General features: G+C 65.9%; 35 protein-coding genes and 2 riboswitches. Of the genes, 14 read left to right on the top strand and 21 right to left on the bottom strand.

Annotated features, from left to right (window positions below):
- Positions 1-1,048 precede the first annotated feature (1,048 nt).
- A complete protein-coding gene (locus VGH68_RS27210) occupies positions 1,049-2,104 on the top strand; it encodes an LLM class flavin-dependent oxidoreductase (RefSeq protein ID WP_331606824.1) in 1,056 nt (351 codons plus the stop codon).
- A 75-nt stretch (positions 2,105-2,179) separates the two neighbouring features.
- On the opposite strand, the gene VGH68_RS27205 is transcribed toward VGH68_RS27210, so the two are convergent.
- From VGH68_RS27205 to VGH68_RS27150, 12 genes are all read right to left on the bottom strand, one after another.
- The gene (locus VGH68_RS27205) at positions 2,180-3,424 is read right to left on the bottom strand and encodes an acyl-CoA dehydrogenase (protein ID WP_331606823.1); all 1,245 of its coding nucleotides are present in this window, start codon (positions 3,422-3,424) and stop codon (positions 2,180-2,182) included.
- A 14-nt stretch (positions 3,425-3,438) separates the two neighbouring features.
- On the bottom strand, positions 3,439-4,443 hold the full coding sequence (locus VGH68_RS27200) for an NrtA/SsuA/CpmA family ABC transporter substrate-binding protein (RefSeq protein ID WP_331606822.1): 1,005 nt from the start codon (positions 4,441-4,443) through the stop codon (positions 3,439-3,441).
- 33 nt (positions 4,444-4,476) lie between these two features.
- Complete coding sequence (locus VGH68_RS27195) at positions 4,477-5,214, bottom strand: ABC transporter ATP-binding protein (RefSeq protein ID WP_331606821.1); 738 nt, start codon at positions 5,212-5,214, stop codon at positions 4,477-4,479.
- Positions 5,214-6,053 carry an ABC transporter permease subunit gene (locus tag VGH68_RS27190; RefSeq protein ID WP_331606820.1) on the bottom strand — a complete coding sequence of 280 codons (840 nt, stop codon included), beginning with the start codon at positions 6,051-6,053 and terminating at the stop codon, positions 5,214-5,216. The genes VGH68_RS27195 and VGH68_RS27190 overlap by 1 nt, the downstream gene beginning before the upstream one ends.
- Positions 6,054-6,435: 382 nt before the next feature.
- The gene (locus VGH68_RS27185; RefSeq protein ID WP_331606819.1) at positions 6,436-6,654 is read right to left on the bottom strand and encodes a hypothetical protein; all 219 of its coding nucleotides are present in this window, start codon (positions 6,652-6,654) and stop codon (positions 6,436-6,438) included.
- A gap of 136 nt (positions 6,655-6,790) precedes the next feature.
- The gene (locus VGH68_RS27180) at positions 6,791-7,759 is read right to left on the bottom strand and encodes an ABC transporter permease (protein WP_331606818.1); all 969 of its coding nucleotides are present in this window, start codon (positions 7,757-7,759) and stop codon (positions 6,791-6,793) included.
- On the bottom strand, positions 7,756-8,763 hold the full coding sequence (locus tag VGH68_RS27175) for an ABC transporter permease (protein ID WP_331606817.1): 1,008 nt from the start codon (positions 8,761-8,763) through the stop codon (positions 7,756-7,758). The genes VGH68_RS27180 and VGH68_RS27175 overlap by 4 nt, the downstream gene beginning before the upstream one ends.
- Positions 8,760-10,343, bottom strand: coding sequence for a sugar ABC transporter ATP-binding protein (locus VGH68_RS27170; protein WP_331606816.1), 1,584 nt, complete (start codon positions 10,341-10,343; stop codon positions 8,760-8,762). Before VGH68_RS27170 ends, VGH68_RS27175 begins: the two co-directional genes overlap by 4 nt.
- Before the next feature lie 10 nt (positions 10,344-10,353).
- Positions 10,354-11,373 carry an ABC transporter substrate-binding protein gene (locus VGH68_RS27165; RefSeq protein ID WP_331606815.1) on the bottom strand — a complete coding sequence of 340 codons (1,020 nt, stop codon included), beginning with the start codon at positions 11,371-11,373 and terminating at the stop codon, positions 10,354-10,356.
- A gap of 69 nt (positions 11,374-11,442) precedes the next feature.
- Positions 11,443-12,780, bottom strand: coding sequence for an amidohydrolase family protein (locus tag VGH68_RS27160; RefSeq protein ID WP_331606814.1), 1,338 nt, complete (start codon positions 12,778-12,780; stop codon positions 11,443-11,445).
- Positions 12,781-12,885: 105 nt separating this feature from the next.
- Complete coding sequence (locus VGH68_RS27155; RefSeq protein ID WP_331606813.1) at positions 12,886-13,671, bottom strand: alpha/beta fold hydrolase; 786 nt, start codon at positions 13,669-13,671, stop codon at positions 12,886-12,888.
- A complete protein-coding gene (locus tag VGH68_RS27150) occupies positions 13,672-14,550 on the bottom strand; it encodes a fumarylacetoacetate hydrolase family protein (protein ID WP_331606812.1) in 879 nt (292 codons plus the stop codon).
- Positions 14,551-14,690: 140 nt separating this feature from the next.
- Between VGH68_RS27150 and VGH68_RS27145 the strand changes: the two genes are divergently transcribed.
- Positions 14,691-15,446, top strand: coding sequence for a FadR/GntR family transcriptional regulator (locus tag VGH68_RS27145; RefSeq protein ID WP_331606811.1), 756 nt, complete (start codon positions 14,691-14,693; stop codon positions 15,444-15,446).
- 362 nt (positions 15,447-15,808) lie between these two features.
- Complete coding sequence (locus VGH68_RS27140; protein WP_331606810.1) at positions 15,809-16,234, top strand: hypothetical protein; 426 nt, start codon at positions 15,809-15,811, stop codon at positions 16,232-16,234.
- An 88-nt stretch (positions 16,235-16,322) separates the two neighbouring features.
- On the opposite strand, the gene VGH68_RS27135 is transcribed toward VGH68_RS27140, so the two are convergent.
- Positions 16,323-16,463: a hypothetical protein gene (locus VGH68_RS27135; RefSeq protein WP_331606809.1), complete on the bottom strand. Its 141-nt coding sequence runs from the start codon at positions 16,461-16,463 to the stop codon at positions 16,323-16,325.
- A gap of 152 nt (positions 16,464-16,615) precedes the next feature.
- Positions 16,616-17,536 (bottom strand): NAD(P)H-binding protein, encoded by a 921-nt coding sequence (locus tag VGH68_RS27130; RefSeq protein ID WP_331606808.1) that lies wholly within the window; start codon positions 17,534-17,536, stop codon positions 16,616-16,618.
- 168 nt (positions 17,537-17,704) lie between these two features.
- Here VGH68_RS27130 and VGH68_RS27125 point away from each other — a divergent pair, with 168 nt between their 5' ends.
- Positions 17,705-18,616 (top strand): AraC family transcriptional regulator, encoded by a 912-nt coding sequence (locus tag VGH68_RS27125; protein WP_331606807.1) that lies wholly within the window; start codon positions 17,705-17,707, stop codon positions 18,614-18,616.
- Between the two features lie 20 nt (positions 18,617-18,636).
- Here VGH68_RS27125 and VGH68_RS27120 read toward each other — a convergent pair whose 3' ends face one another.
- The 3 genes from VGH68_RS27120 to VGH68_RS27110 form a co-directional block, all read right to left on the bottom strand.
- Positions 18,637-19,464, bottom strand: coding sequence for an anti-sigma factor (locus VGH68_RS27120; RefSeq protein WP_331606806.1), 828 nt, complete (start codon positions 19,462-19,464; stop codon positions 18,637-18,639).
- The gene (locus tag VGH68_RS27115) at positions 19,461-19,979 is read right to left on the bottom strand and encodes a sigma-70 family RNA polymerase sigma factor (protein WP_331606805.1); all 519 of its coding nucleotides are present in this window, start codon (positions 19,977-19,979) and stop codon (positions 19,461-19,463) included. The genes VGH68_RS27120 and VGH68_RS27115 overlap by 4 nt, the downstream gene beginning before the upstream one ends.
- A gap of 283 nt (positions 19,980-20,262) precedes the next feature.
- The gene (locus tag VGH68_RS27110) at positions 20,263-20,988 is read right to left on the bottom strand and encodes a transcriptional regulator (RefSeq protein ID WP_331606804.1); all 726 of its coding nucleotides are present in this window, start codon (positions 20,986-20,988) and stop codon (positions 20,263-20,265) included.
- 268 nt (positions 20,989-21,256) lie between these two features.
- Here VGH68_RS27110 and VGH68_RS27105 point away from each other — a divergent pair, with 268 nt between their 5' ends.
- The 8 genes from VGH68_RS27105 (at position 21,257) to VGH68_RS27070 (ending at position 33,410) form a co-directional block, all read left to right on the top strand.
- Complete coding sequence (locus VGH68_RS27105) at positions 21,257-21,529, top strand: DUF4148 domain-containing protein (RefSeq protein ID WP_331606803.1); 273 nt, start codon at positions 21,257-21,259, stop codon at positions 21,527-21,529.
- A gap of 174 nt (positions 21,530-21,703) precedes the next feature.
- Entirely contained in the window at positions 21,704-22,777 is a 1,074-nt protein-coding gene (locus VGH68_RS27100; RefSeq protein ID WP_331606825.1) for a catalase family peroxidase, read from the top strand.
- Entirely contained in the window at positions 22,774-23,316 is a 543-nt protein-coding gene (locus VGH68_RS27095; protein WP_331606802.1) for a cytochrome b, read from the top strand. Before VGH68_RS27100 ends, VGH68_RS27095 begins: the two co-directional genes overlap by 4 nt.
- Before the next feature lie 199 nt (positions 23,317-23,515).
- Positions 23,516-27,073, top strand: coding sequence for a DEAD/DEAH box helicase (locus VGH68_RS27090; protein ID WP_331606801.1), 3,558 nt, complete (start codon positions 23,516-23,518; stop codon positions 27,071-27,073).
- Between the two features lie 963 nt (positions 27,074-28,036).
- Positions 28,037-28,774, top strand: a complete 738-nt coding sequence (locus tag VGH68_RS27085) for a response regulator transcription factor (RefSeq protein WP_331606800.1) — start codon at positions 28,037-28,039, stop codon at positions 28,772-28,774.
- Complete coding sequence (locus VGH68_RS27080) at positions 28,771-30,228, top strand: FecR family protein (RefSeq protein ID WP_331606799.1); 1,458 nt, start codon at positions 28,771-28,773, stop codon at positions 30,226-30,228. Before VGH68_RS27085 ends, VGH68_RS27080 begins: the two co-directional genes overlap by 4 nt.
- A 64-nt stretch (positions 30,229-30,292) precedes the next feature.
- Positions 30,293-32,770: a CHASE2 domain-containing protein gene (locus VGH68_RS27075; RefSeq protein ID WP_331606798.1), complete on the top strand. Its 2,478-nt coding sequence runs from the start codon at positions 30,293-30,295 to the stop codon at positions 32,768-32,770.
- A 31-nt stretch (positions 32,771-32,801) separates the two neighbouring features.
- Positions 32,802-33,410, top strand: coding sequence for a DUF4136 domain-containing protein (locus tag VGH68_RS27070; protein WP_331606797.1), 609 nt, complete (start codon positions 32,802-32,804; stop codon positions 33,408-33,410).
- 81 nt (positions 33,411-33,491) lie between these two features.
- Here the strand turns inward: VGH68_RS27070 and bluB are convergent, their stop codons facing one another.
- The 4 genes from bluB to VGH68_RS27050 are packed head-to-tail and all read right to left on the bottom strand — an operon-like array spanning position 33,492 to position 36,566.
- Positions 33,492-34,151, bottom strand: coding sequence for a 5,6-dimethylbenzimidazole synthase (gene bluB, locus VGH68_RS27065; protein WP_331606796.1), 660 nt, complete (start codon positions 34,149-34,151; stop codon positions 33,492-33,494).
- Positions 34,135-35,433 carry a cobyrinate a,c-diamide synthase gene (locus VGH68_RS27060; protein WP_331606795.1) on the bottom strand — a complete coding sequence of 433 codons (1,299 nt, stop codon included), beginning with the start codon at positions 35,431-35,433 and terminating at the stop codon, positions 34,135-34,137. Before VGH68_RS27060 ends, bluB begins: the two co-directional genes overlap by 17 nt.
- A 3-nt stretch (positions 35,434-35,436) precedes the next feature.
- Positions 35,437-36,039, bottom strand: a complete 603-nt coding sequence (cobO, locus tag VGH68_RS27055; RefSeq protein WP_331606794.1) for a cob(I)yrinic acid a,c-diamide adenosyltransferase — start codon at positions 36,037-36,039, stop codon at positions 35,437-35,439.
- Positions 36,036-36,566, bottom strand: a complete 531-nt coding sequence (locus VGH68_RS27050) for a cobalamin biosynthesis protein (protein ID WP_331606793.1) — start codon at positions 36,564-36,566, stop codon at positions 36,036-36,038. Before VGH68_RS27050 ends, cobO begins: the two co-directional genes overlap by 4 nt.
- Positions 36,567-36,818: 252 nt before the next feature.
- Positions 36,819-37,074: riboswitch (cobalamin riboswitch) on the bottom strand.
- A gap of 80 nt (positions 37,075-37,154) precedes the next feature.
- Positions 37,155-37,434: riboswitch (cobalamin riboswitch) on the top strand.
- Between the two features lie 139 nt (positions 37,435-37,573).
- On the opposite strand from VGH68_RS27050, the gene cobW reads away from it, so the two are divergent.
- Both cobW and cobN read left to right on the top strand, forming a co-directional pair.
- Positions 37,574-38,665: a cobalamin biosynthesis protein CobW gene (gene cobW, locus VGH68_RS27045; protein ID WP_331606792.1), complete on the top strand. Its 1,092-nt coding sequence runs from the start codon at positions 37,574-37,576 to the stop codon at positions 38,663-38,665.
- Positions 38,666-38,680: 15 nt separating this feature from the next.
- Positions 38,681-40,876: cobaltochelatase subunit CobN (cobN, locus tag VGH68_RS27040; RefSeq protein ID WP_331606791.1), on the top strand; the 2,196-nt coding region annotated here is incomplete at its 3' end.

Genomic DNA, 40,876 nt, shown 5'->3' with positions numbered 1-40,876 from the left:
CTCACGACGCATGCGCCGCCAGAGCGAAATGACTTGAGTATGGTCTGCGCCGAGTAGGTGTCTCCGGCAATATACGCAATGACGTAGCGCCTTGCCTCACGATCTGAGCCGGACGCACCTGCGAAGATGAGGCCGAATTCGGTGTAATAAGCGGGTAGGCGCTGCAACCTGTTGTGAGATAACCAGAGAAGGCGCCTGACCATTGGAACTGCGACGCCGAGTACTGCGTATTGGTGCCGGTGCTGGCGCGCTGAACTGGAGCAAATATCGTTACGCCGTTCACGTCAACGATTGTGCCGAGCGGCTGATAACTAACCAGGGGCCCCACTACGTGGCCTTGACTGTCGAAGACCTTGAGGGTCCTGTGGTCGCCGCGTTCCCCGCTCTCCTTGCCGCCTCTGCCGGTTGCATCGTAGCCATGCGACGAGGTGACAAGTCCCAGTGCAAGGAAAGCGGCCACAAGCGAATTGCGCATTATGCGTCTCCCGTCATCATTGCCTGCTTCGTTGCACCGGCCTTTGCGTTTCGTACATGATCGCATGCAGCATTGGGCCAAAAAACGATCGCTGTGGATGCAAGTAAGCGGGCCGCGGCATGACCAGAATAGGTGCTGTGCGAGTCACAGGCAAGAAGCTTTCATGGCTATCCAGCAGCGTCAGTCCGAGGTGTGCACGGACCGCGCTGACATCGTGCGGACGGGCTAAACAACAGCATGGCGCATGCATCCGCGAAGCGACAGCCCGCACCGCGTTCAGCGGAAGATACGGTGTCATCGTGCAGATACAAGATCTTCTTGTGAGTGGGCTAACTTATCACCAACGGCCCCGCGTCACCGACTTCAATGGAAGCTAGCCAAGCGCGCCCCCGTCCGGTCGTCGCCGCTCGCGCCGTGCGATTTGCAGTGTCGCGTTGCAACTGCGCCGCATGGCCGGCGCGGCCCGCAAATGCCGATACGTCAATTCGATATCGATAGAAATTGGAAGGCCGCGAGCGCGCCGGGCGTTAGCATGAGCATCCTTCTCATTCTGTGTTCGGGGTCATTCAGGCGATGTCCAAACTTCCCCGCTTCGGCGTGTGGGCGCTCGTGCATGGCAGCCGTGCGGCGCTGCAGGATCCCGCGGAGCCGTACGACGCATCGTGGTCGCGCAACAAGGCGCTCGTCCTCGAGGCCGAGCGCCTCGGCTACGACTCGGTGCTCGTCGCGCAGCACACCATCAATCCGCACGATCCTTCGCTCGAACAGCTGGAGGCCTGGACCGCATCGGCTGCATTGGCCGCGCTTACGTCGCGCATCGAGATCATCGCCGCTATCAAGCCCTATCTCTATCATCCGGTGGTGCTCGCAAAAATGGCGCAGCAGATCGAGCACATCAGCGGCGGACGTTTCGCGATCAATCTCGTCAACGCTTGGAATCGGCCGGAACTCGAGCGCGCCGGCATCGGCTTTGCGGAGCATGACGAGCGCTACGCGTACGGCCGCGAATGGATCACGGTCGTCGATGCGTTGCTGCGCGGCGAAACCGTCAAGCATCGCGGCGACAACTTCCGCATCGACGATTATCAATTGCGTCCGGCCGATCCGTTCCGCGCGCGGCCGCGCATCTATGTGGGCGGCGAATCGGAGCCGGCGCGCTCGCTGGTGGCGGCGCATGGCGAGGTGTGGTTAATCAACGGGCAGCCGCACGACGACGTCGCGCGTCTCGTCGCGGACGTCTCCCGGCGCGCGCGTCCAGCGGGGTACGACGCGTTGCGCTTCGGCTTGTCGGCCTTCGTGATCGCGCGCGAGACCCAGCGCGACGCGCACGCTCATCTGGCGCACCTGTTCGCATTGGCCGAGCTCGACAAGCCGCTGCGCGAGCGGCAAAAGGTCAATACCGATCCAAACGCGGTGATGCACCAGACCTTCGCCCGCTCGGCACGGGTCGGCTCGAACGGCGGCACGGCCGCGGGCCTCGTCGGCGATTACGATACGGTCGCGCGGCGCATCGTGGACTTGCACCGCGCCGGCATCGAACTGTTCATGCTGCAGTTCCAGCCTTTCGAGGCCGACATGGGTCGTTTTGCCGAGGAAGTGCTGCCGCGCGTTCGCCGCCTGCTGGACTGAACGCATAGCTGATCGACAGTCGAACGTCAGCCCGTCGCGACGCGTCGCGCGGGCGGGTGGCCCTGTCGCGCACGCTCAGAAGAACGCGCCGGTAGGCGGCAGCTGGCCGGTCAGCAGATGCTGTCCGAGCAGGCGTTCCTTGTAGAGCCGCGGATTGTGCGACGCGATGACCTTGATGTTGCGCCAGTGCCGGTCGAGCGCGCCGATACGTGAGACCACCGAGCCGGAGCCGAGATCGATCAGCCAGCTTGCGATCTGCGGGGCGAGCTCGTCGATGACGACCTTGGCTTCGGACGCCACCAGCGTGGCGGCGAGCGTTGCATAGTACTCGTCGCCCGTACCGTAAGCGTCCCATGCTCGCTGGAGGGCAGCGACGGCGCGGTCAGCGGTTGCCTCGACGCTCGCCGCATACGCCCGGATGCGGCCGAGTTGCGACTGCAGTACCGGTTCGTCGGCCGGATGCGCGGCTTCGCCGTGGTAGAAGTTGCGTGCCCGCGTGCGCAGCACGTCGACGGCATCCAGCGCGACTCGCCGCACGATGCCCGCGATGCAGTTGGTCAGATAGATCTGATGGAACGTGAATCCCCACGGCGCAGCGTCGCCGGACCTTGGCGAGTCCGCCGGATAAACGTGCGCTGCGGGCACCGTCACGTCGCGGAAGCGGGCCGTGCCGGAGCCGGTGAGCTGCTGACCGAAGCCGTGCCAGTCGTCGTCGTTGCTGACGCCGGCGCCTCGGTCCAGCACGTACTGCACGGTTCGTCCCGCGCGGCTCTCCACCGCCAGACCGGTGAACGCGTCGTTATACAGATTGCCCGTCGCGTAGACATTCGCGCCCGAGCCGACGTAAAGCTCGCGCGAAGCGTCCCATTCGAGCCGGCTCAACACGCGAGTCGGACGCGCGCCGGCAGCGGTGACATCGCTGTCCGTAAAGCTCAGGCCGACGGTCTTGTTCTGCGCGGTCAGTGTCAACACGTGTGCATGAAACGGATTGTCCGGGTTTCTCAGCGCGGCTTCGACCTGCCACAGATGATTGCGGAACGCATGGGCGATGTTGGAATCGGCTGCCGCCACGTCGCGAGCGACGACGAAAAGGCCGCCGAGCGACACCCCCTGGCCTCGCGCATCGGACGGCAGGCGCAACGCGCCAAAGCCGAGCGCCTTCAGTTGCGCGATTTCGTCGTGGGGCAGGCGATGCTCGCGTTCGCGCGCCGCGGAACCCGCGGCGATATCGGTGATGATCGGCCCGAAGCCGAGGCTCGCGCTCAGCGGCGAGACCCACTGCGCTCGCCCCGTTTCCTTGCTGCTATTCGTATCAGTCATGCGCGTGCCCGTCGTCAAACCCTGATGCTGTGGTCCGCGACCTTGATGCGCGAACTGATGATCTTGCGCTCCGCGAGCCAGTCGGCAGCGCGCTGGAACTGCGCCATAAAGGCGGCGTCGTCTGCCTCGTGGAACTGATTCACGCGTTTCAGGCCAGCCAGATAGTCGCGCACCTGATCGGGATACTTGCCCTCGCGCTGCACGAGCTGCTCGGCTTCGGCCGAATGCGCCGACTGCCATGCTCCTTCGACGTAGTACGCATCGATCACCGCGCGGATCAGCTCGGCGTTTTCCTCGGTGAACTTGCGGCGCGTGACGAGCGAGCTGTAGTCGATCAGGAACTCCAGGTCGCGGCCTTCGTTGAAGATGTCTTTCGCGTCGTTCGAGAAGCGGGCGATGTCCACGCCCGGCGACCACATCGACCATGCGTCGACCCTGCCTTGCGCGAAAGCCGGCGCGGCATCGGGCGGATTCAGATAGACGAACTGCACTTCGTCGCGGTCGATGCGATGTTTCTCCAGCGCCGCAATAAGCAGGAATTCACCGAGTCCGGAGCGGTTGACCGCGACCTTGCGGCCCCCCAGATCCGCCACCGAGTCGATGCCGCTCGACTTCTTTGCGATGATGGCCGTCGAGCGCGGCGAATAGATGTCGAACGCATTGAAGACGATCGGGGAGCCGGCCAGCATCGCGGCAAGCGCGGGCGTCGTCGAACCCCAGAAGCCAAAGTCCGCGCTGCCGCCGACGACCGCCTGAATCGACGGCGCATGGTTCGGGAACGGCCCGATCCATTCGACCTTGATGCCTCTCGCGGCCAGCGTCTTTTCGAATACGCCGCGTTGCTTCGCGATGTCGGGCAGGCTGCCGTAGCCCCAGCCGATTCGTACGGTATCGGTGTTGCGCGTCAGCTTGCGTGGCTCGGCTGCCCGCGTCGGAACAAGGCCACCGGCGGCAACCCCGGCCAGTAGGCCGCCCGCCGCGCGCAGCATCTGGCGGCGGCTCAACAATGCATCGTTCATCCTTTCAGGTCCTTCGCTTTTACGGGAAATGGGTCAGTGAGATCGAACGCCGAGCGCTTCGAGCAGGACGGGCCGCAGCTCGCGGGCGTGGTCGTGCGGCCGGAACGAGGCCGCGATGCGTCCGTCGCGCATGACGAGGATCTGGTCGGCAAGGGTCAGCGCTTCGTCGACGGCGTGCGTCACGATGAGTACGCCCGGCTGGTGCAGCGCGACGAGTTCCTTGACGAGTCCGTGCATCTTGATGCGGGTGAGCGCGTCGAGCGCTGCGAAGGGCTCGTCGAGCAGCAGCAGCGCGGGATCCGATAGGAGCGCCCGCGCCAGCGCGACGCGCTGAGCCTGACCGCCCGACAGGTTGCGCGGCCAGTCGTCGTCACGGCCGGCGAGTCCGACTTCGGCCAGCGCACGCGCGGCGCCGTGGCGGCCGATCGTCGTTTCGTGACCGAGCGCGACGTTTTCCCACAACGTCGCCCAAGGCAGCAGACGGGGCTCCTGGAACACCACGGACGGGCGCTGCGGCGCGCGGATTTGCCCCGCGTCGGGCCGATCGAGGCCGGCCAGCGCGCGCAGTAGCGTGGTCTTGCCGCAGCCGCTTTCACCGAGCAGCGCGACGAATTCGCCCTTGCGAATGTCGAGGTCGAGCGCGTCGATCACGACCCGGCTACCATAGCGTCGTTGCAGTCCACGCACCGATACGGCCAGCGCGGGCGCGCCGAGCGGTTCGTCAGCGGGCGCTGCGCCGGCCTGAGCGCGGGATACGGCGATGCTCTCCATCACGTGCGCGCTCCGTTGCTGTAGTTCGCGTGCCATGACAGAAAGCGGGATTCGAGCAGGCGCACGAGCGTATCCGCGACGACACCGACGAGCGCGTAGATGATCATCGTGAGCACAATGACTTTCGTGTTGAGGAACTCGCGCGCGTCCATCGCGAGGAAGCCGATGCCTCTGGTCGTCGCGAGCGTTTCGGCGATGACCAGCGCGAGCCACGCATGCGCGAGCGCATAGCGCACTCCGGTGAGAATCGACGGCATCGCGCCCGGCAGAATGATTCGCCGCACGATAGCGGTTCGCGCGAGTCCGATGACCCGCGCAAGCTCCATGAGCTTCGGGTCGATCTGACGGATCCCGAGCATCGTATTGATGTAAATCGGAAAAAGAACCGCCAGCGCGACCAGGAATATCTTCGCGAACTCGCCGACGCCGAACCAGACGATCACGAGCGGCAGCATCGCAAGGAACGGAATGGCACGCACCATCTGGATCGGGCGGTCGAGCAGCGCCTGCGCGAGCAGCGAAAAGCCGACCACGATGCCGAGCGCGATGCCGAGCGCGCCTCCGATGACGAAGCCTCCCGCGGCACGCAGCAGTGACACACCGAGATGAATGAAGAGTTCGCCGTTTTGGGCCATGTCGACGGCTGTTTCCAGGACGCTGGTCGGGGCAGGCAGCACCTGCGGTGCGATCAGTCCGACGCGCGCCGCGCTTTCCCATAGCAGCAGGACTACCACGGGAATCGTCCACGAGAGCCACCTGTACAGCGTGGCCTGCGATACGCCCGCGGGGGAAGGTTGCAAAGCGACATAGCGGTTGCGGATAGAAGTCAGGTCGGCCATGTCATTTCCATATCGGCTGTGAAGGACGAACTGGTGCGGTGACGAGCACAAGCAGTCCATCGATGCGAGGTGTCGTCGCTTCGTATCGGAAGTTGTCTTTGTGATCCACGCGCGTTCGACACGCCAGGCGGTGAGGTCCCGCCGAGCGGTCGTGCACGCTGCGTATCGCCGCGTGCGATTGCCTGCATTGGATGCGCCGCAATCGCGAGCTAGCTATTAAAAGCTGTGACGCGACGCCATGACAAACGCTTTTTTGTGCTTTTCTATCCAGCAAGCGCGCGGCAAGCATTGCAGAAAGTGTTGGACAGCTTGTTTCGATGGCCGAAGCTGTGCGTGGCCTTATCGCTATCGCGTGGACACCGGTTGACCTATCGTTGCGGGGTCAGTCGGGCGTGGCAGCGAGCTCTGACGGCCGCGCGCCAGGAGCGGTCTCGCTATCATCGTCGGGCCGCGTTTTCGGCATGAACACCGCGAAAAACACGAGCGCAAATCCGCTGATCACAGCCAGCGTCAGGAAGCCCGACGCGAAGCCGAACTTCTCGACGACATAGTCACCCGTGACATGACTGAGCGCCGCGCCGACACCCACCGCAAGCGCCATCAGACCTTGAGCGAGGTTGACCGTCCCATTAACGGCTTGCTGCTAAGTGGCGCGAGCACGTTCTCACGATTCGCCCCGGTGACGCTCGCGCTTCGCGGGAAGGGCGCCTGCGATGAACGACACAGCGACGCCCGTTTCAAGCCGCGAGCGCCCGCCGCCCGATCGACCACCCATTGACTGCCAGAAACACGAGCAGCGTCGCGCCGAAGATGCACTGACGTCCCGCCTCGCCGATCTGCAGCGCGGTCAGCAAACTGGTCAGCGCAGTGATAAACAGCGCGGCGATCGCGACCGCGATGTAATCGCCGCGTCCGCCGCCCAGCGACACGCCGCCGATCACCGCGACCACGACGCTGGTCAGCACATAGCCGCTGCCGAGTCCGAGAAACGCCTGGCCGACGTAGCCCACCAGTAGCACGCCGGTCAGCGCGGCAATCATCGCGCTCGCCATATAGGCCGCGATGCGCACGGTTCGCACGCGAGTGCCGGTGAGCAGGGCGGCGGTTGGATTCGCGCCGGTCGCCATCAGGCGGCGGCCCCATGCCGAGCGATCCAGAAACCACCACACCACCGTTCCGGCGACGAGCCACAACACGGCGATGCTCGGCACGCCGGCCACGCTGCGTCCGGCGAGCGCAACCAGGGTCGGACTGGCCGCGGTATTCACGTGCATCAGCGACGACCACACGATCAAACCGCCGTCGACCAGACTCGCCATCGCGAGCGTCATCACCAGCGGCGGCACCTTGAATACGGTGATCCCGCAACCGTTGATCACACCGACCAGCGCGCCGCACAACGCCGCCGCCACGAACGCAAGCGGCAAGCCGACTGGCAAACCCGCGGGCGCAAGCTCGATCACGGCCGCGCCGATGATTCCGCCCAACGTGGCCGCAGCGCCGACCGACAGATCGAGCCCCTGGCCGCCGGCCATCATCACGAGCGTCTGCGAGATGCCGAACAGGCCAAGGAAGGTTGCAATCTTCAACTGGTTGGCCAACTGGTCCGCATTCGTAAAGCCGGGCACCGCCCATTGTCCAGCGGCCATCACGAGGACGACGAGCACCAGCAGCAACGTGCGTCGGGAACTCAGCGTCGCGCTCATGCCGGTCTCCTCGCGCCGATGAAGGTACAGCCGAGCGCGAGCAGAATGACCGCGCCCTTGAACACTTCCTGGTAGTTGCTGGGAATGCCCGCGAAGTAGACGACATTGCCGATCAGCACGAGCACCAGCGCGCCGCAGATCGCGCCGAGCATCGAGCCGCGTCCGCCCGCCAGCGAAATGCCGCCGATCACGACCGCTGCCACCGAATTCAACGTGTACGGCAAGCCGAGGCGCGCATCGCCCGACGAGGTCTGCGCGGAGATGCAAAGCGCCGCGCCGAACACGAACAGCCACGCGAGTACGTAGCCGAGCAACTTGACGAGCCGCGTATCGACGCCGGACTTGAATACCGCATCCGGCGAGCTACCGGTCGCGATCAAACGGCGCCCGAACCGGTGACGTTGCAGCACCGCCCACAACGCCCACGCGGCGAGCACCGGAATCGCCGCGAGCGGGAACACGCCGACGCGCATCGCGAACCAGTCGCCCAGTATCTCCGGCACCGCGCCGCCGGGCTGCGGCATCAGCAGCAGTGCGCCGCCGAACCAGATCGCGCCGGTCGCGAACGTCGCGATCAGCGCGCTTTGCCGCAGGTAGCCGACCAGCAAGCCGTTGCAGACGCCCGCCGCAAGCGCGATGGCGAGCGCCGCGATGCAGGTGCTCGCCGTACCCCAGCCGGCTAGCGACGGCACCGCGGCGAGCACGCAATTGATCAGCGAGATCCCGGCGCCCACCGAAAGATCGAGCTCGCCGAGCAGCACGATCACCGCCTGCGCCATGCAGACCAGAATCACGGGCGCCGCGTTTTGCAGATTGCTGGACAGCGAATCGGCGCTGAAAAAGTCAGGCTGAAGATACGCATTGGCCGCGACCACGATCAGCAGCATCACCACGCCGGGCAGTGCGCTACTGTTGCGTGACCTGAGCGCGTGGATGCATCGACGGATGCTCGGGGCGGGCTGCTCGCGCGCGGGTTCGAGTTGTTCGGTCAGGCCGGCTTTCATGCGGCGCTCCTGCCGAACAGCGCGCTGGTGACGCGGGCTTCGTTCATGTCGGGTCCTTCCAGTTGTGCGACCACGCGGCCTTCGTACATCACGATCAGGCGGTCGCAAACGGCGAGCAGCTCATCGGTGTCGGATGCGTAGACGATCGCGGCGGCGCCCGCTTCGGTCAGCGCGCCGATTGCTTCGTAGATCTCCTTGCGCGCGATCACGTCGACGCCCTTGGTCGGATCGCTCAGCAGCAACACCTTGATTTGCCGGTCGAGCCAGCGGCCTATCACCACTTTTTGCTGATTGCCGCCCGACAGCGCGCGCACCGGTTGCCGCGCATCGGAAGTCTTGATCTGCAGACGCTTGACGGCAAAGTCGACGAAGTGGCGGATCGACGCAGCGCGCAAACGCCACGGCTGGCGCTGAAAATTGGTCGCGACCTGCGCGAGATTGAACTCGACGGAATGATCGAGCCATAGTCCCTGCCGATGACGATCGTTCGGTACCAGACACACGCCCGCGTCGATCATCTGACGCGGCGAGCGCACCGCGATCGGCGCACCGTCGAGCGTGACCACGCCACCGTCGAGCTTGCGATATCCGGCGAGCGCATCGAGCAGTTCTTCCTGCCCGTGTCCTTGCAATCCGGCCACGCCGAGTATTTCGCCTTGCCGCAGTTCGAAGTCCACGCCGCGCAGGCGAGCGCCGGCACGCAGTCCGCGCGCGCTCAGCGCGATACGGCCGCTGTCGTGCGCGACGCTAGCGGTACTCGCGGTACTCGCGGCACTCGCGGCACTCGCGGCGTTCATGCGCGAACCGGCTTGCGAATGCTGGCGGCCGGCGGCATTTTCACCGTGCCTATCCGCACCCGCGCTGCCGCCCATCCATGCGAGCACGCGAGCTTCGTCGAGCTTGCCTTGCACCCGCAGTTCGCCGGCATGCCTGCCGTTGCACAACACCATCACACGATCGCATAGCGCCTGAATTTCGGCCATCCGATGCGAGATGAACACGATCGCGGTGCCGCGCGCCGCCAGTGCGCGGATCACGCGCATCAGGCTGTCGACTTCGGCGGCGGCGAGCGCGGCCGTAGGTTCGTCGAAGATGAGCACGCGCGGTTCGAGCGCCAGCGCCTTGGCTATTTCGACGAGTTGCTGATCCGCGACGCTCAGCCGCCCGGCGGGCATATCGAGATCCCAGCCCGCACGCAGGCTCGACAGTAATTGCGCCGCCCGCTGCCTTGCAGCCGTGCAATTCAGAAAGCGCGCACGCCCGCACATTTCCGCGCCGAGAAACACGTTCTCCCAGACAGGTAGATCGGGCGCGAGCCCCGGATGCTGATGCGCGATCGCAATGCCGGCCACGCGAGCCGCACGCGGCTCGCCCGGCGCGAGCGGGCGCGAGTCGAGCGAAAGCGTGCCCGCGTCGGGCCGATTGTCGCCGGCCAGAATGCTCGACAGCGTCGACTTGCCCGAGCCGTTCGCGCCGAGCAAGCCGAGCACTTCCCCGGCGTTCACTTCGATGCTGACGTTATCGAGCGCGACGACGCCGCCATAGCGCCGCGTGATGCCGTTGGCAGTCAGTAAAGGCATGCTGGTTCCGTCAGGGCGTAAAGAGCGCGTCGAGTTCCGGCTCGCTCAACCATTGCCCCAGAAAATAGCTGTCGGGCTTGCCGTTCATCGACGCCAGCGTGGCGTCGAGCGTGTCGGCCGTGACCGTCTTCGTGATCGGGAAGTAGTAGGTGTTATCCGGCAGCGGCTTGAGCTTGTGTCCCTGCGCGAGCCGCACCGCGATGCCGAGCGCGGTCCGGCTGATGTCGGGCGGATTCACCTGCACGAACACCTTCATCGGATTGCCCGCGTCGCGCTGCTTCTTCCATTCTTCGAGGAAGCCTTTCTGCGCTTCGCCGGTCATCACCGCGACCCGCCGGTTCGCGTTCTCGAACGCGCGCAGCACGCCGAGCGCCATCGCGTCTTCGGTGAAGACCGCGTCGATCTTCGGTTGTGCGGCGATCACGGTCGCCATCACCGCCTGCGCCTTCGCTTCGTCCCACTCGCCGTAACCGGACCACACCACCTTGATGCCAGGATACTTCGCGAAGGTATCGAGCGCTGCTTTCTTGCGCGCTTCCGCTGCCGGATGACCGGGAATGCCGTCGAGGACCACGACATTGCCCTTGCCGTTCAATTGCTGCACGATCCACTCGGCGTAGCGCTGGCCCCACTTGTAGTGATCGACGGTGACGTTCACCGCGTATTTGTTCGATACCGCCTGATCGAACGAAACGACCGGAATCTTGCTGCGCTGCGCTTCGGTGATCACGCCGTTCAACGCGGTGGCCGAATTCGCGTCGACCATGATCGCGCCGGTTTTCTGGCGGATCATGTTGCGCATATCCTGGATCTGCTGGCCCGTATTCGCGCCGGATTGCTGGACCACCAGATTGTCCGCCCAGCCCTTGGACTTGTAGATCTGAAACTGTTCCTTCGCGCCGTCGACCATCTGGTTGCGCCACTCGGTGCCGAAATAACCGTTCGATAAGCCGATATCCGGCGCGGCGGCCCATGCCGACGCGCACATGAAGCTCGCCGCGCAAGCGGCGAGCAGAGCAAGCGATTTCATCCCGCCTCCTGTCCCGTGAACCATGGTTACTGTTTTAGCTTGTGGTAGCCGCGCCGACGTGCCCACCGCTCAGTGGACCGGCGCGTGAGTCGTCTGCGCGACGCCGGCATCGGCCGGCAACGGCGCGCCCGCATGCATCTCGCCGCGCGGCGGCACCACGTCGTGCGAAGTCTTGAAGATCTCGCCGTCCTTCATTACCAGCGTGATTTTTTGCGGGTCCTGCAGCACGGCGAGGTCTTTGAGCGGGTCGCCATTGACAAGCAGGATGTCGGCCAGATATCCGTCGCGGATCTGGCCGAGTTCGTGCGGCCGCATCATCAGTTCGCCGCCATATCGGGTGGCCGACAGCAGCACTTCCATCGGCGTCATGCCGATGTAATTCACGAAGTATTCGAGGTCCCGCGCATTGGTGCCGTGCGGCATCCATGCGAAGCCGTAGTCGCCGCCGGGCAGGATGCGAATGCCGCGCTTATGCATCTTCTGCAGCGTGATCGCCGCGGTTTCGAGTTCGCGTTTGTAGCCCATCTTTGTCGCGGCCGCTTCGCTGATGCCCCACGGTTCGGCGTGATAAAGCGTGCTGATCAGCCAGCCGATTCCCGGCGCGACAAAGTGTTTGTCCTTGTTCGCTTCGAGCATGTCGAGTGCTTCTTCGTCCGCGAAGCTCGCGTGGAAGATGAGTTCCAGCCCGTGCCGCACGCATTGCTTGACCGACTCGCTCGAACGCGCATGCGCGGCGACGCGCTTGCCCGCGCGTTTGGCCTCGGCCGCAAGCATCGCGATTTCTTCTTCGGAGAACGGCGACGATTCGGCCGAAATCCCGGCAATGTACTCGCCGGACAGGTTGATCTTCAGATGATCGACCCCGTACTTGACGAACATGCGCGTCGTCGCGCGCATCTCTTCGGGACCGCTCACCACCGCGCCGAAGTTCAGTTCCTTGAACGGCATGTGCGGCAGCGTGTTGTCGGCGAGGCCGCCGAGTATCGTGATCTCCTGGCTGCCGGCCAGATAGCGCGGGCCGGGGAACTCGCCCGCGTTCACCGCGTTGCGCAGCACGACGTCGAGCCGCGGCTTCGCGGCCGCCGCGCCGAGCGCCGAAGTCCAGCCCATCTCCAGGTAGCGTTTGGCGACCCGCACGCACCACAGCATGTGCTCCTCCGGCGGCATGAACTGGATCGCCGACAACGAAGGCTGATCGTTCCATGAGAAATGCGTGTGCGCTTCCGTCATGCCGGGCATCAGGAACGCGCCCTTGCCGTCGATCCGCTGCGCGTGCGGCGCGCTGACCGGCTCGCCTTCGCGTGCTACTTTGGCGATGCGTTGCCCTTCGACGAGAACTTCGCCTTTGAAGGGTTGCGCGCCGCTGCCATCGAAAACCGTTACGTTCGTGAATACGATCGAGCTCATATGTCTCCTCCAGGCGGGCGGACTGCGACTCGCGCGCAGCTCGCCCCAAGGTTGTATTTCGCTAAAGACCGACCACCCGCTTATCCTCGTTGGGCATTCCTCGTATCAGCGGGCGGCGTGGTAGAACGCCTCCAATTCAGCTTGCGATTCCGCGGGCTTTTCGAACGTCGTCCAGTGTCCGCAGCCGCTCAATACGACGACCTTTGCGCCGGCGATGCGCTCGCCCATCGCCCGCACGGCGTCGGGCTTGCCCACGCCGTCCTGATCGCCGGTGACGAGCAGGGTGGGCACCTTGATCTGTTCGACCGGCGCGGCCTGCGCACCAGCCAACGCTTCGCAGCTTTGCGCGTAGCCTTCCGGCGACTGGCGCATCACGCTCTCGCGTACCAGCGCGAGCGTGACCGGGCGCTGTGCCTTGGTCTCGTCGCTCGTCGCGCCTTTCACGATCGCGTCGGCGATTTCCTGCAAGCCGGCGACGCCCTTGTCGCGCGCGAGCGCCGCGCGCTGACGCATGCCGTCGCGGCCGGCATCGGGCGGCGCGAGCAGCGGGCCGAACAGTGCGAGGCTTTTCACCAGTTGCGGATGCTTGATCGCGAGATGCTGCGCGACGACGGTGCCCATCGAATGCGCGACCACGTCCGCCTGTTCGATCTTCATCTCGCGCAGCGCGGCGGCGATCACGTCCACATAAACGTCGATCGACAGCTTCTGCGCCGGCAGTTCCGAGCGCGCGCTGCCCGGCAGGTCGATGCGAATCACCTGCTTGCCCTCGAATGCGCCGAGCACCGGCGTCCAGTTATTCGACGAGCCGCCGAGACCGTGAATGCACACGACGGGCGCGCCGTCGCCTTGCGTTTCGATATAAAGACCCTGGATCAGCGTTGTTGCCATTTATGCCACCTCGTTTTCAAGGATGCCGACGCGCGGAATTTCCATTCGCACGACGTCGCCGGATTGCAGGAAGCGCGGAGGATTGAAGCCGATGCCGACGCCGGCGGGCGTGCCGGTTGCAATCACGTCGCCCGGTTGCAGTTCGATGCCGGCCGAAATGGTTTCGATCAGCGTGGGGATGTCGAAGATCAGATGCCGGGAGTTCGACGATTGGCGCAGCTCGCCGTTGACCCAGCAGCGCACGTCGATGTCGTCGGCCTCGAGTTCGTCGGCGGTGACCAGGTACGGGCCCATCGGGCAGAAGCCGTCGAGCGATTTGCCGAGGAACCACTGGCGGTGCAGCTTCTGCAGATCGCGCGCGGTCATGTCGTTGATCAGCGTGTAGCCGAACACGTGCGCGAGTGCATCCTCCTTGCGAATAGCGCGGCCCGCTTTGCCGATCACGACACCGATCTCCGCCTCGTAGTCGAGCTGCTGTGTGACCGACGCATGACGCGGAATCTTGTCGCCGGGGCCGATCACCGCGGTTGCGGGTTTGGTGAAGACGACCGGTGCCTCGGGAATGTGTTCGCCGGCCTGTGCGCTCTTGTCGAAGCCGGATTTGCTGAATTCTTCGGCATGGTCGTGATAATTCTTGCCCACGCAGAAGATGTTGCGGCGCGGCTCGTCGATCGGCGCCAACACCGTGACGCCGCTCAACGGCCGGCCGTCGCGCTTCGGCGCCAGCGCGTTCTTGATCGACGGATATTGATGTACCAATTGGATCATATCGCCGCGAAAACCGTCGCTCAATTCCGCTGCGGGCCAATACTGCTGCCGCTCGGGATCCACTACCGCAATAGTTTTGACGCCGTTCACCAGTAAATTTGCCAATTTCATGTCGAGCCCTTAATCTAGGTCCAGTTGGTGAGGATTTGTGCCACTGTAGGACCAAATGCGACCGAGACCAACTAGGGTTAACCAAGAAAATATACCAATTGGTTCTTTGGAAGAGGCTTCACCGGCAAGGGAAGAAAGTCATGGGCGACGTTGAAACCGGCAAGATTTCAGTGAGAGCGGAGGGCGCGCGTGCGCTCGCGAGCTATCTGGAGGAAGCCATCCGCACCGGGCGGTTGCGAGAGGGCGTCAAGCTCCCCGCCGAGCGCGAATTTAGCGAGGAATTCGGCGCGTCACGCGGTGCGGTGCGGCGGGTGCTGGCCGATCTGAAGGGGCGCGGACTCATCACGCAGGTGGTCGGAAGCGGCACGTTCGTGCTGCCGCAGAAAGGCACGGCCCCGGTGGCCGCGCATGTCGAAGCGCGGACCGCGCATTCCGCGCATTCCGCACACACCGCGCAGACGTCGCACGAAGTCGTGCAGACGAGTCCCGCCGAGCTGATGGAAGCGCGTCTGCTCATCGAACCGCTGATGCCTGGGTTGATCGTGCGCTATGCGACGGCAGCGGATTTCGCGCGCATGATCGAATGCATCGAGCGTTCGGAAGCTGCTTGGAGCATCGAAGAGTTCGAGAAGTGGGATGGCGAATTGCACAAGACATTCGCGCTGGCCACGCACAATAGTTTCTTTCTGCGCGTGCTGGAACTGACCAACGAAGTGCGCGAGCAGGGCGAATGGGGCCGGCTCAAACGCAAATCGCTCACGCCCGAGCGGCGCGCCGAATATGAGGCGCAGCATCGCGCGATCGTCGATGCGCTGCGCGACCGCGACGCCGATCTTGCGTGCGAATTGCTGGCGGGCCACTTGAAGCAGATCCGGCACAACCTGTTTGGCGGATAAGCGTCGTTGGATCTGCGGCATCGACGCAACGCGTTGGTTGCTTCGAGGCCCGTGCGTGCAGGCGCGCCACGGGCGAGGGACGAGCCGCGCAGCCAGCCACGTGGCGCCCTTGTCGATAGCGGCGTCTGCCGCGGAGGCGGGTTGACAGGCGCGATCCGTCATAGTTTGCAAGCCGGGCGGTCAGCCCAGTCACTCAGTCGGTCAGTCAGGCGCCCCGTCGGAAGCGATCTGAACGTGCAACGATACGTTGGTACGGTAAATGCTCCACTCCGTGCGGCATTTACCGCGCGCCGGCAGCAGGGCAGGGCCGCCGGGCCGGGCGAAGACCGCTACCGCTACCCGACCCACCTGGACACTGGCCCATGCGACTAATCCTGAGCCTCCTGGCAATCATTGCAATTTTTCCGGCGACGGCATCCGCCTACGCACTGGACGATCAGCTGTCTTGCACCGGAACCGCGCACGACTTCGTGAATAGTCTCGTCAACGAGCGGTCGATCGAGACGCCCGCCATGCATGTCGAGGCGAACTCCGTCAACGCGTTTCGCCCGGCCCACGACGCGGTGCTCACGGCATTCGGCTTGCGTGTACGTGCGGTCTTTGGCTACGAGCCCGATGATCCACTTTTCAAGACCGGTGGAAGCAAGTCTCCATCCGGGCCGACTTACGGCGTGGTCGTGTTTGGATCGGCCGATGCGGTCAAGCGCCGGCTCGCCGAAGCCGGCAGTGCGGCCATCGTGCATCCGGTGATTCCGCTCGTGTTGACAGCCGTCGTATGTCGGGGGTGATCGAACATGCGCTGGCGGATTGAGCGCGGCGACGCGACACCTGCCGCCAGACGCGTCGATTCATACAGCGGCAACGGCGGCATCTGATTCAGAACAGCCCGAAGTCGTCATTGCTGTCGGGAATCGCCTCGAGCAGATGCGTTAGCGCGCGCCAGCCGAGCAGGCTCACAAGCGTCATCGCGACAGGCAGCCAGCGCCCGGCACCATCGCTCAGACCGCTTTGCCGCATCGAGCGGGTTGCCGGTGTTACCGGCGTTCGTAACGTCCGGCGAGCCGGGCATGACCGCAATGGGCAGGTGCGCATGCTGTCTCCGTATTGAATTGTCCGCTGTCCCGCTGGGGGATTCGTGCACGGGCTATCAGACCCGCTCAGGCCGTCGATCAATCGCGCGTGGTTCGGCGCGCCGTGACTTCAGCGCCGCGCACGCGCGGCAACAACTCCGCCAGCGCCTCCTTCAAAGTCGTCGTGCCGAAGCGTCGCTCGCTGACGGCCGCTTCGACGTCGATACGGCCCGCGTTGTGCGCGTCGTACAGATCGGCGATCAAACTCGCATGCCGCTCACCGAGCCCGGCGCTGTGCAGCAGCGCGTTCCAGTCAGCGCGCGGCACTTCCCAGCCCACGACCGGCCGTCCCGCGAGTTGTTCGAGTGTGTGCGCCACGTCGAGCGCGCTGACCCGCTGCGCTGCCTCGATACTGACGATGCGCGGCGTCGTGCGCGATGGCCGCGCGTCGAGCAGCAGCTCGGCCGCGAGCTCGCCGACATCCCGCGCGGCGACGCTCGGGTACAGCTTGTCGAGCGGATGATGCAGGCTCGGCAGCACGCCTCGCTCGAGCGCGGCCGGCAGCACGCGCGCCCAGTTGTGCATGTGCTCGGCGGCTCGCAGAAAGGTCAGCGACGAATCGAGCGGACGCAGTTGCGCTTCGAAGTAGTGAAATAGCGTCGTGATGCCGGTGCCATCCGGGTGTTCGGCGCCGTAGTCGGACAGCGCCAGCAGCTGTGGCGGGGCAGCGTCGCGTAACGCGGCGACGCTGGCGTCGATCGTGCGCTGCATCGCGGCGGCCGGATCGTCGTGCGCGCGCGGCACCGGACACAGCAACTGCACGGCCTGCGCGCCGTTGATTGCGCGCGCGACCGCTTCCGTATCGTTCAGATCGGCGAGCACGACGTCGCAGCCGATGGCCGCGAGCGCTTCACCTTGCTTTGCGTCGCGAACGACCGCGCGCACCTCGCGGCCCGCGCGACGCAGCGCGCTCGCAGTTGCGTGACCCACATGGCCTGCTGCGCCAAAAATAACGTACATCGCTGTGCTCCATTGGATCGATATGGGCTCGATCGTACGGACGTGCGGCGGACAAAGCGCGCAGATGCGGATGACGTTGCGCAGATCCGGATGACTGGCGCAGCGTCAGCGAACCCGCCAAAAACACCGCACAATGCACGGATTTCGTCGCCACTTTGGAGACCTGCGATGAACGCCGTCACACCGATCCCCGCGCCCGCGGCGCACGCAGGTTCGCGCATTGTCCTGCGCTCGAGCCGTGCGCTAGGCTGGCAACAGTTCGGCGCTGAACTGGTCAGTGTGTCCGCTGGTTTGCACCGGCTGCCCGCGTTCGCGCATCACCGCGTGGGCGTGCATGTCGGTGCGCCGGTGATGGCGCGCTGCCTGTGCGATGCACGCCGCCTGTCGCGGATTCAGGCGCACGGCGACGCCGACGTGATTCCCGCGGGACTCGAAGGCCAATGGACCGATGACGCCGCCTGCACCATTTTTAGCGTGTGGTTCGCCGACGCATTTGCGCAGCGGACCGTCGAGCAACTGGCGCTGAAATCGTCCGATGCGCAATGGCGCCCGCGCTTCCAGATGCGCGATCCGCGCTTTCAGCACCTCGCATGGGCGCTGCAGGCGGAACTCGAAGCAGACGAAGCCTCCGATCCGCTTTATGCCGAAAGCCTTTGCACGGCGATGATCGTGCGGCTGGTCGGCGGCTTGCCGGAGTCCGGCAACGCGCGGCGCACCCTCGCGCCCCGCACGGCGGCGCGCGTGATCGAATTTATCGACGCGCATCTGGACCAGCGTCTGACGCTCGACGAACTCGCCGCGCAGGCGCATCTGAGCGTGCCGCATTTCAAGGCGCTGTTTCGCGAGACGCTCGGCGTACCGGTGCATCAGTACGTGGTGCGGCGAAGGGTGGAGCGCGCGAAGGCGCTATTGCTGGAAGGCCGGCTCAGCGCGAGCCGGATTGCGCTCGATACCGGCTTTGCGCACCAGAGCCATATGGCTCACTGGATCGGGCGTTTGCTCGGCGTGACGCCGCGCGAGCTGCGCGGCGCCGGACGCGACCCGGGCGGGTCAGCGCAGCTTCGGGACGCCGGGCAGTGACGCCGCAGCGCGCGCGCCCATCAGCCGGGCGTCGTCGCGGTCAACTGCGCATAAACATCATGCGCGAGCTGCAACAGCTCCTTGCGATCGATACCGCCCGACACTGCATAGCCGAAATCGCCGTCGATCCAGTAGAACACATTGACCGGCCCCGACTGATACAGCTTGAATGCGGTCGTGTTCGCGTTCTCGCGCCGATGCGAGATGCACAGCGTCACTCGCTCGCCGTTCGGTCCACGGTACATGAACTGCGCGGTCGGGCCGTCGGCGCCGGGCAGCAGGCGGCCGCCCGACAGCGTGAAGCCGCTTTTCGACAGCATCGGCGGATGCACCTGGGTGCCGAGCCGTTTCGCGAGCCACTGAACGAAATCCTGTTCGTGCTCGGCGCTCATGTCGCTCGGCCGGTCGACCGCCGGCATGTAGACCACGTGCGCAACCGCCGCCTGGCGCGCGAAACCCTCGGCGCTGTCCGCGCTGACCGCACGCATATCCGTGTGATCGAGCGCGACCGGCGGGATCAGATCGCTGCGGTGCATGCCGATGCCGACACCGAGCACCAACGCCGCCGCGATCGCGCCGCACTGCGCCGCGTAGCGCGGCCAGTTCGCGGCGTTCGGCAAGCGGCGCGGCGCCGGCGCTCGCAGTCGTTTCGGCACGGGTTCGCTGAGCACACGGTCGTAGCGCTCATGGAACATGCTGTTGAGCGAAAAGTAATCGCTGACGCGCACGGCCAGCTCCGGGTTCTGTTCCAGCGCGCGTTCCACCTCTGCACGGCGCTCGCCGGATAGCGTGCCATCCACGTACGCGTGCAGGTCTTCTTCGCCGATCGGCATTTGCGGCTCGCTCATCGCACCACCTGTAATTTCGCACCGGGCTGGCTACCCGCCATCAATGCGCGCAGCCGCTCGCGGCCGCGCGAGAGCCGCGACATCACCGTGCCAATCGGGATGTTCAGCGCAAGCGCGACATCGGCATAGCTCATTTCCTCGAGACCGACCAGCAGTACCACCTCGCGCTGTTCGAGCGGCAGCCGTTGCAATGCGTAATCGAGGTCGCGCATTTCCAGCGAGCGGGTCTGGGACGACGGCACCGCGAACTCGCTTTCGGCGATGCTGTCGTCGTCGACCGCGACATGGACCGCGCGCGCCGACGCCTTGCGCGCCTGATTCGCGAACACGTTGTGCATGATCGTGAACAGCCACGCGCGCAGATCGGTGCCCGGCTGGAACAGGCCGGTGCGGCCGAGCGCGCGTTCGAGCGTGTCTTGCACGAGGTCGTCGGCGAGCTCGCGATTGTTGATCAGCGCGCGCGCATAGCGCCGCAGACGCGGCACATGCTCCATCAGCTCGTCACGGACGTCCATGGCGGGTCCGGGTTCGGGGGCTTGGGGTCGGCATCGGAGTCACTCGGTTAGATATCGTTGGTGCGCCGCGCCGTTTTGTGGTTGCGCGCGGCGCCCCACGCATTCGACCTGTAAACAGCTGTGTGCGAAGTTTATTCCAGCGGATTGCGCGTGGCTGACGTTAGCTTCGCGTGGCGCTGCATTGCGCGGGCAGGGGCGGGCGTCGCGGGCCGTCGGACGTTCAACGTGGCGCTCGTCGCGCGTTGATCGGGCGTTAGTGTGCATGAGTGTGCATGAGCGTCGATCAGCGCGCGGTCATCGCGTCGGCCGCGCGCATCAGGCCGTGCGTGCGCGCGTTGCCCGCGACGGTGAAGCGCTGCCGCCGCGCGGTCCATGTCAACAGCCGTATTTCGCCGATCCGGCGCGCGGCCCACTGCGGCTGCTCGCGCGCAAACGGCGCCGCGGCCGTCAGCAGCACAACCGGTTGCTGGTCGCCGTTCAGATAGACGAATTCGTTCGCGCGCTGCAATGGACTGAGCTGCAGCACACGTCGCTCGACCACACGCATGCCGATCGCGCTCAGGTCCGGTGCGGACGCCTCCGCGCGTGTCGGCGACGCGGCCGAAAAGCCTCGCGCGCCCGCTTCGGCCAGCGCCATCACCGCCGCGTTGTCGAGCGCCTCGCCGGACACCTGGGCTGCCGCGAGCCAGCCGCTGACGATCGCGAGCGCCAGCACGAGCGCCGCGAGCACGTTGAGCGTTCGGCGCGCCGGGCGCGCCGCTCCCATGCGGGAGAGCGGCTGGCGCGAGCCGCCGGCGCGCTGCGGCGCGGGCTCGTCGGTAGCCTGAAACGCCGCCTGGATCTGCGCGTTGAGCTTGTCGTAAAACGCGACGCGCCGTGCTTCCGCCGGATGCTTGCTCAGATAGTCGCGCAGCGCCGCCGCGCGCTCGGGCGTCAGCGTGCCGTCGGCATAGGCCTGAATGTCGGCTTCGGAAAGCGGCGGGCCGTGCCGGTTGTCGGTCGAGGTCATGGCAGTGATGCGAATGTGGCGTGGGGGGACAGCTATCGGAGGGTGAACACCGCTGCTTGCGCAGATATTCCACCCGATCCGCGAATGCTTGCGACGCGCGGCCGGACACGTATTGATCAGCGAGCGCGAATGCAGGCAAACCGCGCCGCACGGGCATTTATTCCGCGTCGCGACGATCTTTTTTACGCCGCGAAAACGCAGGAATAAACGGCGCCGGCCTGTGGTTCTCCTTGATGCGAACCCGCACAAACTGTCCCAGGAGTCGATCATGAAGAAGCTTTCGTTTGCCGTTTTGTCGTTCGTCGTGCTTGCCGTTTCGTCGAGCGCTTTTGCCGAGGGCAAGACGCGTGCGCAGGTGTACCAGGAACTGATCGAAGCGCAGCAGAACGGCCTCGATTACATCACCGATGCATCGTACCCGGACGTCAATCCCGCGTTCGTGCGTCAGGTCGAGCAGCGCAAGCAGGCGCGCGCCGCCGAAGCGGCCGCCGCCGCGAGCCGCGTCGCCAATGCCACCGCCCCGGGCGTGGGCGCTCATTGAACAGGCCGTTCAGGCAGTCCCGGCAACCGGCTCGCGCATCGAAGGGGCGCGCCGGTGCCGCACGGAATAGATCGTCGCGCGGCGTGTTCGCCGTTGCATCGACCCATCCAGCAAGGAGTTCTCGTGACACAACCCTTCGTTCCCCATCCTGAATCCGGGCCCCGGCCGCTCTGCATGCCGTGCCGCCTTGCCGCGATCGGCGCGGCGGTTGTCGCGCTCGCGGGCGGTTTCGCCTATACGGCCGGCTGGCTCACGCCCGCGCGGCTAAGCGCGCCGCGCATCGTCAATACGTTCGAGGCGGTGGCGGGCCAGCATCCCGGCTATCGGCGCAATCACGCAAAAGGGCTGTGCGTCGAAGGCTATTTCGACAGCAATGGCAACGGCGCGGCGCTTTCCCGCGCGGCCGTGTTCGCGCCGGGGCGCACACCGGTGTCCGGACGCTTCGCGGTGCCAGGCGGCAATCCGTCGGCGCCGGATACGAGCTCGCCGGTGCGCAGTTTAGCGTTGCAATTCAATCTGGCTGACGGCGAGCAATGGCGCACCGGAATGAATTCGACGCCGGTGTTCGCGGTGCATACACCCGCGCAGTTCTATCAGCAACTGCTGGCCGCCAGGCCTGACCCCGCGACCGGCAAACCGGATCCGGCAAAACTGAAGGCCTTCTACGCGGCCCATCCAGAAACGCAGCCGTTCCAGCGCTGGGTGAAAGCGCATCCGCCGTCGTCGAGCCTCGCGAACGCCGCGTACTACGGGATCAACGCGTTTCTGTTCACCGACGCGGGCGGCACGACCCGCGCGGTGCGCTGGGCCGTCGAGCCCGAGACGCCATACATGCCGATCACCGCGGCGCAGCAGGCCGAAAAGAATTTCCTCGCCGCCGATCTCAACCAGCGTCTGCAACAGGGACCGTTGCGTTGGCATCTGATCCTGAACGTCGCGCAACCGGACGATCCGCTCGACGACGCCACGTTGCAATGGCCCGGCGATCGCCAGCGCGTCGATGCGGGCACGCTGGTGATCGAGCGCGCGACGTCACAGGAAACCGGCGAGTGCCGCGACATCAATTTCGATCCGACGATTCTGCCTGCGGGCATCGCGCCGTCGAACGACCCGCTGCTGGCCGCGCGCTCGGCCGCGTATGCGCTGTCGTTCAAGCGCCGCACGCGCGAGGAAGCGCTGGATCCCGGTCTGCATCGAACGCAGACGAAGCGGCCGCAACAGGGGCAGCAGCAAGGAGAGCATTCATGACGCGCGCGCGCACTCATTTCAGTCCGCTCGCGCGGCTGCTGCATTGGACGATGGCACCGCTGATCGTCGCGATGCTGTTCATCGGCGTGGGGATGGTCGCAACGGTGTCGCGCGCGCATGACACGTTGCTCGCGCTGCATCGGCCGCTCGGCTTTGCGTTGCTGCTGCTCGCGGGGTTGCGGCTCGCGGTGCGTATCACGCGTGGCGCGCCGCCGTTGCCGGAAAACATGTCGAACGCGCAACGCATCGCGGCCAAGGGCTCGCACATCGTGCTGTACGCGCTGATGGTGGCGATGCCGCTGATCGGCTGGGCGATGGTGTCCGCGGCGGGTTATCCGGTCACGCTGGCCGGTTCGCTGCATCTGCCGCCGATCGCGCCGCACGACGCCGCGCTGTTCGCGCTGCTGCGCGCGCTGCATACCTGGCTGGCGTTCGCGCTGTTCGCGACCGTGCTGCTGCATCTCGCGGCGGCGCTGTTGCATGCGCTGATTCTGCGCGATGGCGTGTGGGCGAGCATGACCCGCGGCGGGCGCGGATAGTGGGCGGCCCGCGTTCGCGTTTGCCCGCCGCCCGCGGCCAGCGATCGGCACAGCGGCTTGCGGCCAACGCGTAAAATAGCCGGCTACCACAGGTAGGGTGCAGCCGGACAGAATGCGCCGGGCGTCGCGCTAGCGCGTCGCCCGGCGCGCCGTTTTATCCGCGCACCGCCTTCGCCGGTTTGAACAGGGATGCACGCGGATGTCGTCAGTTTTCTTCGATCGCGAAAGGATCACGGAATGGCTCGGTGAGTGGACCGTCGCCAAAGCGCGCTCGGTGGGCGCGGTCAGCAACGTGACATGGCAGGGGGCGACGCTCTCGGGCGACGTGCAGGGCTCGCAGCCACAGCCGTACAGGACGCGGGTGCGTTTCCGTACCGATGGCGGTTCGCCGTGGGCGCGAGGCGACTGCACGTGCCCGGTGGGCCGCGATTGCAAGCACGTTGCGGCACTGTTGCTCGCGGAACTCGACTACCACGACGAGATGGATCACATCACGCACGTCGAACACGAGGGCGGCACGCGGCGGGCGGACGCTTTCGCTTTCGGCGCTCGCCCGCTGCTGCCAGCCGGCGCGCCGCAGCCGCCGGGCGTACGTCCGGAACTGGTCAGCTGGCTCGAGCGCTTTCGGGCCCGAGCGGCGGATGCCGCCGGCGCCACCCCCGGCCAGGCCGGCGCGCGCAACGCGGGCGGCAGCCGGGGCGAAACGCTCGCTTATCGTCTGAACTGGTCGAGCTTCCACCTGCGCCACGAAGTCGTGCTGCATCGCGCGCGCTGCGATGCGAGCGGCGCGATCGTCGAAGTCGGCCAGAGCTGGGCCGATGTCGAAGCGGCGCTACTGAAGCAACCTCGCTTCGTTTCCGACGCGGATCTGTCGATCCTGCGCGGACTATGGCTTGGCCGCTCGCGCGAGGATTTCGGCCAGTTCGTGCTGCGTGGCGCGAGCGGCGCGGAGACGCTGCACAAGCTGATCGCCACCGGGCGCCTGTTCTTCGACTTCGAAACCGCGCCCGGCCACGTGGGGCCGACGCCGCTCACGCGCGCCGCCGACCGGCCCGGCCGCATCGAGTGGGAGCCGCTTGCCGACGAGCGCCTGCGTCCGGTGCTGCGCACCGAACCCCGCGCGAGCATGGTGTTGCCGACCGAGCCGGTCTGGTATGTCGACGGCGTCGCCAACGAGGCGGGCATCGTGCCGCTGTCGCTGCCGTTCCAGCAGTTGCCCGACTATCTCGCGATGCCGCCGATCTCGCTTGCCGAGGCGCCGCTCGTCGCGTCGGTATTGCGCGAGATCGCGCCCGGGCTGCCGCCGCCGCCCACCCACGACACGTCCGCGATCCGCGTGATCGACGTCGACCCCGTACCGGTGCTGCTGCTGAACAGCCACGCGTCGACGAGCGCGGTCAAAGGCGCGCTCAAACCGGCGAAGGCCGCGAAGGCGGCAGAGCGCAAGCCCGCCACGATCGAACTGGCGGCGGTGAGCTTCGACTACGACGGTGTCAGCATCAACGCCGATAGCAGTGTGACGCTCGTGCCGCTGCCGGGTGGCGACGTGATCCACATCCGCCGCCGCTACGACGCCGAGAAAAAGCGCCTGCTGGAGCTGCGCAAGACCGGGCTGCAGAAGGTGCCGACGCGCAGCGTCCACGCGGCGCGGCTCGTGCCCGACACGATGCTCGGCCTGCCTGACGCCGACGCATGGTCCGAGTTCGTCAACGACGCGGTGCCGCAACTGGTCGCCAACGGCTGGCGCGTGACGATGGCGCCCGAGTTCCGCTACAACGTGATCGAAATCGACGCGATCGACGGCACCGCGCATCAGGCCGGCGACGGCTGGTTCGACCTGGAAATGGGCATCCGTGTCGGCGAGCGCAACGTGCGGCTCGAGCCGCTGCTCGCCGATCTGTTCCGGCGTGACCGGCGCTGGCTGTCCGGCGCGCTGGAAAGCATCGGCGACGACGAGCCGATCGAGCTGAAGACCGAGGAAAACAAACGGCTGCGGCTGCGCGCCGATCGTCTGAAGCCAGTCGTACGTGTGCTGGTCGACCTGTTCGATTCGCTCGGCGGCGCGCTCGCCGACGGCGCGCCGCTGCGTGTGCCTGCAGTCGACGCCGGCCGGCTCGACGCGCTCAACGATACCGGCCGCTGGCAATTCAGCGGCGATGCGTCGATCCGCGAGCTCGCGCGCCGTCTGCAAGCCGGGCCGGGCCTGCGCGAAGTGCCGATACCAGGCGGGCTGAAGGCCGAGCTACGCGCCTATCAGCAGCAGGGCCTGAACTGGATGCAATTCCTGCGCGAGCAGGATCTGGCTGGCGTACTCGCCGACGACATGGGGCTCGGCAAGACCGTGCAGACGCTCGCGCATATTCTTGCGGAGAAGGAAGCGGGGCGGCTCGCGCGTCCCGCGCTGATCGTCGTGCCGACCACGCTGGTCCATAACTGGCGCGAGGAAGCCCGCCGCTTCGCGCCGGAGCTGAAAGTGCTGGTGCTGAACGGGCCGCAGCGCAAAGAGCGTTTCGAGCAGATCGGCGCGCACGAACTGATTCTGACGACCTACGCGCTGCTGTGGCGCGATCAGAAGGTGCTCGCCGAACACGACTACCATCTGCTGATCCTCGATGAAGCGCAGTACGTGAAGAACGCGAGCACCAAGGCCGCGCAGGCGATTCGCGGCTTGCGGGCGCGGCATCGGCTGTGTCTGACGGGCACGCCGCTCGAAAATCATCTCGGCGAGCTATGGTCGCAGTTCGATTTTCTGCTGCCCGGTTTTCTCGGCAGCCAGAAGGACTTCACGCGACGCTGGCGCAATCCGATCGAGAAGAACGGCGACGACGTGCGCCGCGCGCTGCTTGCGCGCCGCATTAGGCCGTTCATGCTGCGCCGTCGCAAGGACGAAGTGGCGAAGGAGTTGCCGCCCAAGACGACGATCATGTGTCCGGTCGATCTCGAAGGCGCGCAGCGCGATCTGTACGAAACGGTGCGCACCGCGATGCAGGCGAAGGTGCGCGCGGCGGTGAGCGCCCAGGGGCTCGCACGCAGTCACATCGTCGTGCTCGACGCGCTGTTGAAGCTGCGCCAGGTGTGCTGCGATCCGAGGCTCGTCAAAACGCATGCCGCTCGCGACGAAGCTGACGACCCGCACGGGCAACCGGCCGATTCGCCGGCCGCGCAGCGCGGTGATGTGCGGAGGTCTGACAAAGACAAGCCCGCGAAAGGCGAGCGGCCGATGCGTTCGGCCAAGCTCGATCTGCTGCTATCGATGCTGCCGGAGCTGATCGAGGAAGGGCGCCGGGTGCTGCTGTTCTCGCAGTTCACCGGCATGCTCGCGCTGATCGCCGACGCGCTCGACGAAGCCGCGATCCCGTACGTGATGCTGACCGGCGACAGCACCGATCGTGTGACGCCGGTCGAGCGATTCCAGCGTGGCGAGGTGCCGCTGTTTCTGATCAGCCTGAAGGCGGGCGGCGTGGGCTTGAACCTGACGGCGGCCGACACGGTGATCCACTACGACCCGTGGTGGAACCCGGCCGCCGAGAATCAGGCCACGGACCGCGCGCACCGGCTCGGGCAAGACAAGCCGGTGTTCGTCTACAAGCTGATCGCGGCCGGCAGCATCGAGGAAAAGATCGTCGAGTTGCAGGAGCAAAAGGCCAGCCTCGCCGACAGCATTCTCGCGGACGACGCCGCAGGCGCCAGCAAGTTTTCGGACGACGATCTCGACGCGCTGTTCGCGCCGATGCCGGCGCTGGAAGGCGCGCGGTGAGCGCATGAGCGGGTTGCTGAGAACACGAGTGAGAATCGGGGCCGGACTGTAACAAAACGTCGGGTGTGTAAATCGACCTGCGCGGCGGCGCCAGCTCATACGAATTCGGCGGATATGCGGCGCGGGACCTGCGCGCCGGGGCCCATGCATCGCGGGTAATAACTACTGGCGCGAGCGTTACAAACGAAGTTCTTTCATCTTGAGCGCGAGCGGGCTCGCAGCTAACGTGTCACTACTCGTGCGGCTAGACCCCGGCGAGCGTGTGTAGTGTTTTGATCGGCGTTGCCTCCCACGAGGCAACGCCATTTTTTTGCCCGCTCGCTTGTCGGCGACGACCGCACATGCGTGCAATCTCCGATCACAAAAAATCCCGCATCGGAAGCAAGCCAAGGTGGGCACTCCAGAATTCTCAAGTTCGAGAGCCGATGTCCAGTGCCCAAAATGACAGCGGTGTTTCAACGCGATCTGACAATGTTTAAACGATTTATTTTGAGACTATTCCTATACTTGCCTCCAATTGTTAAATCGGACACGTCCTAAGAACTTTCTCAAACAGGACATGTGCAAAGGGCCAAACGCCCATCCGGACGACAATTCGCTGTTTGAAACCTCGACTTGCTCCAGGCCCGCCAGCACGGCCCGCGGACCTGGAAAACCCGAGAAAACGCGTAAGCCGCTTTGAATTTTGGCTTCTCGCAACCGATTGCGGAACACGGCAAGCTGGAGAAAAGAAGGTTTTCGATTATGATGATCTGCCCCGCATAATCGGTATGCCTACTTAAGATATGCGCTGATTTCGAGATGAGTTGAAATCAGCGCGAAACGGGGGCAAGGCAAGGGACCATCAAAAAAGCAACCGGACTTTTATGGGAAGCCGGATCGGCGGTCGACACCGTCATCCCGGGGCGTAGCCGGTTCACCGGCGGCCCATGACGAAAGGCGCTGTTGCGTGTGTGGGGTGTTATGAGAATTGCAGTCCTGGATGACGATTCGGCGCAGGCCGATCTTGTTTGTCAGACGTTGTCGGCGGCGGGGCACGTCTGTCACGCGTACAGCGCGGGGCGCGAGCTGGTGCGCCAGTTGCGGCGCCAGACCTTCGATCTGCTCGTGCTCGACTGGAACGTTCCCGACATGTCGGGCGAAGAGGTGCTGCGCTGGGTGCGCGAAAGCCTGTCCGAGCGTCTGCCGGTGCTGTTCATGACGAGCCGCAGCCGCGAAACCGACATCACGTCGATCCTGAATACCGGCGCGGACGACTATCTGGTCAAGCCTGTATCCGCCGCCGTCCTGCTCGCGCGGGTCGGCTCGCTGCTGCGTCGCGCCTACTACCTGAAGCCGCCGGCCACGAAGGAAGTGTTCGGCGAGTTCGAGTTCGATCTGAGCGCCAAGCACGTGGTCGTGCGCGGCAAAGCGGTCTCGGTCACGCAAAAGGAGTTCGAGCTCGCGCTGCTGCTCTTCCAGCACCTCAGCCGGCCTTTGTCGCGGGCGCACATCCTCGATGTGATCTGGAAGCAGGCCACCGACATCCCGTCGCGTACGATGGACACGCACGTGTCAATGCTGCGCAGCAAGCTGGGTCTGCGCCCGGAGCATGGCTACCGGCTCACGCCGATCTACGGCTACGGCTACCGCCTCGAGCGCATGGAGTCGGACACGCCGCCGGCCGCCGCCGGCGACTCTTCCGAAGCGGGGGAGCCGTGACGATTGCGCTGAATGTGACAACGCGCGGCCGTGCCTGCCCATCGGGCCGCCGGATTGCCGCATGGCTCGCGGCGGCCTGTCTGATTGCAACGGGCACAGCGGGCTGGGGCCCGGCAGCGCTCGCGCAGACGGGTCCTGTCAAGCCCCGTCTGAAGGTGCCGCCGGTCTACGTTTCGTATACGACGCGCGACGGCGACACGCTCTATGACATCGCCGGCCGCTATCTGGCCGACCCCGCCGACTGGGCACTCCTGAGCCGCCTGAATCACGTGCCCGCGCCGCGTCGCATGTCGGCCGGTATCGTGCTGCGCCTGCCGTCCGACAAGCTCAAACAGGACCCGGACTCGGCCCGCGTGGTCGCGACGAGTGGTCCGGTCGAGCATGCGTTCGGCAACGGCCCCTATCTGCTGCTGAAGACCGGCGAGACGCTTGCCGAAGGCGATCGTGTGCGAACCGGCCGCAATGGCTTCGTGACCCTGGAGTTGCCCGACGGCTCGTACGTGACGATTGCACAGGACGGCGAACTCGATATCGAGAAACTGCGCCGCGTCGTGCTGACTGGCGCGGCCGACCGCGTCTTCGAACTGCGCCACGGCGAGGTCGAGAGTCAGGTCACGCATGCGACGCGCGGCGACGATCGCTTCCAGATCCGCTCGCCGTCGGTGGTCGCGGGCGTGCGCGGCACGCGTTTTCGGGTCGACTACGACGGCGGCACGCAGACCACCGCGGTCGCGGTGATCGACGGTGCAGTCGGCGTCGATCCGGCCGCGCAGCGCGGCCAGCGCGCCGCGCCCGCGCCCGCGCCGGGCGTGCCGCTGCAGGCCTCCGCGCAACTGCTCAAGGCGAGCTTCGGCAACGTCACACGCTCGGGCGGCGCGGTCGGCATTCCGCTCGAACTGCTGCCGGCGCCGGCGCTTGCGCAACCGGCGCGCGTGCAGGACGGCAAGACGGTCGCCTTCGACATCGAGCCAGCCGCCCAGGCAGTCGGCTATCGCGTGCAGATCTCGCGCGACGCCGACCAGCTCGACCTCGTGCGCGACCTGCGCGTCGCCACACCGCGCGCGGACTTCGGGGATCTGCCCGATGGCACTTACTTCGTGCGGGTTGCGTCGACCGACAGCCACGGCCTCGACGGCCTGCCGAACGTGTACGCGTTCGAGCGCCGTCAGTTCGGACTCGATGCGTCGGCGTCGCAGCGCGCGGGCAGCCGTGACTACGACTTCCGCTGGTTCGTCAGTCACAGCAAAGTGCCGACGAGCTTTCGTTTCGTGCTGGCCCAAACCGCCGACCTCAGCCATCCGGTCATCGATCGCACCGACCTGCCGGGCGGCGAGCTGGTGGTCAGCGACCTGCCCGCGGGCGTCTACTACTGGACGATCGTCGCCGAACAGTTCGAAAACGGCCGCTTCTACGAAAAGAGCAGCGCCGTTCGCTCGTTTACGCTCGCGCGCTGACGCTGGTAGATTCTCGGGGCCGGTCCGCTGACCGGCCTTCTTCCCGTTCCGAATACATCGTCCATTGCTCAACACTTCTACGCGACTGAGCCTCGATCCGCGTGCCCGTCTCGGACGGCGTGCCGGCCGGCGCTTCCTGATTGAGTGGATGGGAGTCGGCTGCCTCGGCATCGTAGTGATCCTGCTGAGCTCGTTCGGGGGCTTCAGCGCCGGCATCGACCAACTCGTCTATGACCGCTTCCTGAACCAGCGCCAGCAGCCTTTGCTGTCCGATATCGTCGTGCTCGAGATCGACAACGCGAGCATTGCGCAGATTGGCCGCTGGCCGTGGCCGCGCAGCGTGCATGCGCGACTGCTCGAACAGATCGCGACGGCCCAACCCGCGGCGGTGGTGTTCGACGTGCTGTTTACCGAACCGAACGCGGACGACGCTCAGCTCGCCCATGCGCTCGCGCTGAGCCCCACCTATCTGCCCGTGCTGCTCACGCCGCCCGACAGCACCGGGCGGCGCGTCGCGGTCGAGCCCGTCGCGCCGCTCGCGCAGGCCGCGGCCGGGCTCGGCCATATCAACTTCGAAGTGGACAGCGATGGGATCGCGCGCAGCGTCGCGCGCTACGAGGGCGACGGCGGCTCGCGCTGGCCGCAGCTGATGGTGCGCGTCGCCGACGCGGTCGAAAGCGGCAAGCTGCATCTGCGCGACGGGCTGCCGCCGCACCGTTCGACTTTGCCCGCGCGCGGTGACGGCGAGCGTACCGAAGCGCGCTTTCTGATCCCGTTCGGGCGGGACGCCGAGGACTACACCAGACTCAGCTACGCCGACGTGCTCAGTGGCAAGGTGCCGGCCGATCAGTTGCGCGGGCGCATCGTCGTGATCGGTGTGACCGCGTCGGGCCTCTACGACCGCTTTGCGACGCCGGTGTCGGGCGAGTTGGGGCCGCTGCCCGGCGTCTATATCCATGCGAATGTGCTGGACGCGCTGCTGACCGGCCGCGAGATTCAGCCGCTCGCGCGCTGGGTGGTGTTCGCGTCGTCGCTCGCGCCGCTCGCCGCGCTGCTCGCCGGCTTCCTCGTGCTGTCGCCGCGCCGCTCGCTGTTGCTGACCGGCGCGCTGGTGCTGCTCGCGGCGACCGGCAGCGCGGCGCTGCTCTACGTCGGGCGGCTCTGGATGTCGCCGGTGCCGGCGATCCTCGGCGTCACGTTCGTGTATCCGATCTGGAACTGGCGCCGCCTCGAAATGACGATGGCGTATCTGCGCGGCGAACTGCAGCGTCTCGCCGACGAACCGCATCTGCTGCCCGAAGCGCCGCAACGCCGCCGCGAGTTCGGCGGCGACGTGCTCGAGCAGCATATGGCGCTGATGGCGCAGGCCGCGCAGCGTGTGCAGGACATGAAGCGCTTCGTGTGGGACAGTCTCGATAGCGTGCCGGAGCCGCTTCTCGTCAGCGATCTGCGCGGTGTCGTGCTGATCGCGAACCATGCGGCCAAAGCGCATTTCGCGCGGCTGCACGCGCCGATGCCCGAGGGGCTGCCGATGCAGACGGTGCTCGGCGGTCTGACGCTCGTGAAGACGATCGACAGCGGCGCCGCTTCGGACGCCGAGCGCAACCTGTTCGCGCATGCGCATTGGCCGGCGCTACTCGATCCGACGCGCGGCGAGTTTTCCGCGCTGATCGCCCAGGGGGTCGAGGTGCGCGATGGCAACGAGCGCGATCATCTGCTGCGCTACGCGACCTGCACCAACGCGCAAGGCGAGACGACCGGCTGGATCGCGGGCCTCGTCGACGTGTCGGCACTGCATGCGGCCGAGGCTCAGCGCGAGGACGCGCTGCGGCTGCTGTCGCACGACATGCGCTCGCCGCAGGCGTCGATTCTCGCGCTGGTCGAGATAGAGCGGGCGCGCACCGAGCCGGTGCTCGCGCGCAGCGTGCTCGAGCGCATCGAGCGTTACGCGCAACGCGCGCTGACCCTCGCCGACGACTTCGTGCAGCTCGCGCGCGCCGAATCGCAGACCTATGTGCTCGAGCCGCTCAGCCTGATGGAGCTGGTCGTCGACGCGACCGACGAGGTGTGGCCGCAGGCGCAAGCGAAGCGCATCACGTTGCACACGCAAACCGGCGACGACGCCGCCGAAGGCCACTGGATCTGCGCCGACCGTTCGCTGATCACGCGCGCGCTCGTCAATATTCTGAACAACGCGGTCAAGTACAGCCCGCCTGACACGCGTATCGTCTGCAGCTTCGCGAACCGGCCGGTCTCGGCGTGCTCGGCGGGGCGCGTGTCGTGCACGATCCGCGATCAGGGCTACGGCATTCCGAAGGAACAACAGGCGGGGCTGTTCGAACGGTTCCGCCGCTTTCACGACGTCGAGCGCCCGGAAGTGGGCGGCGCGGGACTCGGCATGGCATTCGTGAAAACCGTCGTAACGCGCCACGGTGGCAATGTCGACGTCGTTAGCGCGCCCGGAGAGGGCACCGCCTTTACGATCTGGCTGCCCGCGCTCGACGACGCGCCGCCCGACGAACGGGTTGCGCGGCGGACCTGACGTAATCGATGCACTTGAGAGAAAACAAAAGATGGCAAAAACAGCCTACCTCTGTGCCGCGCTGGCCGCGGCGAGTCTGACCGGTTGCGCGGGCCTGAGCGCCGACGTCCACACCAGCGGTTCCGACCATGCCGCGGTCGCGCTGCAAGGCCAGCAGACCTATGCGATCGCGCGCACGCCGCCGCAGCAGGACAGCGTGGACTTTACGCAAGCAGAAAAGCTGCTGCGCGACGAACTCGCCCAACACGGATTCGCCGATGCAGCGGGCAAGCCCGCGCATTATCTGCTGTCGGTCGCCTATAGCACGCGGCCCGCGTCGATCGGCATCGGCGGCAGCGAATGCGCGCCCGCCGATTGCGCGCGCGGCAGCGACGGGCTCGGCGCGCTGCTGTTCGGGCGCGAGTATCAACATGCGTTGACGCTGCGTTTCTTCGAGTACGCGAGCGGCGCGGAGCGCTACAAGGTCAGCGCGGTGTTCGTCGATCGCGACGCCGATCCGGTCCATGCGCTGCCGCTGCTCGTCAAAACGGCGCTTGCAAAATTGCCGTTCGACGAGCCGGCCGACTGGCGCGTGAAGTTCAGCGTCGACAAGTCGAGCGGCGTGCCGAACGTCGAGTCGATGAAACCGCTGCAACGCTAGCACGCGGCGGCGGGCCGGCCAGAGCTGCTCCGCGCAAGCGACGGGGCCCGGCGGGTACTTCGTATGTGCCGCGCGCGGAGGTCATTCCCGCGCCGGATCGTCGTGCGGCCAGCGGTTCTCGAACATGCACTCGGCGAGCGGCAGACGGCTCGCCCAGCGTTCGGTTTCGAGCATCGGCTCGCTATAGAAGTGGTCGACGTGACCGACGCACAGAATCGCGACCGGCCGCGCGCCTTCCGGCATGTGCAGCAACTGGCGCACCGCGTCGACGTCGAACAGCGATACCCAGCCAAGCCCCAGGCCTTCCGCACGCGCGGCGAGCCACATGTTCTGGATCGCGCACGCGACCGAAGCCAGATCCATTTCGGGCAGCGTGCGGCGTCCGAACAGATGCCGCTCGCGGCCGTCCATTAGCGCGACCACCAGCAGCTCCGCGCATTCGAGCATGCCCTCCACCTTCAGCTTCATGAATTCGTCGCGGCGCTTGCCGAGCGCATCGGCGGTAGCGAGCCGTTCGCGTTCGACGATCTGGTGCAACGCGGTGCGCAGCGCGGCATCGGTGATGCGCGCGATGCGCCACGGCTGCATATAGCCGACGCTCGGCGCATGATGCGCCGCGTCGAGCAGGCGCCGGAGCACGGCGGGATCGACCGGATCGGATACGAAATGCCGCATGTCGCGCCGTTCGTAGATCGCGCGATAGACCGCATCGCGCTCGGACTCGTTAAAAGGCTTCGCCATCGAATAGTGCGGCCGTGAAAGCCGGGTTGGAGGGCCAATAAGCGTGCATATAGGTTGCCACGATCGGGCCCACGCGATAAACCGCTTCGCCGGGCGTGTCGCTGTGCGCTCGCGTGGCCGAGCGCAGCGGCGCGAGCGGCGTGCTCAGCGTCGAGTAGTGGAACGTATGGCCGGTCAGCGGCCCATGCAGCCCGTCGAGCTGCTGCATGCCGAGCGAGGTGAAGCGTGTTTGCATGGTCGCGTGACCGGGCACGAGGCCGAGCATCGGCGTGCTCGCGCCGTGCGTGTCGGTCAGCGTGTCGAGCAGATAGAGCATGCCGCCGCATTCGGCGACGACCGGTTTGCCGGCCGCCACGTGCGCGCGAATCGACGCGGCGCTGTGCGCATTGTGCGCGAGCGTTGCCGCATGCAGTTCGGGGTAGCCGCCGGGCAGATAGAGCGCATCGGTGCGGTCGGGCAACGGCTCGTCGGCGAGCGGCGAGAAGTCGCACACCTGTGCGCCGAGCGCTTCGAGCAGCGTGACGTTGGCCGGATAGATGAACGAAAACGCGGCGTCGCGTGCAATCGCGATGCGCTTGCCCTGCAGCAGGCGCGGCACAACTTCGGGCGACGCCGTGCCGAACTCGACCGTGGGCGGCAATGCGGCGAGCGAAGTGGACGCGAGCGTGTCGGCCGCGCGCTCGAGCCGTGCTTCGAGATCGGCGATTTCGTCGGCCTGGTGCAGGCCCAGGTGGCGATCGGGCAACGCGATGTCGTCGCTCGCGGCGATGTGTCCGCACCACCGTAAATCACTCGGCAACGCATCTTCGAGCATCCGCGCATGCCGTGCCGAGCCGGCACGGTTCGCGAGCACGCCGTGAAACGGCAAGTCCGGTTTGAAGCGCGCGAGTCCGAAGGCGAGCGCGCCGAAGGTTTGCGCCATCGCCTGCGCGGAAATCACCGCGAGCACCGGTATGCCGAAAGCAGTCGCGAGATCGGCGCTACTCGGCGTGCCGTCGAACAGACCCATCACGCCTTCGATCAGGATCAGATCCGCTTCGGCCGCCGCCTGTGCGATCAGGTTGCGACACGCGGTTTGGCCGACCATCCACAGATCGAGCGACATCACCGGCGCGCCGCTCGCGCGCGCGAGGATCATCGGATCGAGAAAATCCGGGCCGGTCTTGAACACGCGCACACGCCGTCCGAGCCGCCGGTGATAGCGCGCGAGACCGGCGGTGACCGTGGTCTTGCCTTGCCCTGACGCAGGAGCGCTGATGAACAGTGCGGGGCACGCGGACATCGCTCAGAACTCCACGCCGCGCTGCGCTTTCACGCCCTGCTCGCGATACGGATGCTTGATCGCGCGCATTTCGGTGACGAGGTCGGCGGCTTCGATCAGCGCGTCCGGCGCATGGCGGCCGGTGACGACGACGTGCAGCATCGGCGCGCGCGCGTTGATCACCGACAGCACTTCGTCGAGCGGCAGATATTCGTACTTGAGCACGGTGTTCAACTCGTCGAGGATCACCATCTGGTAGTCGCCGCTTTCGATCATCCGGCGCGCCTCGTCCCAGCCTTTGCGCGCGGTCGCGATATCGGCTTCGCGATTCTGCGTGTTCCACGTGTAGCCGTCGCCCATCGTGACGAAATCGCAGTTCGCGATCGCGCCGAGAAAGTCGCGCTCCGACGTATGCAGCGCGCCCTTGATGAACTGCACGACGCCAAGATGCATGCCGTGGCCCAGCACGCGCACGGCCATGCCGAATGCGGCCGTGCTTTTGCCCTTGCCGGTGCCGGTGTTGACGATCAGCAAGCCTTTTTCGACGGTTGCGCCGGCCTGCTTTTTCTCGTGGCCTTCACGGCGGCGTTCGGTCATGCGCTGATGCGATTCGGGATCGGTTTTCATCGAAGGTCCTGGTCATTGGGAGCTGTAGGTAGGGAGACTGTGTTGCTGTTCGCATCGTCGCCCGTCGACGCGATTGCGACGGTGACGCCGGCGTGCACGGTCTTGCGTACGACGAGTCGCGCGATAGGCGCGATGGTCGCGATGGTCGCGATAGGGGATAGCCGTGAAGCGGTCGCGCGCTCAAGGGCCTGCGCCGCCAGCAGCGCGCACGGCTCGCAGACGCCGTCCACGCCCAGATGCGCGTGCGCGGCCGCCGACGACGAATCCATCGGTATCGCGGCGATCTGCTCGCGGGTGAAGAGTTGCAGCCGCAGCGCATGGCGCGCGCAGAAAGCGAGCAGCCCGGCTTCCTTCGCCTTGATGTCGATCGTCGCGATCGTGCCGATCTGTTCGAATGCATACGGCCCCAGCGTGGCGCGCACGGCGGCTTCGATATCCGCGGCCGGGGTGTGCAGGCGGCAACCGATGCCGACGCTCAGCGTTTTCGTCGAAGCTGGACCGGAGCCGGTCAGCCTGGCGCGCGTCATCGCGGCATGCATCGCGCGCGCCATGCGGTGATGGGAGAAGAGAAGCGTTGCGCGTTAGCGCGTGCGGTGGTGATGGAGATCGAGCTCATGCGGTACTGCGAATCCGGGCGCGGCAATGTGCGCGATTGGCGGCGCTTGCTCGAAGGTTCGAGAAAAAACGCCACGCACGCATGATGCCGAGCTTGAACGCCTTCACATCCGTTCCCCGCGGATTCCGGCGGCCGGCGGCGCGCTCGTGCATGTGATGCATGCGCACCGCCTCCGCGTCTGGCCGGTATCCGGGCTGGCGGCCTCACGCGCTTTGCCTTCCCGTCCCATCGCGCGGATTCGTCGATTCGCAGGACAGTGGCATCAAAAACGCATGCGCGGCGCGCCAGGATCGGGGCGCGCGCCGCAGGTCGCTTACCGTTGCGGGGACAGCACAGGTTGAGCGCATCACGCGCTGCCTGTTTCCCGTTTAACTGCACATGCGAGCGCATATGCGGGCACCAAACGCGCGCATACGATAGCACACGGCGCCTTGCCGGATAAGCGCTGGCGGCGCGTTTCAGCGTACAGGCTTCCTTGACTGCGCAAGGCCGCGGGCCTACACTCGCACGCACTTCTGGTGCTCGCCTGCGCGCTCGTGCGCAGGCAGTTAAACGGGAAACAGGGGGCCCATCTGCTCTGGAGCGGGCCAACCTGTGCTGTCCCCGCAACGGTAAGCGAAAAGCGGTGCAGGCCTCACGGCCGCGCGCCGCGGAGCCGGCTTCGATGTCCACGCGCAAGGCCGCGTCGGCATATCACCACTGGGCGGGAAACCACTCGCCCGGGAAGGGGAAGCGGCGCTTTCGCCAGCCCGGATACCGGCCCGAAGATGCTGAACGTACGCCGCGGGGATGCGGCGGTGCGTTCATGACCTCCACTTTCGCTTTCTGCGTTTCCGTTGTCGCGGCACCGCCGTCGTTCGTGCACCAACACGCGCACTGACCGGCACGCCCCTCCAACGTCGACCGATGGACCTCACGATGCAAACTCAATTGCGCAAGATTCCCGTCACGATCGTCACGGGCTTTCTCGGCAGCGGCAAGACCACGCTGTTGCGACACATTCTTCAGCATGCGGATGGCAAGCGCATTGCGGTCATCGTCAACGAGTTCGGTGAGCTGGGCATCGACGGCGAGATCCTCAAGGGCTGCGGCATCGGCTGCGACGAGAACGGCGTCGAAACCGAAGGGCAATTGTATGAACTGGCGAACGGGTGCCTGTGCTGCACGGTGCAGGAAGAGTTTTTCCCGGTGATGGAAAAGCTCGCCGAGCGTCGCGATCAGATCGATCATGTGCTGATCGAAACCTCCGGGCTCGCGTTGCCGAAGCCGCTCGTGCAGGCTTTCAACTGGCCGCAGATCCGAAACGGTTTTACCGTCGATGCGGTCGTGACGGTGGTCGATGGACCGGCCACCGCGAGCGGCCAGTTCGCCGACAATCCGGTCAAGGTCGATGCGCAACGCAAGGCCGATCCGAATCTCGATCACGAATCGCCGCTGCACGAACTGTTCGAAGACCAGCTGTGCGCGGCCGATCTGGTGATTCTGAACAAGACGGACCTGCTCGACGACGCGCAGCAAAGCACGGTGGAAACACTGATTCGCGACGAGATTCCGCCGCAGGTGAAGATCGTGCGCGCGCACCAAGGGCAACTCGATCTGCGTACGCTGCTGGGCCTCGAAGCGGCGTCGGAGCAAACGATCCACTTGCGCCACGATCATCACGGTTCGGCCGACGACCCCGATCATCATCACGATGAGTTCGATTCGGTCGTCGTGCAGGCGAGCGTGCGGTCGCGCGAAGCGGCGCTCGCCGCGTTGCAGACCCTGGTCGAAAACCACACGATTTACCGCATCAAAGGTTTCGCGGCGCTGCCGGGCGCGGCGATGCGTCTCGTGATCCAGGGCGTGGGCCGCCGCTTCGACAGCTATTTCGACCGGCGCTGGCAGGCCGGCGAACGCGGCGACGGCGCTTCCAGCCGCTTCGTGCTGATCGGCGAAGATCTCGATCGCGCTACGCTGCAACGGGCGTTCGATGCGGCGCTCGACGCGACGTCGAACACCGCCGCATAGCGGGCGCGCGCAGCCATGCATCTGTTGCGCACAACGCCCGGCGGCTTCGTCGACGATACGCAGGGCGTGATCCGTATCGATCAGCAGCCCGCCGATATCGTCGTGCTCAGTTCCGCGGACACCACGCTGTCGCTGCTCGCGAGTGTCGTGCCGCGTCTCGGCGACGGCTTTCCGAGCGTACGGCTCGCGAACGTCACGTATCTGCGCCAACCGGCATCGGTCGATTTCTATCTCGACGACGTGTTGCAGCATGCGCGCGTCGTGGTGGTCGATCATCTTGGCGGCGAGGCGTACTGGCCGTACGGCATCGAGCAGGTCGTCGCGCTCGCGCAGCGCAAGCGGCAAACGCTCGCGATGTTTTCCGGCGACTTGCAGGAAGATCCAAATCTGCTCGCGCGCAGCACCGCCAGCGCCGAACTGTGTCACCAGTTGTGGCGGTATCTGCGGGAGGGCGGCCCGCAAAACGCTGAAGCATTCTTGCGCTGTATCGCGTACCGCGCGCTCGATTGGGGAAGCGAACCGGAGCCGCCGCGCGCGTTGCCTGCCGCGTCGCTCTATCATCCAGCACGCGATATGCCAACGATCGCCGACTGGCAGGCGCGCTGGCGGCAGGATGCGCCGGTCGTCGCGATTCTTTTCTACAAGGCCCATCTTCAGGCCGCCAATACCGCGGTGTTCGATGCGCTGATCGACGAACTCGACGCGCAGGGGCTCAATCCGCTGCCGCTCGCGATCACGTCGTTAAAAGATGCGATGAGCCGCGAAGTGGTGCAGTCGCTGTGCGCGCGACATCAGGCGGCGCTGGTGCTCAATACGACCGCGTTCGCCGCGTCCGCTATCGACGACCCGGAGCCGCTCGCGTTGGCCGGCGATGCGCCGGTGCTGCAGGTGATCCTGAGCGGCGGCAATCGCGAAGACTGGCTCAAGGACAACCACGGTCTGAATTCACGCGACATCGCGATGCATGTCGCGCTGCCGGAGGTGGACGGCCGCATCATCACGCGCGCGATCAGCTTCAAGGGACTTGCGTATCGGTGTCCGCACACGCAGGTCGACGTGGTCCGCTATCAGCCGGATGTCGAACGCGTGCGCTTCGTTGCGGAACTGAGCCGCCGCTGGTGCCGTCTGCGTTCGCTCGATAACGCGGACAAGAAGCTGGCGCTGATTCTGGCGAACTATCCGCTGAGCGAGGGGCGTATCGGCAATGGCGTCGGGCTCGATACGCCGGCGTCGGTGGTCGGCATTCTGTCGATGCTTCGCGACGAAGGCTATCGCGTTGGCGAGCTGCCCCAAGACGGTGACGCGCTGCTGAAAAAGCTTACCGAGGGGGTGACCAACGACCCCGTCGTGCGCGATCTGCGGCCGGCCTTGCAAAGCCTCGCACTCGACGACTATCTCGCGCATTTCAATGCGCTGCCGGTCACCGTTCGCGACGCGCTGAACGCGCGGTGGGGCGGCCCCGAGCAGGACCCAACGCTGCGGCGTGGCCGTTTCATGATCGCGGGTTGGCGCTGCGGGCAAGTGTTCGTCGGGATACAGCCCGCGCGGTCGCGCGAGCACGGTGACTACGCGAGCTATCACGATGCGGAGCTCGTACCGCCGCATGCGTATCTCGCGTTCTACTTCTGGCTGCGTCACCAGTTCGGTATCGACGCGGTCGTGCACGTCGGCAAACACGGCAATCTCGAATGGCTGCCCGGCAAGAGCGTCGCGTTGAGCGACACGTGCTGGCCCGACCTGATTCTGGGGCCGTTGCCGCATCTGTATCCGTTCATCGTCAACGATCCGGGCGAAGGCAGCCAGGCCAAGCGGCGCGCGCAGGCGGTGATCATCGATCATCTGATGCCGCCGCTCACGCGCGCCGAAAGCTATGGGCCGCTGCAGGACCTCGAACGCCAGGTCGACGAATATTACGAAGCGCTGATGGTCGATCCGCGTCGCGCGAGGCTGCTGCGTCGCACGATCCTCGCGTCGATCGTGGAGCATCGGCTGCACGACGAACTGAGCGTCGCGGCACCGAATGGACAGCACGACGAAGATGCGCTGCTCACGCGCGTCGATGCATGGCTATGCGAGTTGAAGGAAGCGCAGATACGCGATGGGCTGCATACCTTTGGGCAGTCGCCGCGCGGCGTGCAGCGGCGCGACACGCTGCTCGCGCTCGGTCGCTTTCCAATCGGCGACGGCCAGTCCGGCAGGGCCGGGCTAACC

The organism is Paraburkholderia sp., assembly GCF_036488505.1.
In the GTDB taxonomy this organism is placed as follows: domain Bacteria; phylum Pseudomonadota; class Gammaproteobacteria; order Burkholderiales; family Burkholderiaceae; genus Paraburkholderia.
This window is presented reverse-complemented; position numbering and strand designations above follow the sequence as displayed.

Excerpts from the sequence above, each read along its gene's own strand:
- VGH68_RS27210 (WP_331606824.1), top strand. The coding sequence starts at position 1,049 with ATGTCCAAACTTCCCCGCTTCGGCGTGTGGGCGCTCGTGCATGGCAGC.
- VGH68_RS27205 (WP_331606823.1), bottom strand. The coding sequence starts at position 3,424 with ATGACTGATACGAATAGCAGCAAGGAAACGGGGCGAGCGCAGTGGGTC.
- VGH68_RS27200 (WP_331606822.1), bottom strand. The coding sequence starts at position 4,443 with ATGAACGATGCATTGTTGAGCCGCCGCCAGATGCTGCGCGCGGCGGGC.
- VGH68_RS27195 (WP_331606821.1), bottom strand. The coding sequence starts at position 5,214 with ATGGAGAGCATCGCCGTATCCCGCGCTCAGGCCGGCGCAGCGCCCGCT.
- VGH68_RS27190 (WP_331606820.1), bottom strand. The coding sequence starts at position 6,053 with ATGGCCGACCTGACTTCTATCCGCAACCGCTATGTCGCTTTGCAACCT.
- VGH68_RS27185 (WP_331606819.1), bottom strand. The coding sequence starts at position 6,654 with ATGGCGCTTGCGGTGGGTGTCGGCGCGGCGCTCAGTCATGTCACGGGT.
- VGH68_RS27180 (WP_331606818.1), bottom strand. The coding sequence starts at position 7,759 with ATGAGCGCGACGCTGAGTTCCCGACGCACGTTGCTGCTGGTGCTCGTC.
- VGH68_RS27175 (WP_331606817.1), bottom strand. The coding sequence starts at position 8,763 with ATGAAAGCCGGCCTGACCGAACAACTCGAACCCGCGCGCGAGCAGCCC.
- VGH68_RS27170 (WP_331606816.1), bottom strand. The coding sequence starts at position 10,343 with ATGCCTTTACTGACTGCCAACGGCATCACGCGGCGCTATGGCGGCGTC.
- VGH68_RS27165 (WP_331606815.1), bottom strand. The coding sequence starts at position 11,373 with ATGAAATCGCTTGCTCTGCTCGCCGCTTGCGCGGCGAGCTTCATGTGC.
- VGH68_RS27160 (WP_331606814.1), bottom strand. The coding sequence starts at position 12,780 with ATGAGCTCGATCGTATTCACGAACGTAACGGTTTTCGATGGCAGCGGC.
- VGH68_RS27155 (WP_331606813.1), bottom strand. The coding sequence starts at position 13,671 with ATGGCAACAACGCTGATCCAGGGTCTTTATATCGAAACGCAAGGCGAC.
- VGH68_RS27150 (WP_331606812.1), bottom strand. The coding sequence starts at position 14,550 with ATGAAATTGGCAAATTTACTGGTGAACGGCGTCAAAACTATTGCGGTA.
- VGH68_RS27145 (WP_331606811.1), top strand. The coding sequence starts at position 14,691 with ATGGGCGACGTTGAAACCGGCAAGATTTCAGTGAGAGCGGAGGGCGCG.
- VGH68_RS27140 (WP_331606810.1), top strand. The coding sequence starts at position 15,809 with ATGCGACTAATCCTGAGCCTCCTGGCAATCATTGCAATTTTTCCGGCG.
- VGH68_RS27135 (WP_331606809.1), bottom strand. The coding sequence starts at position 16,463 with ATGCGGCAAAGCGGTCTGAGCGATGGTGCCGGGCGCTGGCTGCCTGTC.
- VGH68_RS27130 (WP_331606808.1), bottom strand. The coding sequence starts at position 17,536 with ATGTACGTTATTTTTGGCGCAGCAGGCCATGTGGGTCACGCAACTGCG.
- VGH68_RS27125 (WP_331606807.1), top strand. The coding sequence starts at position 17,705 with ATGAACGCCGTCACACCGATCCCCGCGCCCGCGGCGCACGCAGGTTCG.
- VGH68_RS27120 (WP_331606806.1), bottom strand. The coding sequence starts at position 19,464 with ATGAGCGAGCCGCAAATGCCGATCGGCGAAGAAGACCTGCACGCGTAC.
- VGH68_RS27115 (WP_331606805.1), bottom strand. The coding sequence starts at position 19,979 with ATGGACGTCCGTGACGAGCTGATGGAGCATGTGCCGCGTCTGCGGCGC.
- VGH68_RS27110 (WP_331606804.1), bottom strand. The coding sequence starts at position 20,988 with ATGACCTCGACCGACAACCGGCACGGCCCGCCGCTTTCCGAAGCCGAC.
- VGH68_RS27105 (WP_331606803.1), top strand. The coding sequence starts at position 21,257 with ATGAAGAAGCTTTCGTTTGCCGTTTTGTCGTTCGTCGTGCTTGCCGTT.
- VGH68_RS27100 (WP_331606825.1), top strand. The coding sequence starts at position 21,704 with ATGCCGTGCCGCCTTGCCGCGATCGGCGCGGCGGTTGTCGCGCTCGCG.
- VGH68_RS27095 (WP_331606802.1), top strand. The coding sequence starts at position 22,774 with ATGACGCGCGCGCGCACTCATTTCAGTCCGCTCGCGCGGCTGCTGCAT.
- VGH68_RS27090 (WP_331606801.1), top strand. The coding sequence starts at position 23,516 with ATGTCGTCAGTTTTCTTCGATCGCGAAAGGATCACGGAATGGCTCGGT.
- VGH68_RS27085 (WP_331606800.1), top strand. The coding sequence starts at position 28,037 with ATGAGAATTGCAGTCCTGGATGACGATTCGGCGCAGGCCGATCTTGTT.
- VGH68_RS27070 (WP_331606797.1), top strand. The coding sequence starts at position 32,802 with ATGGCAAAAACAGCCTACCTCTGTGCCGCGCTGGCCGCGGCGAGTCTG.
- bluB (WP_331606796.1), bottom strand. The coding sequence starts at position 34,151 with ATGGCGAAGCCTTTTAACGAGTCCGAGCGCGATGCGGTCTATCGCGCG.
- VGH68_RS27060 (WP_331606795.1), bottom strand. The coding sequence starts at position 35,433 with ATGTCCGCGTGCCCCGCACTGTTCATCAGCGCTCCTGCGTCAGGGCAA.
- cobO (WP_331606794.1), bottom strand. The coding sequence starts at position 36,039 with ATGAAAACCGATCCCGAATCGCATCAGCGCATGACCGAACGCCGCCGT.
- VGH68_RS27050 (WP_331606793.1), bottom strand. The coding sequence starts at position 36,566 with ATGACGCGCGCCAGGCTGACCGGCTCCGGTCCAGCTTCGACGAAAACG.
- cobW (WP_331606792.1), top strand. The coding sequence starts at position 37,574 with ATGCAAACTCAATTGCGCAAGATTCCCGTCACGATCGTCACGGGCTTT.